We start from the raw sequence: 57,671 nt of genomic DNA on the forward strand, positions 1-57,671 counted from the left end.
GCAGCGCCAGCCGGGCCCTCCGATCCGGGGCTCGGCGATCTGCCGGTCTGGAGGCTGCAGGATCTTTATCCCTCCGCCACCTCGACCGCCTTCGTCGCCGACATGGAAAAGGCCGGCAAGGCCGCGATCGCCTTTGAAGAAAAATGGAAGGGCAAACTCGCCGAGGCGGCGACGAAAGCCGGCGACGAAGGCATCGGCGCCGCGCTGAAGGAATATGAGGCGCTGGACGATATCATGGGCCGCCTCGGCTCCTTCGCCGGCCTCACCTATTTCTCCGACACCACCGATCCGGCCAACGGCAAGCTCTACGGCGACGTGCAGACCAAGATCACCGAATTCTCCGGCCATCTGCTGTTCTTCGCGCTCGAACTCAACCGCATCGACGACGCGGTGATCGATGCCAGCATGGCCAAAGACCCCGCTGCCGGCCACTATCGTCCCTGGCTGGTCGACCTCCGGAAAGACAAGCCCTACCAACTCGACGACCGGCTGGAACAGCTCTTCCTCGAAAAGTCGATGACCTCGGCAGCCGCCTTCAACCGCCTCTTCGATGAAACCATGGCGGAACTGCGCTATGAAATCGATGGCCAAAAAGTGCCGCTCGAAGTGGCGCTGAACATGCTGCAGGAGAAGGATCCCGAGGTGCGCCGCAAGGCTGCCATGGCACTCGCGGCAACCTTCAAGGCGAATATCCGCATCTTCACGCTGATCACCAATACGCTTGCCAAGGACAAGGATATTGCCGACCGCTGGCGCGGCTTCGAGGACATCGCCGACTCCAGGCATCTCGCAAACCGCGTCGAGCGCGAGGTCGTCGATGCGCTGGCTGCGGCCGTGCGTGAAGCCTATCCCCGCCTTTCTCACCGCTATTACAAGATGAAGGCGAAATGGCTCGGCATGGAGCAGATGAATTTCTGGGATCGCAACGCGCCCCTTCCGGAAACCTCCAGCGCCGTCATCTCCTGGCCCGAGGCGAAGGATACGGTGCTTTCGGCCTACGGCAATTTCGCCCCCGAGATGGCTGATATCGCCCGGCGCTTCTTCGACGAGCAGTGGATCGACGCCCCGGTCCGCCCCGGCAAGGCGCCCGGCGCCTTTGCCCATCCGACGGTTCCCTCGGCCCACCCCTATGTGCTCGTCAATTACATGGGCAAGCCGCGCGACGTGATGACGCTTGCCCATGAACTCGGCCATGGCGTGCATCAGGTTCTCGCCGGCGCGCAAGGGGCGCTGATGTGCCAGACGCCGCTGACGCTTGCCGAGACCGCGTCGGTCTTCGGCGAGATGCTGACCTTCCGCGCGCTTCTCGAAAAGACCAGCGACAAGCGCGAGCGCAAGGCGATGCTTGCCCAGAAGGTCGAGGACATGATCAACACGGTCGTGCGACAGATCGCCTTCTACGAATTCGAGCGCAAGCTGCACACCGCCCGCAAGGCGGGCGAACTCACAGCCGACGATATCGGCGAACTCTGGCTGTCGGTCCAGTCGGAAAGCCTCGGGCCGGCGATCAGCATTTCGGAAGGATACGAGACCTATTGGGCCTATATCCCCCATTTCATCCACTCGCCCTTCTATGTCTACGCCTATGCCTTCGGCGATTGCCTGGTGAATTCGCTCTATGCCGTCTACCAGAAGGCCGAGAAGGGTTTTCAGGAGAAGTATTTCGAGCTGCTGAAGGCCGGCGGCACCAAGCATCATTCGGAGCTTTTGAAGCCCTTCGGCCTCGACGCCACCGATCCGTCGTTCTGGAGCCAGGGCCTGTCGATGATCGAAGGGCTGATCGACGAATTGGAGGCTTTGGATAGGGCGTAAGGCTCGGCCAGACTTTAGAGCGAATGCCATGGTGGCCAATCATCCGCCAACCGCATTCTGCAACGTCCACGAGGAATCATGGCGGTACCCCCATCACCCTCATTCCTGTCCTCGGGCTTGACCCGAGGGATGTCACAGGAATCCAGCGCGCCCAAGTCCTTGGGCGCAGGAGACTCCTTGTCTGCCGGAAATGAGTCACTCACGGCGCGGACGCGCCGTGGCCGGATTCCTGTGACATCCCTCGGGTCAAGCCCGAGGACAGGAATGAGTGGAGTGTGGAGCGTGGAGTCTCAGCCTGCCGCTGCATCCCAAAGAACAAAACCGCCGCAGCGATCGGATAGATAAGCAAGATGCGGCGCAACCATGTCTGACCCCTACATTCTCTTCCGCGACGATACGACCAGCCGGGTGATGCTTTTCACCGAACCGGCCGAGATCATCATTGCGCGAACGCGCACCGAATTCTTCACCGCCCTTATCAGAATGGAAGCGGCCAAGGCCGCAGGCAAATGGCTTGCCGGTTACATGGCCTACGAGGCCGGATATCTCTTCGAAGAAAAACTCGCCTCCTTCGCTGGGGAAAATCGCGAAACTCCTCTTCTCCTTTTCGGCGTCTTCGACGCGCCCCACCCGGACACACACCCGCTTGCCCGGCCGAAACAGCGTCTCGAAAACGAAGAGTTCCTCACCGCCCCGAAAGCCGCCTGGGATTTCCCTATATATAAAGAGCGTTTCGACCGGCTTCACGAGCATCTCAGGCTCGGCGACGCCTATCAGGCGAACCTCACCATGCCGGTCGAGGCCCGCTGGAACGGCGATCCTCGCGCTGCCTTCTGGTCGCTGATCGAACGCCAGCCGGTCAAATACGGCGCCCTGATCGATCTCGGCGGTCCGGTCATCCTGTCGCGGTCGCCCGAACTGTTCTTCCGCACCGATGAAGAGGGCTGGATCGAGACCCATCCGATGAAGGGCACGGCGAAACGCGGCGCCAACGCCACGGAGGATGCCGAGATTGTCGCGGCCATGCGCCGCGATATCAAGACGCAGGCGGAAAACCGCATGATCGTCGATTTGCTGCGCAACGATATCTCCCGCATCACCGAGGTCGGCACGCTTGACGTCCCGAAGCTCTTCGACATCGAGACCTATCCGACCGTCCATCAGATGGTCAGCCATGTGCAGGCAAGGCTCATCCCCGGGCTTTCGATCCGCGACATCTTTTCCGCGCTTTTTCCCTGCGGCTCGATCACCGGCGCGCCGAAGATCCGCGCGATGGAAATCCTCCACGCGCTCGAGGATGAGCCCCGCGACGCCTATTGCGGCGCAATCGGCATGGTTTCGCCGAGCGGCGCCATGCGGTTCTCCGTCGCCATCCGCACCATAACGCTGTTTGACGGCGGCCGGGCCGTCTTCAATGTCGGCGGCGGAATCGTCTTCGATTCCACCGCCGAGGCCGAATATGAGGAATGCCTGCTCAAGGCCCGCTTCGCCGTCGGCGATCAATGGATCGCGCGATGAACGATTTTTCGCTGATCGAGACGCTGCGCTGGCAGCCCGGCGACGGTTTTATCCGCCTGCGGCTGCACCTCGCCCGGCTTTCCCGCTCCGCCCGCCGCCTTGGCTTCCCGCAGCCGATCGATGCCGTGGCAAGGCTTGACGAAGCCGTTTCAGCTGCCGTCGGTCCGCTGCGCGTCCGCCTGACCTTCGACGCTCAAGGCCGCATGGAGGTGACGAGCGCCGCCTTCGTTCCGCTGACCCCCGGCACCACTTGGACCGTCCGCATCTCCGAAACCCGTCTGAACTCCGCAGACAAGCTGCTGCGTCACAAGACCACGCGCCGGGCCGCCTACGAGGCCGCGCGCGCCGAATATCCGTCTGCCGACGCCGATGAAGTCATCCTCCTGAACGAGCATGGCGAAGTCTGCGAGGGCACCATCACCTCGATCTTCGTGGATGACGGCACCGGCATGCTGCGCACCCCGCCCGTCTCCTGCGGCCTGCTCGCCGGGGTGCTGCGCACCGAGCTCATCTGCGCGCGCAAGGCCCGTGTCGGCCGCCTCATCCTTGCCGATCTCGATGCCGGCACGCTTTATATCGGCAATTCGCTGCGCGGCCTGATCCGCGCCGACCTTCTGAGGAACTGACCATGTTCATTCTCTCCCTCACCTATATCAAATCTCCTGATGAGGCCGACGTGCATATGGAGCCGCATTTGGCCTGGGTGAAGGAAGGTTATGCCAAGGGCTGGTTCCTCGCCTCCGGCCGCAAGGTGCCGCGCACCGGTGGCGTAATCCTCGCCATCGGCGACCGCGCCGCGATCGAGGCCCATGTCGCCGCCGATCCTTTCACCCTCCATGGCGTCGCCGAATATGACATTTCCGAGCTTGCGGTGACGACGACGGTCGAAGGACTGGAAATCCTCAAACGCTGATTTTACGGAGGCGGGGCGGATGATCCGTCGCCTGCCGGCCTCACCCGCCCGATATTTGAGCTTTCCCCCTCAACACTCTTTATTGTGACGCGGTTTTATGGTTAGAGCCGGTCACCTCGCAATTTCTGCGGCAATTTCAAAAGAATTCTTCGGGCTGCACGCCTTCGTCCCCTTCCATAGGAGAAAAGAATGACGGAACAGAACTATCCGGTATATGCCGAAATTACCGGTCCGATCGTGATGATCGGCTTTGGCTCCATCGGCCGCGGCACCCTGCCGCTGATCGAGCGCCACTTCAAATTCGACAAGAGCCGGATGGTCGTTATCGACCCGCGCGAAGAGCCCTCCGACATGGAGATCCTGAAAAAGCACGGCGTCCGTCACATCAAGGAATATGTCACCAAGGACAATTACAAGGAGCTGCTGAAGCCGCTTCTGACGGAAGGTGAAGGCCAGGGTTTCTGCGTCAACCTCTCGGTCGACACCTCCTCGCTCGACCTTATCAAGCTCTGCCGCAAGCATGATGTGCTCTACGTCGACACCGTCGTTGAGCCCTGGCTCGGCTTCTATTTCGACAAGGGTATGAGCAATGCCGACCGCACCAACTATGCGCTGCGGGAAACCGTGCGCAAGGAAAAGGCGAAGAACCCGGGCGGTGCCACCGCCGTTTCCACCTGCGGCGCCAATCCGGGCATGGTCTCCTGGTTCGTCAAGCAGGCGCTCGTCAACCTCGCCAACGACACCGGCCTGAAGTTCGATGAACCGGACCAGCACGATCGCGAAGGCTGGGCCAAGCTGATGAAGAAGCTCGGCGTCAAGGGCGTCCACATCGCCGAGCGCGACACCCAGCGCACCAAGCATCCGAAGCCGCTCAACGTCTTCTGGAACACCTGGTCGGTCGAAGGCTTCATCTCCGAAGGCCTGCAGCCGGCCGAACTCGGCTGGGGCACGCATGAAGAGTGGATGCCGAAGAACGCCAAGAAGCACAAGAAAGGCAACAAGGCGGCGATCTATCTGGAGCAGCCGGGCGCCAACACCCGCGTGCGCACCTGGTGCCCGACGCCCGGCCCGCAATATGGCTTCCTCGTCACCCACAACGAGTCGATCTCGATCGCCGACTACTTCACGGTTCGCGACAAGGACGGCGAAGTGACCTTCCGCCCGACCTGCCATTATGCCTACCATCCGGCCAACGACGCCGTGCTTTCGCTGCATGAAATGTTCGGCAATGGCGGCACGCCGCAGCCGGTCCACCACGTTCTCGACGAGGACGAGCTGGAGGACGGCATCGACGAACTCGGCGTCCTGCTCTACGGCCATGAGAAGAACGCCTACTGGTACGGCTCGCGCCTGTCGCTCGAAGAAACGCGCCGCATCGCGCCCTACCAGAACGCCACCGGCCTGCAGGTCACTTCAGCCGTTCTCGCCGGCATGGTCTGGGCGCTGGAAAACCCGACTGCCGGCATCGTCGAAGCCGACGAGATCGATTACAAGCGCTGCCTCGAAGTGCAGATGCCCTATCTCGGCCCGGTCGAGGGACACTACACCGACTGGACCCCCCTCGACGGCCGCCCGGGCCTTTTCCCTGAGGATATCGACACCAAGGATCCGTGGCAGTTCAGGAACATTCTCGTTCGCTGAGATCACTCGTGCAAGTTTAAAAATGCCCGCCGCAAGGCGGGCATTTTTGTAACGCCTGCTGTCTAAATGCCGCCCGGCACCCCGCCAAGGCTTGCCTTCGCGACGGGCGCGCGCCATGTTTTGCCCGAACTTGGCGGCTGTCCGCCACACCGAATCGCCGGGAGAAGCCTTATGAAAATCAGAACTGGTCTCGTTCTTGTCGGTGCCGCCGCCGCGCTTGCCGCCTGCGTTTCATCGGAGCCGCGACAGAGGTCGATTGCAGTCGCCCCACCCGTTACGAATTCTGTTGAAGGCGAATGGACGGATGCCAATGGCTTAACCTCCACCTTCACAGGCGGGCAGTTTGTAACGCGCACAAGCGACGGAACAAACACGCAGATGGCATCGGGAACTTATACGGTCGGATCTGATCAAATTATCCAGATTAACCTTTATTCGAATGTGAAAAAAACAAGCTCTCTCGTCAATTGCGCCCTCATTGGACCAAGCCAGCTTAATTGCACCACCGCAACAGGGTCCCAGTTCACCCTTTCCCGCCGCGGCTGAGGATAAGACGATAGGCTAAGCACACCATGCGCGCCCTCGCCGTTTACCTCGTGCTGCTGCTCGCGCTGCCGCTTGCGACGCTTGCCATCCTTTTTCCGGCCAACGTCTATCGGGCCCAGGGCATCGCCGCTCTCGATTGCGACGGACCGGGCCAGGTGCTGATGTTGGCCGTGCCGACAATATTGATCTACGGCGCCGGCGCACACTTTGCCTATCGGGCCGGCCGGCGCTTTCACCGCCTCGTTTTTCTTCTTTGCCTGATCATCGCCCTCGCCACGGTTGCGAATATCGCGGGGGCCGTGCACGAACTCTACCGAAACGCCGCCGACGGCGAATGCTTGGGATAAGCACCCGGCTTTTTTATCCCGCCCCCTTGGAAAGCGCCCGGCCTGGCCCAGCTTTCTCTTGCGGTCGCCCATCGTCTGATGGAACATCCGCGGGCCGGGAACCGCCCCGGCGAACGAAGGAAGGGATTGGCGAGGATCAGGGGAATCTCTCGCCTCAATCAGGAGAACAGGGATGACGAAGTCTTTTAGCTTCGGTCTTTTGACCGCGTCCATGCTAGCGCTGAGCGCGGGCGCCGCTTTTGCCGATTACGAACTCAATATTCTTCATATCAACGATTTCCATTCGCGCATCGAATCGATCAACAAGTTCGACTCCACCTGCTCGGCCGAGGAAGAAGGCAAGAAGGAATGCTTCGGCGGTGCTGCCCGTCTGAAGACCGCGATCGACCAGCGCCGTCAGGCGCTATCCGGCAAGAATGTCCTCCTGCTGAATGCCGGCGACAATTTTCAGGGCTCGCTGTTCTACACCACCTATAAGGGCGCTGCGGAAGCCGAATTCCTCAACCTGATGAAGTTCGACGCCATGACCGTCGGCAACCATGAATTCGACGACAGCGAGGACGGGCTTGCGACCTTCCTCGACAAGGTGCAGTTCCCCGTCGTCACCGCCAACGTCAAGGCAGCAGCCGCCTCCAAGCTCGGCGACCGTATCAAGCCCTCGCTGGTGCTCGATGTCGGCGGCCAGAAGATCGGCATCGTCGGCGCGGTCACCAATGACACAGCGGAACTGTCCTCCCCCGGCCCGAACGTCACCATCGCCGATGATGTCCAGGCGATCACCTCGGCCGTTCAGGATCTGAAGGGCCAGGGCGTCAACAAGATCATCGCGCTGACCCATGTCGGCTACCCCCGCGATCTCGCTTTGATCGCCAAGATCCCGGATGTCGACGTCGTTGTCGGCGGCCTTTCCCATAGCCTGCTTTCCAACACCGACCCCAAAGCCGAAGGCCCCTATCCGACGATGGTCGACAATCCGGGCGGCTACAAGGTGCCGGTCGTCCAGGCCGCCTCCTACAGCAAGTATCTCGGCGATCTCGTCGTCAATTTCGACGATAGCGGCGTCGTCAAGGATGCCAAGGGCGATCCGATCCTGATCGATTCCAGCTTCACGCCCGATCCGGCTGTCGTTGCCCGCATCGCGGATCTCGCCAAACCGATCGAAGAACTGCGCAAGAAGGTCATCGGCTCCTCCGAAGCCCCGATCGAAGGCGATCGCAAGGTCTGCCGCGTCAAGGAATGCTCGATGGGCAATCTGGTGGCCGATGCCATGCTCGATCGCACCAAAAATCAGGGCGTCACCATCGCCTTCCAGAACGGCGGCGGCCTGCGCGCATCGATCGACGGCGGTGAGGTCACCCAGGGCGAAGTCATCACCGTCCTGCCCTTCCAGAATACGCTCGCCACTTTCGAGGCCACCGGCGCAGATGTCGTCAAGGCGCTCGAAAACGGCGTCAGCCAGATCGATCAGGGCGCCGGCCGCTTCCCGCAGGTCGCCGGCCTGAAATTCGCCTTCGACCAGTCGAAGCCTGTCGGCAGCCGCGTCAGCAATGTCCAGGTGAAGGACGGCGACAGTTTCGCTCCGATCGACCAGGCCAAGACTTACAAGGTCGCCACCAACAACTTCATGCGGGCCGGCGGCGACGGCTATTCGATCTTCAAGGACGGCAAGAACGCCTATGACTTTGGTCCGGATCTTGCCGACGTGACCGCCGAATATCTGGCCGCCCACTCGCCCTATAAGCCCTATACAGACGGCCGCGTCACTGAAAACGGCGCAGCTGTGGCGCAGGCGCAGGCGCCGTCTGCCGAACCGGCCGCTCCCGCACCGGCAACGCCGCCAGCCCCTGCACCAACCGCCGAACCCGCCCCCGCCCCTGCAGCACCGGCAGCACCCGCGCCAGCCACCGAGCCTGCCCCGGCGGCACCAGCAACACCGGCAACACCCGCCCCCGCTGCGGAAGCCGCGCCGGCAGCCTCCGCACCTGCCGCAACGACGCCGTCCACCCATGTCATCGCCGCGGGCGATACCTTCTGGGATCTGGCCGTGACCTTCTATGGCGACGGCACGCTGTGGCGGAAGCTGTCGGAGGCCAACGGGAAGCCGAACCCGCGCCATCTGATGGTCGGCAAAGAGATCGAGGTTCCCGCCAAGTAAGACGATATGTCCCGATTTCCATGGCCGGCCCGGGCTTTCCCGGGCCGGTTTTTCTTTCTATAGGGTGAACCACGATTTCGGGGCTGCGTATGAGCCGACGAGACAAAAGAGCGTTGGGGCCAGAATGACAGCAGATATTTCACTCCGCCCGGCAGATCATCCGGCCGTCAAGTCAGGCAAGATCGGCGTCCTGCTGGTCAATCTCGGCACGCCCGATGGCACCGACTACACGTCGATGCGCCGCTATCTCCGGGAGTTCCTCACCGATCGCCGCGTCATCGAATGGTCGCCCTGGAAGTGGTATCCGATCCTGTTCGGCATCGTGCTCAATACCCGCCCGCAAAAGGTCGGCAAGGCCTATGAGCTGATCTGGAACAAGCAGAAGAACGAAAGTTACCTCCGCACCTATACGCGCAATCAGTCCGAGCTGATGGCCGAGCGCCTGAAGGATCTGGCGACGGTCAAAGTGGATTGGGCAATGCGCTACGGCACGCCGTCGATCGCCTCGCGCATCGACGCGCTGAAGCAGGAAGGCTGCGACCGTATCGTGCTCTTCCCGCTTTATCCGCAATATGCGGCGGCGACCACCGCCACCGTCAACGACAAGGCGTTCCAGAAGCTGCTTTCGATGCGCTGGCAGCCGGCATTGCGCACCGTGCCCGACTATCACGACGACGAGACCTATATCGAAGCCCTCGCAAACTCCGTCGAGAAGCATCTTGCGACGCTCGACTGGAAGCCGGAAATGCTGCTCGCCTCGTTCCACGGCATTCCGATGTCCTATTTCAAGCAGGGCGATCCCTATTACTGTCAATGCCAGAAGACCGGCCGGCTGCTGCGCGAGCGGCTCGGGCTCACCAAGGAAAACTTCATGGTCACCTTCCAGTCCCGCTTCGGGCCGGAGGAATGGCTGCAGCCCTATACCGACAAGACGGTGGAGAAGCTTGCCGAGGACGGCGTCAAGCGCATCGCCGTCATCAATCCCGGCTTCGTCTCCGACTGTCTGGAAACCCTGGAAGAAATCGCCGAACAGGCGGCCCATTCCTTCCACGAGAATGGCGGCGAGAAGTTCGCGCATATCCCCTGCCTCAACGACGGCGAGGACGGCATGACGGTGTTGGAAAAGGTCGTCCGCCGCGAATTGCAGGGCTGGATCTGAGAGATTCCACGCTGAAAAACCTGCCCTGACTCATCCTCCTTTTCCTTGGAGGTGGGGCATCCGTGGGTCATTTCTTCCTCGCAAAGAACATGCTACCTCACCACATCAGTTGTGAGGCGCGCATGCATGCGCCGATAGGAGGAATTCATGCTGTTCGGCGGCTTCGACATCGTCGTGATCGTACTCGTCATCTTCGTCATCCTGGTGCTTTTTGCCGGGATCAAGACCGTGCCGCAGGGCTATCGCTATACGATCGAGCGCTTCGGCCGCTACACCCGCACGCTGGAGCCCGGCCTCAACCTCATCACCCCCTTCATCGAGCGCGTCGGTGCCCGGTTGAACGTGATGGAGCAGGTGCTGAACGTGCCGACCCAGGAGGTGATCACCAAGGACAATGCCTCGGTTTCGGCCGATGCCGTCGCCTTCTACCAGGTGCTGAACGCCGCCCAGTCCGCCTATCAGGTTGCCAACCTCGAAAACGCCATCCTCAATCTGACCATGACCAATATCCGCTCGGTCATGGGCTCGATGGATCTCGACGAACTGCTCTCCAACCGCGATGCGATCAACGACCGGCTGCTGCGCGTCGTCGACGAAGCCGTGCAGCCCTGGGGCATCAAGGTCACCCGCGTCGAAATCAAGGACATCCAGCCGCCGCGCGACCTCGTCGATGCGATGGCCCGGCAGATGAAGGCAGAGCGCGAGAAGCGTGCCCAGGTGCTGGAAGCCGAAGGTTCACGCAACGCACAGATCCTCAGGGCCGAAGGCGCCAAGCAATCCGCCATTCTCCAGGCCGAAGGCCAGCGCGAGGCGGCCTTCCGCAACGCCGAAGCCCGCGAGCGCCTGGCCGAGGCCGAAGCCAAAGCGACAAAGATGGTCTCCGAAGCAATCGCCGCCGGCGATATCCAGGCGATCAACTATTTCGTCGCGCAAAAATACACCGAGGCGCTCACCTCGATCGGTTCGGCATCCAATTCCAAGATCGTGCTGATGCCGATGGAAGCCTCTTCCATCCTGGGCTCGCTCGGTGGCATCGGCGCCATTGCCCGCGAAGTGTTCGGCGATGCGGGCAACAACCCGGCATCACCGCCCTTGCCGCGTCCCCGCCAGGCACCGGCACGCTCGACGCCGCCGATCAATCCGTCGACCCCCAATCCGTTCAATCCCGATCAGGAGCGCTAAACCATGCTGGCGAAGATCATCGCCGAACTTGGTCCGTGGAGCTGGTGGGTCGCGGGCCTCGTGTTGCTCGCCGCCGAAATGATCGTGCCCGGCTTCTTCCTGGTCTGGATCGGCCTTGCCGCCCTGATCGTCGGCGCGCTGTCGCTCATCTTCTGGGACAGCGCCTTCTGGGTCTGGGAGCTGCAGGCGATCCTTTTTGCGCTGCTCGCCGTCGCCGCAACCTTTGCCGGCCGCCGGCTGACATTGCGCAATTCGACGACCGACGAGCCCTTCCTCAATCAGCGCGGCGCGAGCCTCGTCGGCCGCACGGCGACGCTGCACGAACCGATCCGCGAGGGCCGCGGCCGCATCCGCCTCGACGATACGCTATGGCAGGTGATGGGACCCGACCTGCCGGCGGGAACGCAGGTGAAGGTGGTTTCGAGCAACGGTCGCGATCTCAGAGTCGAGCCCGTCTGATGAACAGCTCTGATCAGGCGACGCCGATCCGCAGCAGATCGTGGAAATGCACCAGCCCGACCGGGCGGCGCTCGTCGTCGATGACGATCAGCGCGCCGATGTGATGCTGGTTGAGCAGCGCCAGCGCCGCGGTCGCCAGCATTGTCGGCTTCACCGTCTTCGGCGTCCGCGTCATGATGTCGTCGACGGCAAGTTCGGCAAGATTGCGGGTCAGGTTGCGCGCCATGTCGCCTTCGGTGACGATGCCGCAGAGCCGCCCATTCTCGTCAAGCACGCCGACGCAGCCGAAATGCTTGCGCGACAGCACGGTGATCGCCTCCGGCATCGCCGTGCCCCTGGCCACGAGCGGCAGCCGCTCGCCGGTATGCATGATATCGGCGACATGCATCAGGCTCGCGCCCAGCTTGCCGCCGGGATGGAAGACGTGGAAATCCGTGGCGGTAAAGCCGCGCGCCTCCAACAGCGCCACGGCCAGCGCGTCGCCGATTGCAAGCTGCATCAGCGTCGAGGTTGTCGGCGCCAGCCCGTTCGGGCAGGCCTCCTGCTCGTTCGGCACGAGAAGGACGATATCGGCCGCTGTTGCAAGCGAGGAACGGTCGCTGCAGGTGATCGCGATCAGCGGAATGGAGAAACGCCGCGTAAAGGAGATGATGCTTTTGAGCTCGGCGCTCTCGCCGCCTTTGGAAATCGCCAACACCACGTCGTCGGGCGCGATCATGCCGAGGTCGCCGTGATTGGCCTCCGCCGCATGCACGAAAAAGGCAGGCGTCCCGGTTGACGCGAACGTCGCCGCAAGCTTGGCGCCGATATGCCCGCTTTTACCGACGCCGGTGACGATGACGCGGCCGGAGATGTCTCCGATGGTTTCGACTGCGCGTGTGAAGGGGCCGGCCAATCCATTGTCGAAGGCCTGTTCGAGCGCCTCAAGACCGCGTCTTTCGATCTCTATCGTGCGTTTTGCCGATTCGAGCACGCTGTTTTCAACGAGGTTTATCGCTCTTCTGTTCATGAAGCTGCGTTAGACCTTTTCACTTTCCAAGTCCACCCCGCACTCTTTCCGAAATGTGAACGGCGCCCGCCGTCGGCAACGAATGATTAACCACGAGGCTTTACCTTTGGGTAAGAACCGAAAGCATGTCAGGCGCGAATTGCATGGGCCAACCAAAACAGACGAGCAGTGTGACGCCGCTCCGCGCCATGAGCCGTGCCGTCTGCTTTACTGCGTTCGGCAGCCTGCTTCTCGGCCAGACACCGGCTTTCGCGCAGTCCGCTTCGTTGCAGTCGGCGACCAGTCGCGCAGTATCCTCCGAGAACAATCGCGCTACGAGCGGGGCGGCATCCGAAGCCGGTTTCGATGACGGGAGCGACGGTTTGGCCGCGCCGGCGGCAAACAGTGCGGCCACAAACGCAGACGATGCCCAGAGGCCCGCCATACCGGACGCGCAATCCGGCGACGACATTACCGGCTCCATCCTCGACGAGGACATTCGCCGGCTGAACACCCGCGAAGCGCCGATCGACGACACGCTGCCGCGCCGCAAGGCTGCCGAAAGCGCCTCGACGGCGGAAACCCCGGGCATTCCGATCGGCACCTTCGTGCTGCGCCCGAGCGTCACCCAGAGCATCAACACCGAGACCACCAAGGACGGCAATACCAGAGAGCAGCGCTCCTTCCTCGAAACCGATGCGGCCGCGACGCTGACCTCAGACTGGGGCCTACACCAGCTGACAGTAACCTCGGAAGGCGCCTGGCAAAAGAATGTCAGCGGCGAAGGCGAGGAGCAACCTTCCTTCAAGATCAACAGCGACCTCAGGCTGGATCTTCCCGACGATACGGTCGCCCACCTCACCGCAGGTTATAATTTCTATCGGGAAGATACAGACGACCCCGACGCCATTGCCAATGCCGCGCAACAGTCCGACGTGCAGGAATTCACAGCCGGCGCCTCCGTTCAACGCGATTTCGGCATCCTGCGCGGCACGACGGCACTGGCGCTGAGCCGCTCGATCTATTCCGATGCCACGCTTTCGAACGGCGCGACCGTGACCTTGAGCGACCGCGACCAGACGACGGGCACGCTGCGCGGCCGCGTCGGCTATGAGCTGTCGCCCGCGCTCATCCCCTTCATCGAAGCCACGGTCGGCCGTACTCTCTATGACGAAACGCGCGACTCCGCCGGTTACGAACGTTCGGGTCACAGCTATGGCGCCAAGGCCGGCGTCGAAGTCGATCTCGGCGAAAAGCTCAAGGGTGAGGTCGGTGTCGGCTACGCGATGGCCGATTTTGAAGACAGCCGTCTGTCTTCGATCGATACCGCGACGCTCGATGCGAGCCTGCTCTGGTCGCCGATCCGCGGCACCGACGTCAATTTCGACCTGCAGACGAGCATCCAGCCCTCGACCACGGCGGGCGAGAGTGGCTACGTCTCGCACGCCTTGACCACGACGGTCACCCACCAGCTGCGCGACAATCTGGTGGGCACGATGATCGGCGGCGTCATATGGCGCGACTATCCCACTGACAGCACCATCAACGACGAGCTGGTCTACACCGCGGCGACTGGGCTGACCTGGAATATCAACCGCTATCTCGATCTGACCAGCACGCTCGGCTACGAGCTGACCACGCGCAAGGATGGCGACGACTCGCAGCAATTCCGCGCCGGCGTCGGCCTGAAGCTCAAACGCTAGAGCATGATGCCGAAAAGTGTGAGCGGTTTTCGGGCGACATCATGCTCTAACTCTTTAATTTAGAACAGGATTCAGATTTAAGGCCGACCCGGCCTTAAATCATCCTGTTCTAGCGCAACGGTACCTGCCCCAGACCACACGCAAAAGCGTCTTCCGAAATTGCTCCGAAGTGATCTGTCACCGGCTCAGGCTGATGCTATCAGATCCTGCAGGATGCCGATGATGCGGCGGTGCTGATGGGCGTGACGTGTGCGGATGCTGGTTGCGGCATAGACCGTCTGTTGAATAGGGGGAGCGTCCTCTATCGGGAAAGCGACACCCTCCTCGGCAAGTCGCGCGGCGCTGCTTTTCATGACGTAGGCGGCGCCTCCCAGCGTCGTCAGCAAACCCGTAATGGCGGTGTTCTGCCCCGACGCCAGCGGCGCTGCCGACAGATGCGGCAAAGCCAGTCTGTGGGCACGGTCGAAGGCCGGTGAATAGATGGCCTGGATATAGGTTTCGGGTCGAAGTGCGCCGACGGTGCAGGCGACGGTGCTGACCAGATGATATGTCATTTCCCCGATTCTCTCATAGTGAAGGTCGGGCAGGTAGTGCGGAGTATAGAGAACGGCCAGATCGAGATCTCCAGCTGCGAGGTCTCGGTTCATCTGGATCGAGTAGTCCGCTTCCACGTAGATCGATGTCGCAGGCAGCTCGGCGCGGACCGCGGAAAGCCAGCGCCCGGCAAAGATTTCGGCAAGGTCGTGCTGAATGCCAAGCCGCATGGATCGCTCATAGGCGCCCGCATTCTCGACTGCTCGGGTTGCCTCATGCCACTGGTATTGCAGAGCTTTCGCATGATCGAGGAAACGCAGGCCCGACGCTGTCGGCGCGGTGCCACCCTTGTTGCGCGTGAAGAGCTTTCGGTTGAACTGCGCCTCCAGCGCCTTAACGCGATGGGAAACGGTTGATTGCGTAATGTTCAACCGTTCGGCCGTGCGATTGAAGCTGCGGGTTTCCATCAGGTCGAGAAAAGTCTCGATAAGATCAATCTGCATGTTCTTTCTTGGCTCACTGCGCGAGGGCAACCTTGCATTTTTCTAATCGAATTCTTCGATCAATAAAGCAAGTTTCCTCCGCTTGATGCTGCTGGCGTTCGTTGCCACACTTCCCTTCGAGCGAGGAGCAGCCATGTCGAATTTGCCGTCTCAAGCGCGTGTTGTGATCATCGGGGGAGGCGCTGTCGGCGTCTCCGCACTCTATCATCTGGCCATGGCGGGCTGGACCGACGCGGTGCTTCTGGAAAAAAACGAATTGACTGCCGGATCGACTTGGCATGCGGCCGGCAATGTGCCGACGTTTTCTTCCTCCTGGTCGATCATGAACATGCAGCGCTATTCGGCCTCGCTCTATCGCGAGCTGGGCGCTCAGGTCGGCTATCCGATGAACTACCACGTGACCGGCTCGATCCGGCTCGGCCACTCGAACGAGCGGCTGCAGGAATTCAAGCGTGTGGTCGGCATGGGACGCTATCAGGGCATGGACCTCGACATCCTATCGCCCGAGCAGATCAAGTCGAAATACCCCTTTGTCGAGACCCATGACCTCATCGGCGCGCTCCACGATCCGCATGACGGCGACATCGATCCGGCGCAGCTGACCCAGGCCTTGGCAAAGGGCGCGCGCGATCTGGGGGCGAGGATCTTCCGCTTCTGTCCCGCAACCGGCGCGCGCCGGGAAAACGACGAATGGGTCGTTTCCACCCCGGAGGGTGACATCCGCTGCGAATATGTCGTCAATGCCGCCGGCTATTACGCCCGCGAAGTCGGCAAATGGTTCGGCCGCGAGGTGCCGATGATGGTGATGAGCCATCAGTACATGCTGTTCGAAGAAATTCCTGAGCTTGCGGCCTGGTCGAAGGAGGTAGGCCACAAGCTGCCGCTGCTGCGAGACGTCGATAGCTCCTATTATCTGCGGCAGGAAAAGACCGGAATGAACCTCGGTCCCTATGAGCGCAATTGTAAGGCGCATTGGCTGACGCCCGACGATCCGATGCCGGAGGATTTCTCCTTCCAGCTTTTCCCCGACGATCTCGAGCGGCTCGAATGGTATCTCAATGACGCAGTCGAGCGCGTGCCGATCCTCGGCACCGCCGGTCTGTCACGCATGATCAACGGGCCCATTCCCTATACACCGGATGGCAATCCGCTGATCGGGCCGATGCCGGGCGTGCCGAATGCGTTTGAGGCGTGCGTCTTCACTTTCGGTATCTGCCAGGCGGGCGGTGCCGGCAAGGTGCTGGCCGAATGGGTGACCGAAGGGCAGACCGAATGGGACATGTGGTCCTGCGACCCACGTCGCTACACGCGCTTTGCTTCCGACCAGGATTACTGCGTCGCCAAGGGCATGGAAGTTTACGGCCACGAATATGCGATGCATTTCCCGAAACACGCCTGGCCTGCCGGTCGCAACAGGAAACTCTCGCCGATCCATGATCGGATCGCGGCGCTTGGTGCGCAATTCAAGCCCTATAATGGCTGGGAACGCGCCAACTGGTATGCCAAATCAAGCGATGACACGTCAGAACAATCAACGCAGACCTGGAATCGGGCGGGGCCGTGGCAAAAACGGATCGAGGAGGAATGCCTGGCAGTGCGTGATGCTGCGGGCATTCTCGATCTGCCAGGCTTTTCCCGCTACCGCCTGCAGGGTGAGGGCGCCCGCGACTGGCTGCTCGGCTTGATCACTGGCAAGGTGCCGAAACCCGGCCGCATCGGACTTGCCTATTTTGCTGACGACAAAGGCCGTATCGTCACCGAAATGTCGCTGATGGCGCTTGAAGAGAACCTTCTCTTCTTGACCACGGCAGCGACAGCGCAGTGGCACGATTTCGCATGGTTGCAGAAGCATCTGCCGAAAGACGCGCGATTCACCCTCGACGATGTGACGGACAGTTTGGCCTGCCAGATCCTGTCAGGGCCGAAATCGCGTGCCATCCTCGCAGAAATCACGGATGCCGATCTTTCCAAGTCCTGGCTGACACACCAGTCCTGCCAGATAGCAGGCCGCCGGCTGCAGCTGGTGCGCGTTTCCTTCGTCGGCGAGCTCGGCTGGGAGCTTCACACGAAGGTGGACGACACGGCCACGGTCTTCGACGCGGTCTGGGCTGCAGGCCGGAAGCATGGCCTGAAGCCATTCGGCATGGAAGCACTCGACAGCCTGCGCATCGAAAAGGGCTACCGCGCCTGGAAGGGCGACCTTTCGACCGATTACACCGTGCTGCAGGGCGGGCTGGAGCGTTTCGTCGACTGGGCAAAACCCGATTTCAAAGGCAAGGCGGCGCTCGAGCGCGAGAAGCAGCAGGGTGTGACGAAGCGCTTCGTCACATTGGCCGTCGATGCCGGCGAATGCGACGCCCCCTATATGTCGACGCTCTGGCGCGACGGTCAGGTGGTGGGAGAGACAACGTCGGGCAACTGGGGCTACCGCGTCGGCAAATCCGTGGCGCTCGGCATGCTGCGGTCGGATCTGGCGCTGCCTGGCACGGAGCTGGAGGTTGAAATTTTCGGCGACCGGTTCAAGGCCGTCGTCCAGCCCGACCGGCCGTTGTGGGACCCCGAAAACGAGAGGCTGCGAGCATGACGAAACCCATCCCCCAAAAGGCACACGCGGTGATCATCGGCGGCGGGGTGTCAGGCTGTTCCATCGCCTACCATCTGGCGAAGCTTGGCTGGACCGATGTCGTATTGCTCGAACGCAAACAGCTCACCTCAGGCACCACATGGCACGCGGCGGGCCTCATCGGTCAGCTCCGCGCCTCGCAAAACATGACGCGCCTCGCCAAATATTCGGCCGACCTCTACGCCAGGCTGGAGGCCGAAACCGGCATCGCCACCGGCATGCGCCAAAATGGCTCGATCACCGTTGCCCTGACCGAAGAGCGTAAGGAAGAGATCTACCGTCAAGCCTCGTTGGCCCGGGCGTTCAAAATCGACGTTCGCGAGATTTCGCCGGAAGAGGCGAAGGCGCTTTACCCGCATCTCAACATCGGTGACATCAAGGCAGCGGTTCACCTGCCGCTCGACGGACAATGCGACCCGACAAACATCGCCATGGCGCTCGCCAAGGGAGCTCGGCAGCACGGTGCGAACATCATCGAAGGCGTAAAGGTCATCGAGGTGCTCGCGAGGGATGGTCGAGTCGTCGGCGTCGTCTGCGAGCAGGCCGGCGAGCGTTTCAGCATCGAGACGGAAAATGTCGTCAACGCCGCCGGCATGTGGGGCAGAGATCTCGCTCGGCAATCCGGCGTCGCCTTGCCGCTACATGCCTGCGAGCATTTCTACATCGTCACCGAGCCGGTTGGGGGGCTGAAGTCTCTGCCTGTGCTGCGTGTGCCGGACGAGTGCGCTTATTACAAGGAAGATGCCGGCAAGATGCTCATCGGCGCCTTCGAGCCGGTCGCCAAGCCCTGGCCGCCGGCGGGCGAGGCGATCCGCGAGGACTTTTGCTTCGACCAATTGCCGGAGGATTTCGACCACTTCCAGCCGATCCTCGAAATGGCGATCAACCGGATGCCGATGCTGGAAACTGCCGGCATCCACACCTTCTTCAACGGCCCGGAGAGCTTTACGCCCGACGATCGCTACTATTTAGGCGAGGCGCCGGAACTGAAAGGGTATTGGGTGGCGGCCGGATACAATTCGATCGGCATCGTATCTTCTGGCGGCGCCGGTATGGCGCTTGCTCAATGGATGAACGACGGCGAACCGCCCTTCGATCTCTGGGAGGTAGACATCCGCCGCGCCCAGCCCTTCCAGAAGAACCGGCTCTATCTGAAGGAGCGTGTCACGGAGACGCTCGGCCTGCTTTACGCGGACCATTTCCCTTATCGGCAGATGGCGACCGCGCGCGGTATACGCCGCTCGCCGATCCATGAGCACCTTGCGGCGCGTGGCGCCGTGTTCGGCGAAGTGGCTGGCTGGGAGCGCGCCAACTGGTTTGCCAGGGACGGGCAAGAGCGGGAATACAAGTATAGCTGGCGGCGACAGAACTGGTTTGAAAACCAACGCGAGGAACATCTGGCAATCAGGACCGGCGTCGGTCTCTTCGACATGACCTCCTTTGGCAAAATCCGGGTCGAAGGGCGCGACGCCTGTCGCTTCCTGCAACGGCTCTGCGCGAACCAGATAGACGTGCCCGCCGGCCGTATCGTCTACACGCAGATGCTGAACCGTCGTGGCGGCATCGAAAGTGACCTCACCGCAACCCGGCTGACCGAAACCGCCTTCTTGCTCATTGTTCCAGGGGCGACACTGCAGCGGGATCTTGCCTGGTTGCGCAGGCACGTGGCCGATGAAAATGTCGTGCTTACCGATATGACGGCCGCCGAAAGCGTGCTCTGCGTGATGGGTCCGAAGTCACGTCAGCTGATGCAGAGGATCAGCCCTGACGATTTCTCCAACGACGCTCATCCCTTCGGCACCGCGCGGGAAATCGAGATCGGCATGGGACTGGCTCGCGCTCACCGCGTCACCTATGTCGGCGAGCTCGGCTGGGAGCTTTATGTCTCCACCGACCAGGCCGCCCACGTTTTTGAGGCGCTGGAACTGGCAGGCCTGGACCTCGGTCTGAAGCTTTGCGGCATCCACACGCTCGATAGCTGCCGCATCGAAAAGGGGTTCCGCCATTTTGGCCATGACATTACCGATGAGGATCATGTGCTGGAAGCGGGTCTTGGCTTCGCCGTCAAGACGGGCAAAGGCGAGTTCCTCGGCCGCGATGCCGTCTTGCGCAAGCAGGAAACGGGCCTTGATCGCCGGCTGGTGCAATTCAAGCTCACAGATCCTGAACCGTTGCTCTTTCACAACGAGGCAATCATCCGCGACGGAGAGATCGTCGGCACGATAACCTCCGGTAATTACGGCCATTTCCTCGGCGGTGCAATCGGGCTGGGTTACGTGCCCTGTGAGGGTGAGAGCGTGGCGAAAGTGCTTGGCTCATTTTACGAGATCGAGATTGCAGGAACGAGGGTGAGAGCCGAGCCATCCCTTGCGCCGATGTATGATCCGAATGCCGCGAGGGTCCGGATGTGATGACGGACCTATCGGTATTTCCGGAGACATTCCCATGCTAGCACATGAAACCCAAACACCGGCTGCGCCATCGGTCGACCGCATCGATCAGCTCATTGCGGCTCATAAGCCGGGCCACGGTCTTGCCCGGCCATTCTACATGGATCCGGACATTTATGAGCGTGATCTGGAGCGCGTGTTCCGCCGCCATTGGCATTGCCTCGCGCATGAGAGCGTTGTTCCGAAGCCGAATGACTTCGAAGTGTTTCGCATGGCCTCGGAGCAGGTGATCGTCACGCGACATGCCGATGGAACAATTCATGCGCTGCTCAATGTCTGCCGCCATCGCGGCGCCGAGGTCTGCACCCGGGATAAGGGCAATGCCCGTGTTTTCGTCTGTCCCTACCATGCCTGGACCTATGGCAATGACGGAAGCCTGAAGGCAGCAAGGCTGATGCCAAAAGATTTCAAGCGGGAGGATTATGGACTGAAGACGCTGCATGTCCGTGTGGTCGAAGGCTTGATCTTCATTTCCTTCGCAGACGACCCGCTCGATTTCTCCGAGGTCGAAAATCTGCTCCATGCGACCTGCGGCCAATATGGCTGGCGGCAGGCTAAGGTAGCGCATCGGCAGACCTATCCTGTCGACGCCAACTGGAAGCTGGCGGTGGAAAACTATGTGGAATGCTACCATTGCGGCCCGGCGCACCCCGAATATTCGCAGACTCATGCGCTGGAACAGCCGCTGCACATGATCGAGGCGCTGAACGCCGCGATGGAGGAACGCACATGCGCCCTCGGCATCGCGGTCGGTTCCGGCGATCACTGGCAGACATCCGCGACGGGCAGAGAAGCCATCCACGCGTTCCGCTATGCGCTTTACGACGGTGTTAAGACCGGCAGCCAAGACGGCTCGCCGCTCAGCATGCTGATGGGCCGATTTACGGAATTTGATGGCGGCGTCACCTCAGTCCATCTCGGTGGCACCTCATTTCTCGTCTGCTATCCTGACCACGGTATGATCTATCGCTTCATTCCGAAGGGCCCGACAGCTTGCGAGATGGAACTGATCTGGCTCGTCAACAGTGAAGCCGAGGAGGGCAGAGACTATGATCTCGCCAAGCTCGTGTGGCTCTGGACGGTGACGACCGACGAGGACAAGGCCATCATCGAGCATACGTCGCGCGGCGTTCTCTCGCATTATTTTTTGCCGGGACCGATCGCGCCGATGGAGCAGAACGAGCTGCGCTATATCGATTGGTATCTGGACGAGATCAGCCGGCCGAACTGATCGAATTCTAGAGCATGATGCCGAAAAGTGTGAGCGGTTTTCTCATGACATCATGCTCTAACTCTTTAATTTAGAACAGGATTCAGATTTTAGGCCAACCGGGCCTGAAATCATCCTGTTCTAATGCAGGTCGCCCGGAAGTGTGCAGCGGTTCCCGATAGCGACATGCATAAAAACAACAAACTAAAGCGCCGCGCATCCGGTGGGACGCGCGGCGCTCTGTCATCAATGCGCTGAAGCAAACCTTACCGCAGGCCGGCCAGCAATTCCTTGAAACCGCCTTCGACGGTCGGGCGGATATCGGCGCGTTCGAGGGCGTAGGCGACATTTGCCAGGATGAAGCCATCCTTGGCGCCGCAGTCGTAGGTCGTGCCGCGGAAGTGATACCCGGCAAAATCCTGTTCCTTCAGCAGCTTCAGCATGCCGTCGGTGAGCTGGATCTCGTTGCCGGCGCCGCGCTCCTGAGTTTCGAGGATCTTGAAAATCTCCGGCTGCAGGATGTAGCGGCCGTTGATGAAGAAGTTGGAAGGCGCCGTTCCCTTGGCGGGCTTTTCCACCATGCCGGTGATTCGGAAGCCCTCGCCGATCGCCTCGCCGACGCCGACGATGCCGTATTTATGCGCCTGATCGGGCGCGCATTCCTCGACGGCGATGATATTGCCGCCGCTTTGGCCGTAAAGGTCGATCATGCCCTTCATGCAGCCCTTGTCGCCCTTCATGATCATATCGGGCAGCAGCAGAGCGAAGGGCTCGTCACCGACGATCTCGCGGGCGCACCAGACCGCGTGGCCGAGGCCGAGCGGCTCCTGCTGGCGGGTGAAGCTCACCGTGCCGGCCTTCGGCAATTGCTGGGCGAGAAGGGTAATCTCAGCCTTCTTGGCGCGCTCCTTGAGCGTCTGCTCCAGCTCGAAATGGATGTCGAAATAATCTTCGATGACGTGCTTGTTGCGTCCGGTGACGAAAACCAGATGTTCGATCCCGGCCTCGATCGCCTCGTCGACGACATATTGAATGATCGGCTTGTCGACGACGGTCAACATTTCTTTCGGAACAGCCTTGGTTGCAGGGAGGAATCGCGTTCCCAACCCGGCAACCGGAAATACTGCTTTACGAACTTTGTTGTGTTGAGCCACACCCGGCCTCCTGCTTCGATTCATATCGCTTTGGAAATGGAGCTTTTTAGCTTTAACTAGTATAGAATTGCTACTGTTTTGCAAATGGTGACCGCAGCGGATCGCCATGGTAAAGAATTTGTTGACTCCGTTCCTGTAGTCTCGGGTCTGGGCGGACATGATGCGCCGCTGCGCCAGAAACTGAAGATGACGGATAAGACTGTCGATGACCCAGAATCACAAATACTCCCTTCGTGGTCTTGCTCTCGCCCTCATTGTCGCCGCCCATGTGGGACTGGTCCCCGACAACGCGAAAGCCGATTCCCGGTTCCAGAAATGGATCGCGGATTTTTACCAAACAGCCGCTCAGAGTGGCATCAGTAAGGCAACCTATCAAAAGGCCTTTTCTGGGGTGAGCGAGCCCGATCCGACCGTGCTCGAAAAGGCGGCCTACCAGCCTGAATTCACTTCGAAGATCTGGGACTACGTCGATTCCCGCGTCAATCCGTATACGGTCAAGATCGGCCGTGAGATGGCCGCAAAGCACGCCAGAACGCTCGCTGCGATCGAACAGCGATTCGGCGTCGACAAGACCATTCTGCTCGCCATCTGGTCGATGGAATCGAACTACGGTGCGATCCTCGACAAGGACGACCGGCTGCACTACGTGCCGCGCGCGCTGGCAACCCTTGCCTATGCCGATCCGAGCCGCGCCAAATTCGCCAAGAAGCAGCTGGTCGCCGCGCTGAAGATCCTGCAGAACGGCGACGTGCCGGCCCGCGAGATGACCGGCTCCTGGGCGGGCGCCATGGGCCACACCCAGTTCATTCCGACAAGCTACCTGCTTTACGCCGTCGATGCCGACGGCAATGGCCATCGCGACATCTGGAACTCCGTGCCCGATGCGCTGGCGACCTCGGCCAATCTGCTGATGAAGAACGGCTGGGATACCGGCAAGACCTGGGGCTACGAGGTTGTCGTTCCCGCCGCAGCCGCCAAACAGGTGGGCAAGACCCATACGCTCGCCCAATGGGCAGCGCTCGGCCTGACCCGTCCGAACGGCAAGGCCTTCCGCGAAGGCGCCACCAAGGCCATGTTGAAAATGCCGGCCGGACCGAACGGCCCGGGCTTCCTGATGACCGCCAACTTTTTCACCATCAAGAACTACAATGCCTCGGACAGCTACGCGCTTGCCGTCGGCCTGCTGGCCGACCAGATCGCCGGCTATGGCGGCATGCAGCAGCGCTGGCCGCGCCCGGACGGCGCCCTCGACATCACCGAAAAATTCGAGCTGCAGACCCGTCTGAAGACACTCGGCTATTACAATGGCGAGGTCGACGGCAATTTCGGCTCGGGGTCGAAGGCGGCGATTTCAGCCGTGCAGCAGCGCATCGGCATGCAACCGGATGGCGAACCCTCATTGCCGCTTCTGAACGCCCTTCGTCGCTAGAAGCGGCGGAATCGTGACCTAGATAACAGCGGGAGTGGACGCTGGCCTGCCCTGCGTGCAAAATGCCGGCAGATGCGGAACTGCCCATGATGAAGAAAATTGATCGAACCCCAGTCCGTTGGCTGATGCTCGCCTTGACGGCGGCGTCGCTCTGCATCGGCGCGCTTGCGCCGGTGCGTGTCGCCGAGGCCCAGGAGCAGCAGCGCTACCAACGCCGGTCGATCCTCGATTTCTTCCTAGGCCGGCGCTATCTCGATGACGGTCCGCAGGCCCCGGATGCCCCGCAGCCGAGGCGCCAGCAGCAGCAGCGCAAGCGCCCGCCGGCGCAGAAGGCGGTGGTCAATACCCGCACCGCGCCGCCGGTGCGGCCGCCCGTGCAGGAAGAGCCGGTTGTGCAGAAGCTCGGCGATGCCAAGAAAATCCTGATCGTCGGCGATTTCCTCGCCAGCGGCCTCGGCGACGGTCTGACCGCCGCCTTCGAAACCTCGCCCGGCGTCGTCGTCGAAGCCCGCGGCAATGTCTCATCGGGTCTCGTCCGCGACGATTATTACGACTGGCCGGAACAGCTGCCGAAGATGATCGACGAGTTGAAGCCGGCAATGGTCGTCGTCATGATCGGCGCCAACGACCGCCAGCAGATGATGACCGATACCGCCAAGGAAAAATTCCGCACCGATGGCTGGTTTTCCGAATACACAAGCCGCGTCCTGTCCTTCGGCAAAGAAGTTACCGACCGCAAGATCCCGCTGCTCTGGGTCGGCCTGCCCGCCTTCGAATCCGATCAGATGACGGCCGATGCCGTTCAGATGAACCAGCTCTATCGCAACCAGGTCGAAAGCATCGGCGGCGAATTCGTCGATATCTGGGATGGTTTCGTCGATGAAAACGGCAACTACATCGTCACCGGCTCCGATGTGAACGGTCAGCAGGTGCGTCTGCGCACCTCCGATGGCATCAACCTGACACAGGCCGGCCGGCGCAAGATTGCCTTTTATGTGGAAAAACCAGCGCGCCGCCTTCTCGGCACCCAGGCAAGCCCGGATCTGATCCGCCTCGACTCCAGCAATCTGCCCGGCCTCGGCCTTCCCACCAATCCGGTCGAACATACCGTGCCGATCAGCCTCTCCGACCCTAATCTCGACGGCGGCGCCGAGCTTCTCGGCGCCAGGCCTCCGCCAACGGCTTTGACGCGATCGCCCCGCGACCGCCTGGTCGAGCAGGGCGAAATGACGCCGGCGCCGCCCGGCCGCGTCGATGATTACCGCCTGCCTGCGGCAAAGACGCCAGCCGAAGTCTCGGTCAAATAAAAAGTCCGCGCGGCAGCCTTCCTCTTCGTTCCGTTTACGTCGACGCCGCCTGCGGCCAGCTCAGATAATAATAGTTCGAGCCGATCAGGCCGAAGAAGGCGTTGCTGTCGGTCGTCTGATCGACATAGCTGCCGTTTTCCTTGACGAAAGCGCCATCGGCGCCGCGCTCCAGATGCGCACCGAGAAAATCGCTCCAGCCGCTGACATCGATCGCCTTGCCGGCTTTGCTTTCAGTATCGGCCTCGTCGGGATCGTCGACGTCCCAGGCGGTAATCGATACACCCTGCGTCGGATCGGTGATGGTCAGCGTGCCGGCCTCCAGCGCGGCCAGCATGTCATGGGCCTTGCCGCTCTCGCCTTCGGCCGCAGCCGCATCCTGCAACTGCTCTTTCAGCATCGACATGAAGGAAGCGCTGGTCACGTCGGCGCCGTCTTCCGTCGCGTCAGTCCGATCTGATGTATCGCTCTGGGATGAAAGCGTGTCGAGCAGCCCGGACAGTGCCCGATTGGAAAGCAGCGAAGCGGAACTCGAATCGAGCCCGTAGGCGCTCAGGATACTGGCGACCGACGAACTCTGCCTATCCTGCGAACTGTCGTCGTCGGAGCTGCGAAGGTTTTTCAGGGCATATTGGGCCGAGACCAGCCGGGTGCTGTCAACTGCGGAAACCATGTGAAAAATCCTGGTGAAATGCCTGTGCGGCGTCGGTCGCCGCCGGCTCCTCCTGAGCTCGGCGTCCGCTGGAAAATCTCGCGTCCCGGCATTGCTTGAAGCTTGCGGCGGATGCCTCCGCGTCAAGCGTTCGCACCAGCGGCGGTCGCACCAGCGCATCCCCCCAATAAAAAACTCCGCCGGAAAGGCGGAGCTTTGTCTCGGGAGTTTTGTGCGGCCAGCGGTCAGTTCGGCAGAACGCTCGAACCCATCAATGCCTCGTCGATGGCGCGCGCCGCCTGGCGGCCTTCGCGGATCGCCCAGACCACCAGCGACTGGCCGCGGCGCACATCGCCCGCCGTCCAGAACTTGTCGACCGATGTCTTGTAGTCGCGGTCGTTGGCGACGACATTGGTCGAGCCGCGCTTGTCAGTGTTGAGCGTCAGCTTTCCCTCGAGTTCCTTCAGCACGCTTGTCGTGAACGGCCCGCGGAAACCGATGGCGATGAAGGCGAGATCGGCGCGGATGACGAATTCCGTGCCCGGAACCGGCCGCCGGCGCTCGTCGACCTCGCAGCACTTGACACCGGTCAGCACCCCATCTTCGCCGACGAATTCGAGCGTCGCCACCTGGAACTCGCGCACGGCGCCTTCGGCCTGCGAGGAGGAAGTGCGCATCTTCGTCGCCCAGAAGGGCCAGACGGCGAGCTTGTCTTCCTTCTCCGGCGGCTGCGGCCGGATGTCGAGCTGAGTGACCTTGACGGCTCCCTGGCGGAACGCCGTGCCGACGCAGTCCGAAGCCGTGTCGCCGCCGCCGACGACGACGATATGCTTGGCCCCGGCAAGGATCGGGTCCGACGGCCAGCCGACGCTGTCGATGTTCTCGCGCCCGACGCGGCGGTTCTGCTGCACCAGATAGGGCATGGCGTCATGCACGCCGGCAAGGTCCGTGCCGGGAATGCCCGCTTCACGCGGAGTCTCGGAGCCGCCGCAATAGAGAACGGCATCGTGATCGGCGAGCAGCTGCTCGACCTTGACGTCGACGCCGACATTGACGCCGCAATGGAAGGTGACGCCCTCGCCCTTCATCTGCTCGACGCGGCGATCGATGAAGTTCTTCTCCATCTTGAAATCGGGAATGCCGTAACGCAGCAGGCCGCCCGGCTTCGTCTCGCGTTCATAGACATGCACCTCGTGGCCGGCGCGGCCGAGCTGCTGGGCAGCCGCCATGCCGGCGGGACCGGAGCCGATCACCGCGACCTTCTTGCCGGTGTGGACGGTGGCCGGCTGCGGCCGGATGAAACCGAGTTCATAAGCCTTGTCGGCAATCGCCTGCTCGACCGTCTTGATGGCAACCGGCGCATCTTCGAGATTCAAAGTGCAGGCTTCCTCGCAAGGCGCCGGGCAGACGCGGCCGGTGAACTCCGGGAAGTTGTTGGTCGAATGCAGGTTCTGGATCGCCGCTTCCCAGTTGTTGTTGTAGACGAGGTCGTTCCAGTCGGGGATCTGGTTGTGCACAGGGCAACCGGTGGGGCCGTGACAGTAGGGGATGCCACAGTCCATGCAGCGCGCGGCCTGTTTCTGCACTTCCGGATCCGACATCGGGATCGTGAATTCGCGGAAATGGCGGATACGATCCGACGCCGGCTGGTACTTCGCCACCTGCCGGTCGATTTCCAGAAACCCTGTTACCTTACCCATCTCTTCGTCCCTTACCCTCATGACCGCCTCATCCGCGGCCAATTGTCTGTCGTCAGTCCCGGCATTCCGGGCGGGTTGCTTCTCTTGACCGTCATTGGAACATATCCCCTGAAACTTCCGGGCGATCTCGACGGCCATCGGCCGCCGGCATGATCGTCACGGATCATCGAGACGTTTCCGATATTCGCCACCTGCAATCAGCCCGTGGCGAATATCCCGGTGCAAATCACTCGGCGGCGATGCCCATCCGGCTGCGCTCCATTTCCTCAAGCGCACGGCGGTATTCCACAGGCATGACCTTGCGGAATTTCGGACGGTAGTCGGCCCAGTGATCGAGGATCTGCTTGGCGCGGGTGGAGCCCGTATAGTGCAGATGGTTGGAAATCAGCTGGTAAAGGCGCTCCTCGTCATGACGGGTCATGTCGCCCGAGACGTCGACACGCCCCTTATGCATGAGATCCCCGCCGTGATGATGCAGCTTCTCCAGCATGTCGTCCTCCTCCGGCACCGGCTCGAGCTCGACCATCGCCATGTTGCAGCGGCTGGCGAAATCGCCGGTTTCATCGAGCACGTAGGCGACACCGCCGGACATGCCGGCCGCGAAGTTGCGGCCGGTGGCGCCGAGCACGACGACGACGCCGCCGGTCATGTATTCGCAGCCATGGTCGCCGACACCCTCGACGATGGCGATCGCTCCCGAGTTGCGGACGGCGAACCGTTCGCCCGCCACGCCGCGGAAGTAACATTCGCCCTCGGTTGCGCCATAAAGCACGGTGTTACCGACGATGATCGAGTTTTCGGCGACGATCCGCGAATTTTCCGGCGGCCGGATGATGATCTTGCCGCCCGAAAGTCCCTTGCCGACATAGTCGTTGCCGTCGCCGATCAGGTTGAAGGTGACGCCGCGCGCCAGGAAGGCGCCGAAGCTCTGACCCGCCGTGCCGCGCAGCGTGACATTGATCGTGTCTTCCTTCAGCCCGCGGTGGCGATAACGCTTGGCGACCTCGCCGGACAGCATCGCGCCTGCCGAACGGTCGACGTTCTTGATGTCGACCTCGAAGGCGACGGGCGTCTTGTCGGTCAGCGCCGGCTCGGCCTGCGCAATCAGCGCGCGGTCGAGAATATCGTCGATCGGGTGCTGCTGCCGGCTCGTCCAGAAAGTCTCTTCCTTGGCGGCATCGACCTTGTGGAATATGCGGCTGAAGTCGAGCCCCTTGGCCTTCCAATGCGCCAGCATCTCGTCCTTCTCCAGCAGCTCCGAGGCGCCGATGATCTCGTCGAGCCGGGTGAACCCGAGCGAAGCGAGGATTTCGCGCACTTCGTTGGCAACGAAGAAGAAGTAGTTGATGACGTGCTCCGGCGTGCCCTTGAAGCGCTTGCGCAGCACCGGATCCTGGGTTGCCACGCCGACCGGACAGGTGTTGAGATGGCACTTGCGCATCATGATGCAGCCGGCCGCAATTAGCGGCGCGGTGGCGAAGCCGAATTCGTCGGCGCCGAGCAGCGCCCCGATGATGACATCGCGGCCGGTCTTCAGGCCGCCGTCCACCTGCAGTGCAATACGCGACCGCAGGCCGTTCAGCACTAGCGTCTGCTGGGTTTCGGCAAGGCCGATTTCCCACGGGCTGCCGGCATGCTTGAGCGAGGTCAGCGGCGACGCACCGGTGCCGCCGTCGAAGCCGGCGACCGTGATATGGTCGGCGCGCGCCTTGGCGACGCCGGCGGCAACCGTGCCGACGCCGACTTCGGAGACCAGCTTGACCGAGACATCGGAGGTCGGGTTGACGTTCTTCAGATCGTAGATCAGCTGCGCCAGATCCTCGATCGAATAGATGTCGTGGTGCGGCGGCGGCGAGATCAGGCCGACACCCGGCGTCGAGTGACGGGTCTTGGCGACCGTCGCATCGACCTTGTGACCGGGCAGCTGGCCGCCCTCGCCGGGCTTGGCGCCCTGCGCCACCTTGATTTGCAGCACATCGGCATTGACCAGATATTCGGTCGTGACCCCGAAGCGGCCCGACGCGATCTGCTTGATCGCCGAACGTTCCGGGTTGCTCGAACCATCGGAGAGCGGCATGTAGCGGTCGGATTCCTCGCCGCCCTCACCGGTGTTCGACTTGCCGCCGATCCTGTTCATGGCGATCGCCAGCGTCGTATGCGCCTCGCGGGAGATCGAGCCGAAGGACATCGCCCCGGTCGAGAACCGCCTGACGATATCGGCCGCCGGCTCGACCTCGTCGATCGACACCGGCTTGCGGCCGAGCGCCTCGGCGCTCTTGATGTTGAACAGCCCGCGGATCGTGTTCATCCGCAGCGCCGAATCGTTGACCATCTCGGAGAATTCGCGGTAGCGGTCCTCGGCATTGCCGCGAACGGCGTGCTGCAGGGCGGCAACCGCATCCGGCGTCCAGGCATGGCTTTCGCCGCGCATGCGGTAGGCATATTCGCCGCCGATATCGAGCGTCGTGGCCAGCAGCGGATCGGTGCCGAAGGCCGCGTTATGGCGCGCGACGGTCTCTTCGGCGATCGCCTCGAGGCCGATGCCTTCGATCATCGTCGCGGTGCCGAAGAAATACTTGTCGACGAGTTCCGACGACAGGCCGATCGCATCGAAGATCTGCGCGCCGCAATAGGACTGATAGGTCGAAATGCCCATTTTCGACATGACCTTGAGGATGCCTTTGCCGACCGCCTTGATGTAACGGTAGACGACTTCCGAGGCGTCCACTTCCTTGGGGAATTCGCCCTTGGCATGCATGTCGAGCAGCGTGTCGAAGGCAAGATAGGGGTTGATCGCCTCGGCGCCGTAGCCGGCGAGCAAGCAGAAGTGATGGACCTCGCGCGGTTCGCCGGTCTCGACGACCAGACCGACCGAGGTGCGAAGCCCCTTGCGGATCAGGTGATGGTGCACGGCGGCTGTCGCCAGCAGCGCCGGAATGGCGATTCGATCAGGCCCGATCTGGCGGTCGGAGAGCACGATGATGTTGTAGCCGCCCTTGACGGCCGCTTCCGCGCGCTCGCAGAGCCGGTCGAGCATTTCGGGCATGCCGGCAGCACCCCGCTCGATATCATAGGTGAAATCGAGCGTCTTGGTGTCGAAGCGGTCCTCCGTATGGCCGATCGAGCGGATCTTTTCGAGATCGCCGTTGGTCAGGATCGGCTGGCGCACTTCGAGGCGCTTGGCGTTCGCCATGCCTTCGTGGTCGAGGATGTTCGGGCGCGGGCCGATGAAGGAGACCAGGCTCATGACCAGCTCTTCGCGGATCGGATCGATCGGCGGGTTCGTCACCTGGGCGAAGTTCTGTTTAAAATAGGTGTAAAGCAGCTTCGGCTTTTCCGACATCGCCGAGATCGGCGTGTCCGTGCCCATCGAGCCGATCGCCTCCTGGCCCGTCGTCGCCATCGGCGACATCAGGATGCGGGTGTCTTCGAGCGTGTAGCCGAAGGCCTGCTGGCGGTCGAGCAGCGACACGTCGCGGCGCAGCGCCCGCGGCTCCACCGGCTTCAGCTCTTCGAGGATCAGCTGGGTGCGGCCGAGCCAGCTGCGATAGGGATGCGCCGTCGCAAGCTTCGACTTCACCTCGTCGTCGGAGATGATACGGCCTTCTTCCATGTCGATCAGCAGCATCTTGCCCGGCTGCAGACGCCACTTCTGGATGATCCTCTCCTCCGGAACCGGCAGCACGCCGGCTTCGGACGCCATGATGACGCGGTCGTCGTCGGTCACGAGGTATCGCGCCGGCCGCAGGCCGTTGCGGTCGAGCGTCGCGCCGATCTGCTTGCCGTCGGTGAAGGCAACGGCAGCCGGCCCGTCCCAGGGCTCCATCAGGGCGGCGTGATATTCGTAGAAGGCCTTGCGTTCCGGAGCCATCGACTGGTTGCCGGCCCAGGCCTCCGGGATCAGCATCATGACGGCATGCGCCATCGAATAGCCGCCGCGCACTAGGAATTCGAGCGCATTGTCGAAGCAGGCGGTGTCCGACTGTCCCTCATAGGAAATCGGCCAGAGCTTGGAGATGTCTTCGCCGAACAGCGGCGAGGAGACCGAGGCCTGGCGCGCCGCCATCCAGTTGACGTTGCCGCGCAGCGTGTTGATTTCGCCGTTATGGGCGACCATGCGGTAGGGATGGGCGAGCTTCCACGACGGGAAGGTGTTGGTCGAGAAACGCTGATGCACCAGCGCGACCGCGCTTTCGAAACGCGGGTCCGCCAAGTCCTTATAATAGGCGCCAACCTGATAGGCCAGGAACATACCCTTGTAGACCACCGTCGCCGACGACAGCGACACCGGATAGAAATTGCTCTCCTCGCCATCGAATTCGTCATAGATGCGGTTGGAGATCACCTTGCGCAGCGTGAACAGCCGGCGCTCGAACTCGTCGTTGTTTTCGGCATCCTCGCCGGCGCCGATGAAGACCTGCACATGGTGCGGCTCGGTCGCGGCAATTGCCGGCGCCTTGGACAGCGAGGAATTATCGACCGGCACGTCACGAAAGCCGATCAGGACCTGGCCTTCCTCCTCAATGACGTCCTTGATCACCTTCTTGAAGTGCTCGATCTGCTTTTCATCGCGCGGCATGAAGATATGGCCGACGCCATATTCGCCAGCCGGCGGCAGGGTGATGCCCTGCGCGGCCATTTCTTCGCGGAAGAAACGGTCGGGGATCTGCACCAGGATGCCGGCGCCGTCGCCCATCAGCGGATCGGCGCCGACGGCGCCGCGATGCGTCAGGTTCTCGAGAATGAAGAGGCCGTCCTTGACGATCTGGTGCGACTTCTCGCCCTTCATATGCGCGACGAAGCCGACACCGCAGGCATCATGTTCGTTGCGGGGATCGTAAAGGCCCTGTTTCTTCGGCAGGCCGGAGGCGGATTTGGACGTATTGGCCGTCGCGCGCACCTCTGCAGCAGCGAACCGGTCAAATTCCATGGATGGCGTCTTCGTCATCATCTTTCCTCCTGTCGAAGCCCGCGGGGCCGCGGGCGGTTTTTCGTCGCGCGCCGCAACCCGAAGATAGGTTCGGCGCATGACAGCGCTGTTGCATTGTGAAGATCGGCCGCAGACATCTGCTTATAAGGAAAGCAAACCGTCGCGTTCCGCGCCTGCCATTCGCCTCCGCGCGCCACCCGTCCTGGGGCTTGGCGCTCGAAAGAACTATAGCGTGAAAGCCCGCCTGTTCCAGGGCTTTTGGCGCCTCTTCGGCCGCAAGTGCCAAAATAGGACAGCAACACTGTCCTAATTCATCTGCTCTATGCCAGAAAGCATTTGGCTTCGCAAGAGCGCCATGTCGAAAATCGTCATTTTGCGAAGGAAGATTACCAAATAAGTCGCAATCGCGAAATAAAATTACGTCAACACGGCTTATTTTATTTATTGATTGCGCCGTTCGCTTTTCGTGATGGATTATCGGCAATAGCCTTGATCCCGTGAAGGATTGACGTAATCTCCGCTGCGAACCTCCCAATCTGTTTCACTCCCCACGGTCTCCGCTATGTTCTTTGCATCCGACAATTGGGCCGGCGCCCACAGATCCATTGCCGAACGCCTGCTGGCGGAGTCGGCTGGTTTTGCCCCGGCCTATGGCGCCGGCGATCTTGACAAAAAAGTCGAGGCCCGCTTCTGCGAGATCTTCGAACGCGAGGTTTCCGTCTTCTTCGTCGCCACCGGCACGGCCGCCAATTCCCTGTCGCTGGCAAGCGTCCAACGCCCTGGCGGCATTACTTTCTGCCATTCCGAGGCGCATGTGATCGAGGATGAATGCGGCGCGCCGGAGTTCTTCTCCGGCTCCGCCCGCCTCGTCGCCGTCGACGGCGAGGCCGGCAAGATCGATCCGGCGAAACTTTCGGCGAAGATCGCAAACTTTCCCGAGGACGCCCTCCGTCACGGACGCGCCAGCGCGGTGACCATCACCCAGACAACCGAGATCGGCACCGTCTATTCCCTGCCGGAAATCGGCGAGATCGCCGCCATCGCCGGAAAGCGCAACTTGCCGCTCCATATGGACGGCGCCCGCTTCGCCAACGCGCTGGTCGCCCTTGGTGCTACACCGGCCGAAATGACCTGGAAACGCGGCGTCGACATGCTGTCCTTCGGCGGCACCAAGAACGGCTGCTGGTGTGCTGAGGCGATCGTTTTTTTCGATCCGGAGCGGGCGCGCGACATGCCCTTCATCCGCAAGCGCGCCGCCCAACTCTTTTCCAAATCGCGTTTCATCGCCGCCCAGTTCGATGCCTATTTCGAAAACGGCCTCTGGCTCGATCTTGCCCGCCACGCAAACGGCATGGCGGACCGCATGCGCGCCGGCATCGGCGCCAGCAACGCCGCCCGCCTTGCCTGGCCGACCGCTTCCAACGAAGTCTTTGCCGTGGTCAGCAAACATGCGGCAAAAACCGCCGAGGAAAGAGGCGCTAAATTCTACGAATGGCCGGTGCCGGCGGCAGCGCCCGAACTGGTGTCCAAAAACGAAATCCTGATCCGGCTCGTCACCAGCTTCGCGACGACGGAAGCGGATGTGGATGGTTTCCTGAAGTGCCTGGCTTCCTGACTACGGCAATCACTCACGCCGACTTCAGCCGCCGCACCTTCTGCAGGATATCGTCCGACAGGGCGGCGACCAGCGCCTGGTCCGCCCCCTTGCGCGGCACCAGCACGAATTCCACTTCCTCCAGCAGCGGAAGTTTTGACGCGGCGATCTCCTTCAGCCCTGAAGGCGCCATGCTGCGCGGCTGCACCAGCACGCCCATCCCGGCCCGCGCAGCCGCGGTCAACCCGCTGAGACTCCCGCAGGTGCAGACGATCCGCCACGCCACACCATTTCGCGCCAGCGCTTCTAGGGCGATCGCCCGGGTGACGCTCGGCGGCGGAAAGGCGATCAGCGGCAAAGGTCCGGAGGCCAGCACACGCTCCGGATCGCGCGCCAGCCAGACGAGCGGCTCGCGATAGACCAGCTTTCCGCGGGCATCGCCGAGCCGGCGCTTGGCAAGCACCAGATCGATTTCGCCATTGTCCTGCATCTCGTAGAGCACGCCGGAGAGCGCCACCGTCAGCTCCAGGTCGACGGAAGGGTGCGAGCGAACGAAATCCTCCAGCACCGCCGGCAACTGGCTGGTGACGAAATCTTCCGACACGCCGAGCCGCAGGCTGCCGCGCAGGCTGTTGCTGCGAAACAACGACTGCACCTGCCCCTCGATCGAAAGCATGCTGCGCGCATGCGACAGTAGCGCCTCGCCATCGCCGGTCAGTATGACCTTATGCGTGTCCCGCGCCAGGAGCTTGCGCCCGAGTGCCGCCTCCAGCCGCTGGATGTGCTGACTGACGGTCGACTGGCCAAGGCCGAGGCTTTCGGCGGCGAGCGTAAAACTGCCCATCTGCTCGACAGCGACAAAACTGCGTAATTGTGAAAGATCCAGCATTTTAATCCAGTTTCTTAATAACTGTTATTCCTTGCATCGTGGATCATAATGGAAGACAAAACAATTCAAATTTATCAAGCCGCGAGATCGCCATGCGCCGCCTTCTGCCCGATACCTTCACGACCCTGCTGGTCTGCACCGTCATTCTCGCCTCGCTGCTGCCGGCGAGCGGCGCATTCGCAGGTTATTTCGGCATCGCCACCGATCTTGCCATCGCGCTGCTGTTCTTCCTGCATGGCGCCCGCCTCTCGCGCGACGTCGTGATTGCAGGCCTGCTGCACTGGCGCCTGCATCTCGCCATCCTGCTGACGACCTTCGGCATCTTCCCGCTACTTGGTCTCGGCCTCGGCTTCATCCCCGACACGATCCTGCCGCAGCCGCTCTATCTCGGCATTCTCTTCCTCTGCGTGCTGCCGTCGACGGTGCAGTCGTCGATCGCCTTCACCTCGATGGCCGGCGGCAATGTGCCTGCCGCCATCTGCTCGGCCTCGGCCTCCAACATCTTCGGCATGTTCCTGACGCCGCTGCTCGTCGGCCTGCTGTTTTCCGTCGGCGGCCATGGCGGCTTCTCCTTCGACGCGCTGCAGCAGATCCTGCTGCAACTGCTCGCCCCCTTCATCGTCGGCCAGATCCTGCAGCCCTGGATCGGCGACTGGATCCGCGCCAAGAAGAAAATCCTCATGCCTGTCGATCGCGGCTCGATCCTGATGGTGGTCTATCTCGCCTTCTCGACGGCGGTCGTCGAGGGACTGTGGCACACCTTCTCGCTCGCCGATATCGCCGTCGTCATCGTCGCCGATATGCTTCTTCTGGGCATCGTGCTGGTGTTGACCATGTTCGGCAGCCGCTGGCTCGGCTTCGGCAAGGCCGACGAGATCACCATCACTTTCTGCGGCTCGAAGAAGAGCCTTGCAAGCGGCGTGCCGATGGCAAACGTCATCTTCGCTGGCCAGTCGATCGGCGCCATCGTGCTGCCGCTGATGCTGTTCCACCAGATCCAGCTGATGGTCTGCGCCGTTATCGCCCAGAAATACGCCGCCACGGCGGCCCGCCGCGCAACCAAAAAGGAAATAGACGAAGCCGCCAGCCCGGCCTGAGTCACAAACGGCGCCCCGATCGGAGCGCCGTTCATTTTTCCCGTTAAGGGAAAGTGATCAGTCGTTGATGACCTGCGCCTCGATGGCCTTCGGAGCCTCGACCGGCTCTGCGGCAATCGTAATCTTCCGGGGCTTCATGGCCTCGGGAATGTTGCGCAGAAGGTCGATGTGCAGCAGGCCGTTCTTCAGCGAAGCGGCAGTCACCTCGACATGGTCGGCAAGCTGGAAGCGGCGCTCGAAGGCGCGCTTGGCAATGCCGCGGTAGAGGAATTCGCCGCTCTCGGCAGGTTCCTCGCTCTTTTCACCTTTGACGGACAGGACATGGGCATGGGCTTCGATCGAAAGTTCGGTCTCGTCGAAACCGGCGACCGCCATGGTGATCCGGTAGGTATTGTCACCGGTGCGCTCGATATTATAGGGCGGATACGTCTGGGCCTGCTCCGGCTGGGCAAGGCTGTCGAGCATGGTGAAGAGCCGGTCGAAACCGACGGTCGAGCGATAAAGGGGAGAGAAGTCTACGTGACGCATGATGTCCTCCTGTGGAAGCGACGTGTTGCGATAAAATGCCCCTGAAACCCCATCTTTGGCGGCCTCGGGACGGTTGCGCGGGCCCTCTTCGGCACCCGCAGCAAGGAGATGGTGATGGGATTTGACGAGTTCAAGACCCTTCCGAAATCGCCCGACCGGGCCCGTGAACCCCGCATGAACGGCCGGTTCGGAGGGCATTCACACGCATCCGCCTAGAGATTGCAGCGTCGGGTGAATCTGGTCCCGATGGCTGAAGTGCATCGTCCCTTCTTCTTCAGCCTCAAACTCGGCCGGCTGTGAGCACCCTCATGCTCCTGCCGGCCCTTTTCGTTGCTTTACAGCCTTGCAGGGTCGCCGCTTTCCAAGCCGGATGCCATGCGCTATCCCTGATGCGAAGCAGTCAGCAGCGGTGCATTGGCAAAGTCATGGATCAGGTTCTCTATTCGACGCCCGACAATCCCGCCCCGGAAAACCGCACGGAAGGGTTCTTCGAAACTCATGACGGCCACCGGCTGCGCTACGCCGTTTTCCGCTCAGGCGCCCAGGTCGCCAAGGGCACGGTGGTCATCCTGCATGGCCGCAACGAATATATCGAGAAATATTTCGAGACGATCCGCGACCTGACGGCCAAAGGCCTCTGGGTCGCCACCTTCGATATGCGCGGCCAGGGCGGTTCTGGACGGCTCCTGAAGCGCCGCAACCACGGCCACATCCGCCGCTTCGTCGATTACGAGCGTGATCTCGACACCTTCCTCGAAAAGGTGGTGCTGCCGGATACCCGCCTGCCCTTCTACCTGCTCGCCCACTCCACCGGCGGGCTGATCGCGCTCTCGGCCGCGCCCTATCTTACCACCCGTATCGATCGCATGGTGCTGTCGGCGCCCTTCATTGGCCTGACCGGCCAGTCGGCCTCGCCCCGCGTCATCCGCACCCTGGCCGGCACGTTGACCGCAATCGGACTTGGTTCCTTGCCGCTGACCTCGAAACTGAAGGAGCCGGATTTCCGCGACAACCCGCTGACCTCGGACGAAACCCGCTTCGAGCGCAATGTCGCGATGATGGAAGCCCATCCGGAGCTGACGCTCGGGCCGCCGACGGCCCGCTGGCTGACCGAGGCTTTTCGCACGATGGACCGGGTCACGTCGCCCTACCATCTCTTCTCGATCACCATCCCGACCATCGTCATCGCCCCGACGCGTGACGGCGTTGTGCCCTACACGGCGCAGGAGCGGCTCTCGCGTTATTTCCGCGCCGGCCAGCTGGTGCCGATCAACGGCGCCCGCCACGAGATCTTCCAGGAACGGGATACCTATCGCGCCGCCGCCCTTGCCGCCTTCCACGCCTTCATTCCCGGCAGCGACGCCGAAGAAAACCAGGACGTCGCCGCCCTCGGCACCTGAGCCGGATCAGCGAAGCTGACCGGAGGATCAACGCTGCAGGATGGCGATCGCCTGATCGTAGACCGCCCGGCTGCCGGCGGCGATGATCGAGCCGCCGTTTTCGGGCCGTCCGCCGTCCCATGTGGTGATGATGCCGCCCGCCCCTTCGATGACGGGAATGATGCCGCCGACATCATAGGGCTTCAGGCTGTTTTCCACGACGAGATCGATATGGCCGGCGGCAAGTAGCGCATAGGCGTAGCAGTCGCAGCCGTAGCGGAAGAGCCGCACCTGGCTCTCGATCTCGCGGTATTTCTCCATCTCCGCGCCGGCGAAGAGATGCGGCGAGGTGGTGAATAAGATAGCGTTGGAAAGCCCGTCGCATGGGCGCGTCGCCAGCCGCCGCTCACCCTCCGGCCCGCTATAGATCGAGCCGTTCTGGTCGGCGAAATAGCGCTCGCCGGTAAAAGGCTGCTCGATCATGCCCATGATCGCCCGCCCTTCTTTCTGCAGGCCGATCAGCGTTCCCCACACCGGCAGGCCGGAGATGAAGGCGCGCGTGCCGTCGATCGGATCGATCACCCAGACGTAGTCGCGGTCGAGCCCGACATTGCCGTGCTCCTCGCCGAGAATGCCGTGATCGGGAAAATTCTCCTCGATCAGCGCCCGGATGGCGAGTTCGGCCGCCCGGTCGCCCTCGGTCACCGGATCGAAACCGGAAGAAAGCTTGTTGGTGATATCGAGGCCGGAGCGGAAGCGCGACAGCGTCTCCGCCTTGGCGGCCTCCGCCAGACGGTTGAAGAACGAGCGATCAGGAAGCATGGTCGATCCATTTGCTGGCGGGGAGTGGGCTTTCATAGCGAAAAGCGGCAGGAATGCAAACGCTGGCGGCTGAAGCATGTCGCGCAAAAGGGTGCAGCGGTTTTCCCCAGGCAAAGCGCGAAGCGCTTTTGGCGCAACGACATATGCAAAAACAAAGGGCTAAAGGGCGAGGAGCAAAGCTGAAAGGTCGCGACGCGCCAGCTCGCCTGCCCAAAGATGTCGCAGCGCAATATATTGCTTGACATTTGTGCAACGCAATAGTAGCGTCCTTAGTACAGTCTTCTGACTGTAAATACCCTCCTTGGGTGTTTCCTCCCTAGACTTAGCCGCGCTTACAGCGCGGTTTTTTTTGGCCGGCAAGACTGGGGCCAAACGTCACCGAAATCGAAATGCAGATTTATTCGGCAGCCAGCGCCCGGTCGCCGGCGAATTTCTCGACATAATCCGCCATCTGCTGCATGAAAACCGTGACCGCCTCGGCCACTGCGGCGAAGTCGGCGCGTTTTTCCAGCGTTACCTCGTCGACATAGATCGCCCGGTTCACTTCGATCTGCAGCGCATGCAGCCCGCGGGAGGGCCGGCCGTAATGTTCGGTGATGAAGCCGCCGGCATAAGGCTTGTTGCGGATCGCCGCAAAGCCCATTTCCTCGAGGATGGCGATGGCGGCGCGCGAAAGTTCGGCCGAAGCGCTGGTGCCGTAACGATCGCCGATGATGAAATCCGGCCGCGCGGTGCTGCCGGCGACGCGCACATTGCCGGGCATCGAATGGCAGTCGATCAGCACCCCGAAACCGAACTGCACATGCGTTCGCGCGATCAGCCGCCGGAGCGTCGCATGATAGGGCTTGTAGACCGCTTCGACCCGATCCAGCCCCTCCTGCACCGGCAGCCGCCGCGCATAGATCTCCATGTTCTCGGCGACGATGCGCGGAATGGTGCCGAGCCCGCCGGCGACCCGGAGCGAATTGACATTGGCATAGGGCGGCAGCAGTCCGTCGAACATCCGCGGGTCGAGCTCGTAGGGCTCGCGATTGACGTCGAGATAGGCGCGCGGAAAGTTGGCCGCCAGCAGCGGTGCGCCGAGTGCCACGGCCGAGCCGAACAGCTCGTCGACATAATGATCCTCGGAACGGCGGATGGCGATGCCTTCGAGCCTGGACTGCGCGATAAATTCCGGTGGATAAATACGGCCGCTATGAGGGGAGTTGTAGACGAAGGGAATGGTCTGCGACACGGGCTCATGAACCTCAAAAAGCTCGTATTCGCGTATCTCCGGCACTTTCGGCCCTCTTTACCATGTCATGAACTGACTGCTTTGCCCATGTTGCCAGTTGCCCGGCCCCAAGTCCATACTATGTAGACGGGATGGCGGTCGCGCACAGGCAATTCACCGGTTGTTTACCGGGTAAAGACTAGTGTAAACCCCGGGCACCCACCAAAAACTTATTGATCAGCGGTCTGGATTGATGACTCAGAAGATACTTCTCGCAGAAGACGACAACGACATGCGCCGCTTCCTGGTGAAAGCGCTCGAAAAGGCCGGTTACAAGGTCCTTTCCTATGACAATGGCGCCAGTGCCTATGACCGGCTGCGCGAGGAGCCGTTTTCTCTGCTGCTGACCGATATCGTCATGCCCGAGATGGACGGCATCGAGCTGGCGCGCCGCGCCACCGAACTCGACCCCGACCTGAAGGTGATGTTCATCACCGGTTTTGCCGCCGTGGCGCTGAACCCTGATTCGAAGGCGCCGAAGGATGCCAAGGTCCTTTCCAAGCCATTTCACCTGCGCGACCTCGTCGACGAGGTCAACAAAATGCTTGCCGCATAAGGCTTGCTGGGCGGCGCGTCACAAAACTGCAAAAAGCCTATTGACGGCTCCAAAGGTTTTGTGATCTATGCGCCGCCATCGGATGGGCGTGTAGCTCAGCGGGAGAGCACTACGTTGACATCGTAGGGGTCACAGGTTCAATCCCTGTCACGCCCACCATCCGATCTCCCTGACATCGTTGATAAATCCCCGCCACGGGGATTTTCGAATTCTTGAGACCGGAACGCCTCCCAAATCCGGCCCGTTGCAGTGCAAGAGGCTTGCGGGTAAAGAGCCCGGACATGATCCGGGTCGGCTTCAATTGGCTGTGGGACTCACCTTTCGCTCATCCGCCACCGATCGCTGACCCAGCCTGGCAGTCGATGAAATCTTAGTGCCGTTGCCGACAGAGCCAAATTCGGACACAGAACCATGCCATGGCGAATCGAGGCTGAGGTCGTGATTCGCCTCGCCAGGACATGGGGTTCGAGATGGAAATGAAATTACCTACGCTTGTCGCCGCCGCACTTTCCACTGCCTTTGCCTTGCCGGCCTTCGCCGCGCCGGCGTCTCCGCCTGAGACCTTTCCGGGCGCACTCGGCGTCATTACCCTTTCCGGCAAATGCGCCAAGCTGGTTGTCGCCAAGTTCGACGCCACCAAGGGCTGCAAGAACGAGCTTGCCAGCGTCACGCTGGCCAATGGCGTGGTGACCTTCATCTTCACCTCGGACGGCAAGGCGCTCGGCTTTCAGGGCGACGGCAGCGGCATCAAGCCCGCTTCCAACGGCAATGCCCGCCTGCCGCTCAGCCTCGTCACCACCGGTGTCGGCAACAAGATGACCGGAGAGGTCAAAGTCGCCGGCTTCTGCACCTTCGGAAATCCCTATGCCGGCAAGCCGATCGCGATCGAATGCACGGCCGAAAGCAAGGATTCCTCCTTTACCGGCAGCTTCCGCACCGGCGGCAAGCTAGTGAAGAAAGGTAAATAGCAAGAAGCTCCGGCAGACTGCGCCAGAGCTTTGCGGCTATGCTTCGCTGAAAAAGCCGGATGCCGTCAGGCGCACCAGGCGCCGCCGGCAGCCCCCGGCTTACGCGCCAGCCCCTCATTGATCAGTTGCGCGCCGAAGGAGCGCCCGTCACGCGAGACGACGCGCGGCGCGCCTGAAGGCTCGGCTTTGCCCGCGGCATTCATCGTGAACGGTCCGGCGTTCAGGAGCCCCAGCAGCCGCGACTTGGCGGCAAAGGCCACCCGGCGTTCGCCGTCGCAACGCGCCTGGTCGACGGCGGGGCTTGCCATGTCGGCGATCACGATCTTCTCGCCCTTGTACCAGAAGACGCCGCCGTCGCCGACACAGTTGATATGCGCGCCTTGGCCGCAATAACCGAAGGCGACCGTCCCGCTTTCCGGAGCGGCAGGGGAAACCGGGGACGGCGCCGCCTTGACCGGCTGGATCGTCGGCGTCGGGATCGTCGCCGGCGGCAGCAACTGCGATTGTTTCACCGGCGGTGCCGCTTTCGGCGTGGGTGCGGCAAGTGCTACCTGCTTCGGCGGCACATCCTTCCGGAAAGGCCCCGGCTCCGCTGCGTCCCGTGCGATCGGCGCCGATTGCCGTGGGAGCATCGGCTCGATGCTCTTCCAATGGTCGTGGGCGACGATACCGCCGATCGCGGCAATGCCGATCACCGCCCAGGGCAACAATCCGCCACCGCTGCTGCGCGTTTTGCTCTTTCCTCTCGCCGGCGCCCTGCGGCGGCCGCGTGTCGCTGTCTTGGCCATCTGTCCGATTCCCGTGAGGCCGCAATTATCGCCGCCCAATCCTTTCTGAAAGGTTGGCGCGGCGACAGGATGATGCCGGTTTCACCGATCTGTGCCTCGAGTGTCGCGCAGGCATCGGCCGTCAGTGGAGATGCCCGTGGGGCAATCCGCACGCACCGGTGAAAAAAGCCGAACAAATCTAGCGCTCACACGTTAGCCAGCGAAAAATTCATATGCGGTAGGAAAAAATCCATGGAACTGATCATCGCCGACATGATACCGGCGTCGCGCATTCATTATCCCGTCATCTTCGCCCGCCTGCTCGGCGCCATTGTCTTCGGCGGGCTGATCGGCTTCGAGCGTGAGGCACGCGACCGCCCGGCAGGCTTCCGCACCCATATTCTGATCAGTCTTGCCGCGGCCCTCTTTGCCATCATTTCGATCGAAGCGGTGCACATGCCGGGTTTTGCCGATGATGAGCAGGTACGGATCGATCCGCTGCGTGTCATCGAAGCCGTGACCGCCGGCGTCGCTTTCCTTGCCGCCGGCATGATTGTTTTTGCCAGAGGCCGGGTGCACGGGCTGACGACGGGGGCCGGCATGTGGCTTTCCGGCGCGATCGGCCTTGCCATGGGCTTCGGTTATTGGCCGATCGCCTTCTTCACGACGCTGGCCGCCATCTGCGTGCTCTTTGCCTTCGGTAAGCTCGAACGACGGCTCGGCTACAATTCCGGGCAGCGTGTCGATGAGGATAAACCTCGATAAGGCGAAACGCCCGGCATAATGCCCGGCGTCCGTATCAGCGTGACGGCCGGTGCTCATTCCGAGCGTGTGGCCGAAGGATCGCTTTTCCCAACCGATGCCTTGGCGCCGATGGACGGGGCGAGCGGCTTTTGGCCTTTTCCGATATCGATGCGCTCGTCCGCCGCCTCGCGTGCGGCCTGCCATTCATTTTCGTGCCGGATGAAGATCTCGCGGGGCACAAAGTTGATCGTCATATATTTCTCACCTGTTCGAATTGATCGTCGACGCGCCAAAGACGCATGCGGAATGCCGGTTATTTCTTGCTCGCCGCATTGCCCTTGAAGTCGGCGCCCTTGATGTCTGGGCCACCCTTGGAAAGATCGGCGCCGGTGACGTGGGCGGGCACGTGAATGTCGTGATAGACGCCGGGCGTCAGCGTCAGGTCGACATGATGCGGCGGCAGCACCTGCGCCTTCTGCATGCGGTTCGGCTTCGCCCGCTTCATGCGGTCGGACGCCTCTGTGCGTTTGTCGGGAACATGGGTCGAAGTGTGCATCATCGGCCTCCTTTTCAGCTCAACCAGGGTCTAACGGGCAGGCACCGGGATGGTTCCAAAAAAACACTTCATTTCCGTGCGGCCGCCGGACTTGACTGGCCGGGGAAGTTGATTAACTAAGGCCTGTCCCGCAGCCTTCCAGACATCGGCTACGGGTAATTTGGTGCCGGGCCCCTCTGGCGAGAGTTTTTACGGCGCTCTCGTGATGTCGGTACCGCCTGCAGCTTAGCCGGCGGATTTTTCATCGATGAACAAGCTCAACATGCCTTATCCGCATGCCCGTTGTGGCATGCCGCGTTTCTCACTCTCCACTCTCTCCACCACGATTTGCGGCCGCGAGGTGCGGCCATGAACCAGCCCGCGACCCACCATTCCTCGCTCAGCTATTTCCGCTGGGCCTTCATCGTCACCGCTCTCGGCCTTATTCTCGGCGCCGTGCTCGGCTGGCAGACGACAGGCACGATCGGCGGCATGGCGACGGTCTTCTTCATCTGCACAGTGCTTGCGGTGCTGGAGATTTCGCTGTCCTTCGACAATGCCATCGTCAACGCCAACAAGCTGAAGGAGATGACGCCGGTCTGGCAGAAGCGCTTCCTCACCTGGGGCATCATCATCGCCGTCTTCGGCATGCGCATCGTCTTTCCGCTGGCGATCGTTGCGATCGCGGCGCGGATCGGCCCCTGGGACGCGCTTGTGCTCGCCGCCCGTGAGCCGGAAGAATATGCCCGCATCATGAATGACGCGCATCTGCCGATCGCAGCCTTCGGCGGCACCTTCCTGATGATGGTCGGCCTCAGCTATTTCTTCGACAATGAGAAGAAAATCCACTGGTTCCGCGGCCTGGAAAAGGTCATGGCGCGCTCGGCCACCATCAGGGGCATCGAGATCGCTTTCGTGCTGTCGCTGATGCTTGTTTTCTCCTGGCTGATCGGCGGCGAGGAAGCGAGCATCTTCGTCCATTGCGCCATATACGGGCTGCTCACCTTCCTCGCGGTCGAGGTGGTTGGTGAACTGCTCGATGCGTCGCAGCAGACGATGAGCGCTGCCGCCAAGGGCGGCCTCGGCGCCTTCATCTATCTCGAGGTGCTGGATGCCAGCTTCTCCTTCGACGGCGTCATCGGCGCCTTCGCCTTGACGCAGAACCTCTTCGTCATCGCGATCGGCCTCGGCATCGGCGCCATGTATGTGCGCTCGATGACCATCATGCTGGTGGAGAAGGGAACGCTTGCCGAATATCGCTACCTCGAGCACGGCGCCTTCTACGCCATCCTGATCCTCTCGGTGATCATGTATGCGCAGACCCTGGTGCACATCCCCGAAGTGATCACCGGTCTCGGCGGCGCGACGCTGATCGGCCTGTCGCTCTGGTCGTCGATCCGCCACAACAAGCGCGAGCGGCTGGAAGATCACGCCGCCCGGCAGGACGAGCTCCACGCCTGACGATGACAATGCATGCCGCCCGGAGCTGAACAGCGGTTCCGGGTCGACATGCGCAAACGAAGACCAAGGCCGCAGCGCTGCCCTTGAGGCACCGTCTTTCGGACAAAATAAAGCCCGCGACCAACCAGTTGCGGGCTAATTCATTCATGCATGACTTGAAGGTCTTAGCGGGAGACCTGACCGAAGGAGGTCGGGTCGATGCCGAGTTCCCTCAGATCGCGGGCCTGCGGCCGGCGACCGGCTTCAACTGCGGCGCTGACCGCATTTGCGGCGCCCAGCACGGCAAATGCGCGGCCAAAGAAACCTGTGCGGACTGACTTGCGGATGGCGGACATTGTCCATTTCCTCTTGTTTTGATTGACCGCCTGTAGATGGCGTCGCGCACATACCTCCACAATGACCAGAAAATCACCGCAGCCATGCAAAAAGAAGAGGCCGGCGCATGTTTTCCATGGGCCGGCCCGTGAGGGAGGGGTAATGTCGTCTTTTTAGTCTTCGTTTGCCGCCAGCTGCGACAGCACCTGGCCGCGGCCGCGAATCCGCAGGATCAGCGGGATGAGAAAGGCCGCCGCTGCAACGATCAGCAGACCTGCCGCAATCGGCGACATCACCAGCGTCGTGACGTCGCCCTGGCTGATCGCCAGCGCGCGGCGAAGCTGCTGCTCGGCAAGCGGCCCGAGAATCAGGCCGACAACCGTCGGCGCAATCGGATAGCCGAAGAGCCGCATCACGTAACCGAGCAGGCCAAAGGCGAGCAGCATGCCGAGCTCGAACACCGATGGGTTGGCGCCGATCGTCCCGAGCGTCGCAAACAGCAGAATGCCGGCATAGAGCCACGGCTTCGGGATCGTCAGCAGCTTTACCCAGAGCCCGATCATCGGCAGGTTCAAGACCAGCAGCATTGCATTGGCGATGAGCAGGCTGGCGATCAGACCCCAGACAAGCTGCGGATTGGTGGCAAACAGCAGCGGCCCCGGCTGCAAGCCGTATTGCTGGAAGCCGGCAAGCATGATCGCCGCCGTCGCCGTCGTCGGCAAGCCGAGTGTCAGAAGCGGCACCAGCGTGCCGGCGGCCGAGGCGTTATTGGCAGCCTCTGGACCGGCCACGCCTTCGATCGCACCATGGCCGAACTCCTCGGGGTTCTTGGCCAGCCGCTTTTCGGTGGCATAGGAGAGGAAGGTTCCGATTTCGGCGCCGCCCGCCGGCATCGCGCCGATCGGAAAGCCGATCAGCGTGCCGCGCAGCCAGGGCTTCCACGAACGCGACCAGTCCTGCGCCGTCATCCACAGCGAACCCTTGACCGCCTCGACCTTCTCGGCGATCCGGTTGCCCTGCGCGGCGATATAGAGCGTCTCGCCGATCGCAAACATCGCCACCGCAAGCGTCGTCACCTCGACACCGTCGAGCAGGTCGGGAATGCCGAAGGAAAGCCGCGCCTGCCCCGTCTGCTGGTCGATGCCGACCATGGCGAGCGCGAAACCGATGAACAGCGAGGTCAGGCCCCTGAGGGCTGAATCGCCGAAGGCCGAGGAGACGGTGACGAAGGCCAGCGCCATCAGCGCGAAATATTCGCGCGGCCCGAAAACCAGCGCCAGCTTGACGATATAGGGCGCGATGAAGGCAAGCCCGAGCGTCGCAATCAGGCCGGCGACGAAGGAGCCGATCGCCGCTGTCGCCAGCGCCGGCCCGCCGCGCCCGGCGCGCGCCATCTTGTTGCCCTCGAGCGCAGTGACGATCGAGGCGCTTTCACCCGGCGTATTGAGCAGGATCGAGGTGGTCGAACCGCCGTACATGCCGCCGTAATAGATGCCGGCGAACATGATCAGCGAGCCGCCGGGATCGAGTTTGTAGGTGACGGGCAACAGCAGCGCCACGGTGAGCGCCGGGCCGATGCCGGGCAGCACGCCGACCGCAGTGCCGAGTGTGACGCCGACCAGCGCATAAACCAGGTTCATCGGCTGCATCGCAACCAGGATACCCTGCCATAGGAATTCGAATGTGCTCATCTTGGTGTCCCAAGCGGCGTTCCAGACCATGCGATCGGGTCAGGCGCCGCGTAAAATCAAAAGAGCTGACAGCGCGTCGCGCGCGGTCAGAAGAACAGATGTTCGAGCGGCCCGGCCGGCAGCGTCAGCTGCAGCAGCTGCGAGAAGATCGCCCAGACGACGAAGCTGAGGAGGATGCCGAGCGGCAGCGAGATCCAGAGCTTGCGTTTGCCGAAACCGCGTGCCGTCAGCGCAAAGAGGATGCCGGTGGCGATCGAGAAGCCGGCGACGCGCAGGAGCAGCATCTGGCCGGCAAGACCGGCAACGATCCAGACGACCGGCGCCACTTCCTGCTGATCGCGCTCCGGAAACTCGCCGCGCCAGGCTTCGGCGGCGGTCCAGATCCCGAGACAGAAGAGGCCGAACGCCACCACCTCAGGCACGGTCGCCGGGCCGATGCGGTCGTATTGGGCGATCGTTTTCAGATGCGAGGCATCCCAGGCCATCACGCCGGCGATGACGAAGAGGAAAACGGCAATGATGAACGCCGCCCAATCAGGGCGGCGTGTCGTTGCCGAGGAGGTGTTATCCTCGCTCATTGAACAAGTCCGATATCTTTGAGAATGCCTTCGGTGGCGGAGACATCCTTCTCGAGCTGCGCCTTGAAGGCGTCGCCGGACAGATAGGTGTCGGCCCAGCCCTTGGTCTTCAGCGTTTCCTGCCAGGTCGCCGAGCTATGCAGCTTCTCGAAATCGGCGGTGACGCTTGCCACCTGTTCTGCCGAGAGGCCCGGGGCTGCGGCCACCATGCGCCAGTTCTGGATGGTGACGTCGGTGCCGGCTTCCTTCAGCGTCGGGGCATCGACGCCGTCGATGCGCTTGTCGCTGGAGACGGCGAGAAGCCGGAGCGTGCCGGATTTCACCTGCGATTCGAACTCGCTGTAGCTCGAGACGCCGGCCGTGACCTGGCCGCCGAGAATGGCGGCGAGCGCTTCACCGCCGCCGGAGAAGGCGACATAGTTGATCTTGGTCGGATCGACCCCGGAGGCCTTGGCGATCAGGCCGACCGTGATGTGGTCGGTACCGCCGGCCGAACCGCCGCCCCAGGAAACCGCGCCCGGATCCTTCTTCAGCGCTGCAACCAGATCGGCCATGGTCTTGATCTCAGAAGAGGCAGGAACGACGACGGCTTCATATTCGCCGGTCAGACGGGCGATCGGCGTGACGTCCTTGAGTGTCACTGGCGACTTGTTGGTGAGGATTGCGCCGACCATGACATAGCCGCCGACGATCAGCGAATTCGGATTGCCGGCAGCCTGGCTGCTGAACTGCGCCAGGCCGATGGTGCCGCCGGCGCCGGGCACGTTCTGAACCTGGACGTTGCCGGAGATCTTCTCCTGCTGCAGCGCTGTCTGCAGCGAACGGGCCGTCTGGTCCCAGCCGCCGCCGGGCGCAGCCGGCGCGATGATGGTGTAGTCGGCCGCATAGGCCGGCAGCGCGATGGTCGCGGCAAGAAGGGTTGCGATGAAAGTATGCTTCACGATGTGTCCTCCGTGGGCGGCTGAGCGAACCGCCTGTTATTCTCTGGGAATCGGAAGGAATGGCCGGCAGCGGACGTGATTGTCCTGATGACGAGCAGAATACCTCCCAAGGCTTCAGCTCTCCGCCTCCACGGAGAAGAAGTAGCCAAAGCCACCACAACAAGCTGTCATTTAGCTGACATCGGCGAGATATCCAGGAGAAGAGGCCACTTTTTTGCCGTAATTGCCGGGCGCCGGCCCAAACCGGGTCCTATGTGTGGACCGGCCGAAAGCTGACGCCTTCACTGCGCCCGCAGAACCTCGTTCCAGTGCGCGATCAGCCGCGCCCGTTTCACCTGGTCGAGATAGACCATCAGCCCGGGGCTGACCGGCACCGGCCGCAGTTGGGCGCCGAGCAGTTCCTGCAGCGTATTGGCGGTATTTTCTCCCGCCACCTCGGGGCTGACGGCCGGGATTTGCAGCTCGCGCGCCATGATCGTCTGCCCTTCCCTCGACATGAAAAAGGTCAGATAACGCCGGCCGAGTTCCGGCTCGGCAGCCGCCTGCGGCACCAGCCCGATCCGCGACATCACCACGGTATAATCCTTCGGCAGCACGATGCCGACATCCGGATATCGCGACGCCCAGTCGGCCGCATAGGAGCCGAGAATATTGTAGCCGAGCACGAAGCGCCCGTCGGCAACTCGCTCCAGGATCGCAGAACTCGTCGAATAGAGCTTGACGCCGGCAGCCCCCATCGCTCCGATCACCGACCAGATATCGCCGAACTGCTCCTGGTCGCGCGCCATGAACAGAAAACCGACGCCGGAGCGCTCGATGTCGTAAGTGCCGATCCGCCCATAGACCTCGTTGCCCTTGCGCTTCAGGTAATCGACGAATTCCGCCCGCGAGCGCGGCACCGGCTCATGCACGAAGCTCGGCTTGTGGTAGACGAACACCGCCGGCTCGAAGGTCAGCGCATAGGCGGTGTTGCGCCAGTTCGCCCATTTCGGCCATGCGGCACTCATCGGCAGGTTGCTGACCTGCGCATATCCGTCGTTGGAGAGCTTCACCTGCAGGTCCATCGCCGAGGAAAAGGCAAAATCCGCCGTCTTCTTGCCGGCATCCGTCTCCCTGACGATCCGGTCGTAGATATCGCCGGTCAGCATGTCCTCGTATTTGACCGCGACATCGGGATTGGCTTCCTGGAAACCTCGGATCATCGGCTGCGCCAACGGCTCGTCGAGCGAGGAATAGACCGTCAGCACCGGCGCATCTGCATTGCCCGATTTCGCCGCATAGAAGGCTTGATCGGCCAGCGCAAAGCCCGGCCAGAACGCCAGCAGCACGATGAAAACTCTCCTCATACAGCAACAATGCCTCAGCATGCCGGGAGGAGCAAGGGCGCTGGAACTAGGCGATGACCCACTCCATCAGCGCATTTTGTGCGTGCAACAGAAAGGCCTTGGCGGCGCCACTTTGGCAGCGCAAATTCAGGGGCTGCGGAGGTTCGACTTAAGCTCCCAAACCGATCGACGGCCACTTTTTCCAATACCCATCCCGAAGCATCGCCTGAAGCACATCACTCCGCTTTCTCCGATTATAATCGCCCTTTCACCACAAAGGACTAGCGTCGAACGCCATCCTTCACCCGTTCAGAGTATTGATGAAGATCGGCGACGCTATATGGTCGCGCTGCCGTGTCAAACCGTCGAAACCGCCCGAATTTTGTCATTCGTGGGACGACTCTACGCGACAAAAACTCTATAAAAAGCTAGGACTAATCTGGGAAGATCCATGGGAGGGGTCATGGAACGACGACTGAGCGCTATTCTCGCTGCGGATGTCGTTGGCTACAGCCGACTGATGGGCATTGATGAGGCAGGCACGCTGCAGGCGCTGAACCGCCACCGCTGCGAACTGGTCGACATTCGTATTTCGGACTATAAGGGCCGCATCGTCAAACTCACCGGCGACGGCATCCTTGCCGAATTCCAGAGCGTGGTGAACGCGGTGGCCTGCGCCGCCGAAATCCAGCGCAGCATGGCGGCCCGCAACGAGAACGTGCCCAGGGACGAGCGCGTCGAATTCCGTATCGGCATCAATCTCGGCGACGTCGTGGTCGAGAACGGCGATATCTTCGGAGATGGCGTCAATCTTGCCGCCCGGCTTGAGCGTATCGCGCCCCCGGGCGGGATCGCCGTGTCGGCCTCGGTGCGCGATCAGGTCGGCGCGCGCCTCAATCTCGGCTTCGACTTCATCGGCGAACATGTGCTCAAAAACATCCGGCAGCCGGTTCAGGTCTATACCGTCACCCTGGCGCCGCCCTCCTCGGCGAAATTGGTGGCGCAAAACCGCAATACCTGCTTCATCGCGGTGCTGCCCTTCACCAATATGAGCGGCGATGCCGACCAGGACTATTTCTCCGACGGCATCACTGAAGACATCATCACCGATCTCTCCAAGATCTCCAGCCTGCACGTCGTGCCGCGCAATACCATCTTCACCTACAAGGGCATATCGGTGAAGGTGAAGCGGCTAGCCCAGGAACTTGGCGTGCGCTACGTGCTCGAGGGAAGTGTGCGTATCTTCGGCAATCGCGTGCGCATTTCCGGCCAGCTGATCGACACCGCCAATGGCGATCACCTCTGGGCCGAGCGTTATGACCGCGACCTGACCGACATCTTTGCCATCCAGGACGAGATCACCCATGCGATCGTCGGCCAGTTGAAGGTGCGTCTGCTGCCGGAGGAGAAGAAGGCGATCGCCAATGAGCCGACCGCCAATGTCGAGGCCTATACCTATTATCTCCGCGGCCGCCAGCTCTCCCACACCTGGACCAAATCCTATCTCCAGCTCGCAAGGCGGATGTTCTGCAAGGCGGTCGAACTCGATCCGGATTATGCCCGCGCCTATGCCGGCATCGCCGATTGCGACGCGGCGATCCGCGATTGGGCACCCGACGACGTGCCGCTGAGGCGCATCCTCGAGATGAGCGCCCGCGCGCTGGCACTTGATCCCGACCTTCCCGAAGCCCACGCCTCTCATGGTCTGGCCCTGCATCAGAGCGGCTACGATGACAGGGCGGCGGCGGCTTTCGAACGTGCTCTGGCGCTCGACCCCAACCTGTTCGAGGCGAATTTCCATTATGCCCGATTCTTCTTCATGCACGGCAACTTTGCCGAATCCGTTCAATACTTCACCCGCGCCGCCGCGATCCGTCCCGACGACTACGTCTCGCCGATCCACCTGATGTCTGCCTACCGCTCGCTCGGCCGTGTGTTGGATACCGAAAACTGGGCCCGTCTCGGCCTGCTGCGCGCCGAGCGCGCGCTCAACCTCAATCCGGAAAATTCCGGCCCGGCTCATCGTGGCGCGCTGGCGCTTGCCCATATGGGCGATGTGACGAGGGCGCGCGACTGGGCCGCCCGCGCCATCGCCATCGATCCCGACGACATCGTCGCGCAGTATAATCTCGCCTGCGTCTATTCCGTCCTCGGCGACGTCGGCCAGGCGATCGATCTTCTTGAGAGGCTGCTGCCGCACAGCTCCGTGTACCATATCAAATGGTTCAACAATGATTCCGATCTCGACAACATCCGCGACGATCCACGCTTCCAGAGGCTGCTGGCCGCCGCAATGATGCAGCGCGAACGGATCGAAAGGACCGGGAGCTGAAATCGGCTTTCCCACGGCCGTTCACCAATCTTCAAAATCGCTGTGACAACCTCTCGTCGCCCCTGTAACTTCCGTTGAAAATAGGGGGACATCCGTGCGCATCCTGCTCACCGAAGACAATATCGCGCTGGCCGACGGCCTGTCGGCGATCTTGCGCGGCACAGGCCATGCCGTCGATGTCGTCCATGATGGGGCATCCGCCAATGCGGTCATCGCCGCGGAAAATTTCGATCTTGTCATTCTCGACCTCAACCTGCCCGAGATGGACGGGCTCGACGTGCTGCGCGCCATGCGCGCCCGGCAGAACCAGGCAGCCGTCCTCATCCTGACCGCGCGCGGCACGCCGGAAGAACGGGTGAAGGGCCTCGATCTCGGCGCCGACGATTATCTGATCAAACCCTTCGACATATCAGAATTCGAGGCCCGCGTGCGCGTGCTGCTGCGCCGTCAGGCCGGGCTGCGCTCGGCGACCGTCAGTTTTGGCGGCATCTCTTTCGATCTCAATTCCCGCGCCTTCTCGGCAGGCGCCACGCCGCTTGATATTCCCGCCCGCGAGCTCGGGCTGCTCGAAATTCTTTTCATGCGGGCCGGCAAGGTCGTCGCCAAGGAGGCGATTATCCAGTCGCTGACCGCCTTCGACGACGACATTTCTTCAAATGCCATCGAGCAATATGTCAGCCGCCTGAGGAAGCGCCTCTCGCCGCACGGCCTGACGGTCAAGACTGCCCGCGGCATCGGCTATTATCTCGACAAGCTCCCCGAGGTCTCATGAAAGCCGCCTATTCCCTCAGGCGCCGGCTGCTCTTCTGGCTGCTCGTCTCCACAGCCGTCATCGGCACGCTGGCGCTTGCCGATACTTATCGGGAGGCTGTGCAGACCTCGAACATCGTCTCCGACCGGGTGCTCGCCGGCTCGGCGCTGGCGATCGCCGAACGTGTCGTCGTTGCCGAGGACGGCACGCTGCAGGTCGATATCCCCTATGTCGCGCTTGAAATGCTGACCTCGGCCGCGCAGGATCGCGTCTTTTACCGCGTCGACGGTCCGCCGGGCAAATTCATCACCGGCTACCAGTCGCTGCCGGTCCTGAACAAGACGCCCGCCAATGCCGCCGCCTTCGCCGACGACACCTTTCGCGGCGAGCCGATCCGTGTCGCCACACTCGAACGCTCCGCCTCGACCGGCATCCGCTCCGTGCCCTTCGTGGTCACGGTCGCCGAAACCACGATCGCCCGCCGACAGCTGGCGCAAGCGATTCTCGTCCGCTCGGCACTGCGCCTCGCCTTCATGATCGCGGGTGCCGCCGTCATCGTCTGGATCTCGGTCACCGTGGCGCTGCGCCCGCTCTACAAACTCGGCGATGCCATCGGCGAACGCAGCCCCGATGACCTGCACCCGATCGAGCAGACCGTGCCGAGCGAGGTCGAGCCGCTGGTCGATACGGTGAACAGCTTCATGGTCCGCCTGCAATCGGCGCTCGATGCGCTGCGCCATTTCACCGGCAATGCCAGCCACCAGCTGCGCACGCCGCTGGCGATCATCCGCACCCAGCTTGCCCTTTCCGCCCGCGCCGGCTCGCTTGAGGAGGCGCAGGCGGCAGCGCTGAAGGGCGATCAGGCCGTGGCGCATGCCGAGCGCATCCTTGCCCAGCTTCTGCTGATGGCAAAGATCGACGCCGCCACTGCCAAGGAGGCGCTGACCGCTGCCGCCATCGATCTTGCCGCCATCGCCCAGGACATTACCGGCGAGCAGATCCCGACGGCGGCCAGCGCCGGCATCGATCTCGGTTTCGAGGGCGAGAGCCCGGCGATGATCCGCGCCGAGCCGCTGCTGATCGGCGAAATGCTGCGCAACCTTGCCGGAAATGCCATCGCCTATGCCGGGAAAGGGGCGGAGGTCACCGTCCGCGTCATCGCGTCAGCGGAGACGATCCGCCTTGAAGTCGAGGACAACGGCCCCGGCATTCCCCGCAATAAACTGGAGGCAGTGCGCGGGCGTTTTTCGCGCGGCAATCAGACAGGGGCGCAAGGCACCGGCCTCGGTCTGCCGATCGTCGAAGAAATCGCCAATCTTTTCAACGCCGACCTGACGCTTGAGCCAGGCCGGGACGGCAAGGGCCTGAAGGCGGCCATCACCTTCGCCAAGGCGGCGTAAAAGCCTTTGGCCCTCCTTGCTTTCTTTCGCTGCATTGCACACACTGATGTCGGGAACAGCAAGCCGCACGACGATGCGCGCCGGATAAAAAGAGCAATATGTCGATCAAAGCCAGCATCTATCATCTGACGCATTACACCTATGACAAGCCGGTCCGCCTCGGCCCCCAGATCATCCGGCTGAAACCTGCCTCGCATTCGAAGACAAGAGTGCTCAGTCACTCGCTGAAGGTCACGCCTTCAAATCACTTCGTCAACCTGCAGCAGGACCCTTACGGCAATTACCTCGCCCGCTACGTCTTCCCGGACCCGGTGACCGAATTCAAGATCGAGGTCGATCTCGTCGCCGACATGACGGTCTACAATCCCTTCGACTTCTTCGTCGAGGAGGAGGCGACCAAGTGGCCCTTCGGCTATCCGGAAACGATCCAGGAGGATCTGTCGATCTATATGACGCCGGAACCGGCCGGCCCACGGCTGAAGGCGCTGCTGCCGACGCTCGACTGGTCGCCCGGCCAGGCGACGGTCGATATGGTCGTCGGGTTGAATGCCCGTCTGCAGCGGCAGATCGGCTATGTCATCCGCATGGAAACCGGCGTGCAGACGCCGGAGGAGACGCTCGAAAGCGCCAAGGGCTCGTGCCGCGACACCAGCTGGCTGCTCGTCCAGATCCTTCGCCATCTCGGCCTTGCCGCCCGCTTCGTCTCCGGATACCTCATCCAGCTGACGCCGGATCTGAAAGCGCTCGACGGCCCCTCCGGCACCGAAGTCGATTTCACCGACCTGCATGCCTGGGCGGAGGTCTATCTGCCCGGCGCCGGCTGGGTCGGCCTCGACCCCACTTCCGGCCTCTTGACCGGCGAAAGCCATATCCCGCTGGCCGCCACGCCGCATTACCGCAACGCCGCCCCGATCTCCGGCGGTTACTTCGGCGAAGCCGAAACCGAATTCGCCTTCGACATGAAGGTCTCGCGGGTCGCCGAGCACCCGCGCATCACCAAGCCCTTCTCCGATGAAAGCTGGGAGGAGCTCAACGAACTCGGCGAGAGGGTCGACCGCATCCTCGAGGCCGAGGACGTGCATCTGACGATGGGCGGCGAGCCGACCTTCGTTTCGATCGACGACTTCCAGTCCGAGGAGTGGAACACCGCCGCCGTCGGCCCGACCAAGCGTGAAAAGGCCGACAGCCTGATCCGCCGGCTGCAGGAACGCTTCGCCCCCGGCGGCTTCCTGCATTACGGCCAGGGCAAGTGGTATCCGGGCGAAAGCCTGCCGCGCTGGACCTTCTCGCTCTACTGGCGCCGCGACGGCAAGCCGGTCTGGCAGAACCTCGATCTGGTCGCCGTCGAAGGCAAGGATACCGGCGTCACTTCAGAGGATGCCGAAAAGCTCTTGACGGCGATCGCGAAAGAACTGGCGATCAAGCCCGCCATGGTGCAGCCGGCCTTTGAGGATCCGGCCGACTGGATCATCAAGGAGGGCAATCTCCCCGACAATGTCGATCCGGCAAATTCGAAATTGAAGGATCCCGAGGAACGCAACCGCATCGCCCGCGTCTTCGATCGTGGCCTGACCGTCCCCACAGGCTACATCCTTCCGGTCCAGGCATGGAACGCCAGGGCCGCTGAAAGCCGGGTCTGGGTCAGCGAGAAATGGCGCACCCGCCGCGGCAAAATCTTCCTCGTTCCCGGCGACAGCCCGATCGGTTACCGCCTGCCGCTCGGCACCCTGCCCTATGTTCCCCCGGCGCGTTATCCCTATATCCACCCCGCCGATCCGACGATCCCGCGCGAACCGCTGCCCGATGTCTTCATACCGGCCGGCCGCGCCATGCCGGAAGCCTCCTTCCACGCCGGCGAGAGCAATCGCAGCCGGATCGAACAGACGCTCGGTGAGATCGGCGGCGCCGTGCGCACCGCCATGTCGGTCGAGCCGCGCGACGGCAGGCTCTGCGTCTTCATGCCGCCGGTCGAGCGCATCGAGGACTATCTCGAGCTGATCGCAGCTGCGGAAAACGCCGCCGCCGAGCTGAAGCTTCCCGTCCATATCGAAGGTTATCCGCCGCCGCAGGACGAGCGCATCAACGTCATCCGCGTCGCCCCGGATCCCGGCGTCATCGAGGTCAACATTCATCCTGCCTCGAACTGGAAGGAATGCGTCGACATCACCACGGCGGTCTATGAAGAGGCGCGCGCCACCCGGCTCGGCGCCGACAAGTTCATGATCGACGGCCGTCATACCGGCACCGGCGGCGGCAACCATGTCGTCGTCGGCAGCGCCAATCCGAACAACAGCCCCTTCCTGCGCCGTCCCGATCTCCTGAAGAGCGTCGTCCTTCACTGGCAGCGCCACCCCTCGCTCTCCTACCTCTTCTCCGGCATGTTCATCGGTCCGACCAGCCAGGCGCCGCGCATCGACGAGGCCCGCCATGACAGCCTTTACGAGCTGGAGATCGCCATGGCGCAGATCGCGGCTCCCGGCCGCGGCCAGCCGCCGCTGCCCTGGCTGGTCGACCGGCTGTTCCGCAACCTTTTGACCGATGTCACCGGCAACACGCACCGCGCCGAGATCTGCATCGACAAGCTGTTTTCGCCCGACGGCCCGACCGGCAGGCTCGGCCTCATCGAGTTCCGCGGCTTCGAGATGCCGCCCAACGCGCGCATGTCGCTTGCCCAGCAATTGCTGGTGCGCGCGCTGATCGCCCGTTTCTGGGTCAACCCCGTCGACGGCAAGTTCGTCCGCTGGGGCACGACCCTGCACGACCGTTTCATGCTGCCGCATTTCGTCTGGGCCGATTTCCTCGACGTGCTTGCC

The 57,671-nt window shown here is 62.1% G+C and carries 46 protein-coding genes and 1 tRNA gene (2 of these 47 running past the window's edge); 29 read left to right on the forward strand and 18 right to left on the reverse strand.

Going from position 1 to position 57,671, the window contains the following annotated elements; genetic code table 11:
- The 11 genes from AMK05_RS19125 to AMK05_RS19170 all read left to right on the forward strand — a co-directional run.
- Window positions 1-1,812 carry the 3' portion of a M3 family oligoendopeptidase gene (locus AMK05_RS19125; protein ID WP_064840684.1) on the forward strand. It extends 42 nt beyond the left edge of the window, so only the last 1,812 of its 1,854 coding nucleotides appear in the window; the start codon falls outside the window, past its left edge; the stop codon is at window positions 1,810-1,812.
- Window positions 1,813-2,175: 363 nt separating this feature from the next.
- On the forward strand, window positions 2,176-3,330 hold the full coding sequence (locus AMK05_RS19130; RefSeq protein ID WP_064840685.1) for an aminodeoxychorismate synthase component I: 1,155 nt from the start codon (window positions 2,176-2,178) through the stop codon (window positions 3,328-3,330).
- Window positions 3,327-3,956 (forward strand): aminotransferase class IV family protein, encoded by a 630-nt coding sequence (locus tag AMK05_RS19135; RefSeq protein ID WP_064841444.1) that lies wholly within the window; start codon window positions 3,327-3,329, stop codon window positions 3,954-3,956. The genes AMK05_RS19130 and AMK05_RS19135 overlap by 4 nt, the downstream gene beginning before the upstream one ends.
- Before the next feature lie 2 nt (window positions 3,957-3,958).
- Window positions 3,959-4,243, forward strand: a complete 285-nt coding sequence (locus AMK05_RS19140; protein WP_064840686.1) for a YciI family protein — start codon at window positions 3,959-3,961, stop codon at window positions 4,241-4,243.
- A 189-nt stretch (window positions 4,244-4,432) separates the two neighbouring features.
- Complete coding sequence (locus AMK05_RS19145; protein WP_064840687.1) at window positions 4,433-5,884, forward strand: homospermidine synthase; 1,452 nt, start codon at window positions 4,433-4,435, stop codon at window positions 5,882-5,884.
- Window positions 5,885-6,055: 171 nt separating this feature from the next.
- Window positions 6,056-6,430 (forward strand): hypothetical protein, encoded by a 375-nt coding sequence (locus tag AMK05_RS33475; RefSeq protein ID WP_094447826.1) that lies wholly within the window; start codon window positions 6,056-6,058, stop codon window positions 6,428-6,430.
- A gap of 26 nt (window positions 6,431-6,456) precedes the next feature.
- Entirely contained in the window at window positions 6,457-6,777 is a 321-nt protein-coding gene (locus AMK05_RS19150) for a hypothetical protein (RefSeq protein ID WP_064840688.1), read from the forward strand.
- Between the two features lie 172 nt (window positions 6,778-6,949).
- A complete protein-coding gene (locus tag AMK05_RS19155; protein ID WP_064840689.1) occupies window positions 6,950-8,932 on the forward strand; it encodes a bifunctional metallophosphatase/5'-nucleotidase in 1,983 nt (660 codons plus the stop codon).
- A gap of 124 nt (window positions 8,933-9,056) precedes the next feature.
- Window positions 9,057-10,091 (forward strand): ferrochelatase, encoded by a 1,035-nt coding sequence (gene hemH / locus AMK05_RS19160; protein ID WP_064840690.1) that lies wholly within the window; start codon window positions 9,057-9,059, stop codon window positions 10,089-10,091.
- Window positions 10,092-10,238: 147 nt separating this feature from the next.
- The gene (locus tag AMK05_RS19165; RefSeq protein WP_064840691.1) at window positions 10,239-11,273 is read left to right on the forward strand and encodes an SPFH domain-containing protein; all 1,035 of its coding nucleotides are present in this window, start codon (window positions 10,239-10,241) and stop codon (window positions 11,271-11,273) included.
- 3 nt (window positions 11,274-11,276) lie between these two features.
- A complete protein-coding gene (locus tag AMK05_RS19170) occupies window positions 11,277-11,732 on the forward strand; it encodes an NfeD family protein (protein WP_064840692.1) in 456 nt (151 codons plus the stop codon).
- Between the two features lie 13 nt (window positions 11,733-11,745).
- On the opposite strand, the gene AMK05_RS19175 is transcribed toward AMK05_RS19170, so the two are convergent.
- On the reverse strand, window positions 11,746-12,741 hold the full coding sequence (locus AMK05_RS19175) for a KpsF/GutQ family sugar-phosphate isomerase (RefSeq protein WP_064840693.1): 996 nt from the start codon (window positions 12,739-12,741) through the stop codon (window positions 11,746-11,748).
- A 143-nt stretch (window positions 12,742-12,884) separates the two neighbouring features.
- Between AMK05_RS19175 and AMK05_RS19180 the strand changes: the two genes are divergently transcribed.
- Window positions 12,885-14,423, forward strand: coding sequence for an outer membrane beta-barrel protein (locus AMK05_RS19180; RefSeq protein WP_064840694.1), 1,539 nt, complete (start codon window positions 12,885-12,887; stop codon window positions 14,421-14,423).
- Window positions 14,424-14,608: 185 nt separating this feature from the next.
- Here the strand turns inward: AMK05_RS19180 and AMK05_RS19185 are convergent, their stop codons facing one another.
- On the reverse strand, window positions 14,609-15,460 hold the full coding sequence (locus AMK05_RS19185; protein WP_064840695.1) for a LysR family transcriptional regulator: 852 nt from the start codon (window positions 15,458-15,460) through the stop codon (window positions 14,609-14,611).
- Window positions 15,461-15,593: 133 nt separating this feature from the next.
- On the opposite strand from AMK05_RS19185, the gene AMK05_RS19190 reads away from it, so the two are divergent.
- The 3 genes from AMK05_RS19190 to AMK05_RS19200 are packed head-to-tail and all read left to right on the forward strand — an operon-like array spanning window position 15,594 to window position 21,764.
- Window positions 15,594-18,044, forward strand: a complete 2,451-nt coding sequence (locus tag AMK05_RS19190; protein WP_064840696.1) for a GcvT family protein — start codon at window positions 15,594-15,596, stop codon at window positions 18,042-18,044.
- On the forward strand, window positions 18,041-20,494 hold the full coding sequence (locus tag AMK05_RS19195; RefSeq protein WP_064840697.1) for a GcvT family protein: 2,454 nt from the start codon (window positions 18,041-18,043) through the stop codon (window positions 20,492-20,494). The genes AMK05_RS19190 and AMK05_RS19195 overlap by 4 nt, the downstream gene beginning before the upstream one ends.
- Window positions 20,495-20,528: 34 nt before the next feature.
- The gene (locus AMK05_RS19200; RefSeq protein ID WP_064840698.1) at window positions 20,529-21,764 is read left to right on the forward strand and encodes an aromatic ring-hydroxylating oxygenase subunit alpha; all 1,236 of its coding nucleotides are present in this window, start codon (window positions 20,529-20,531) and stop codon (window positions 21,762-21,764) included.
- 245 nt (window positions 21,765-22,009) lie between these two features.
- Here AMK05_RS19200 and galU read toward each other — a convergent pair whose 3' ends face one another.
- Window positions 22,010-22,897 carry a UTP--glucose-1-phosphate uridylyltransferase GalU gene (gene galU / locus AMK05_RS19205; RefSeq protein ID WP_064840699.1) on the reverse strand — a complete coding sequence of 296 codons (888 nt, stop codon included), beginning with the start codon at window positions 22,895-22,897 and terminating at the stop codon, window positions 22,010-22,012.
- A 205-nt stretch (window positions 22,898-23,102) separates the two neighbouring features.
- On the opposite strand from galU, the gene AMK05_RS19210 reads away from it, so the two are divergent.
- Together AMK05_RS19210 and AMK05_RS19215 are read left to right on the forward strand one after the other, a co-directional pair.
- Window positions 23,103-24,326 (forward strand): lytic murein transglycosylase, encoded by a 1,224-nt coding sequence (locus tag AMK05_RS19210; protein ID WP_064840700.1) that lies wholly within the window; start codon window positions 23,103-23,105, stop codon window positions 24,324-24,326.
- Window positions 24,327-24,388: 62 nt separating this feature from the next.
- Window positions 24,389-25,633, forward strand: a complete 1,245-nt coding sequence (locus tag AMK05_RS19215; protein WP_082935692.1) for an SGNH/GDSL hydrolase family protein — start codon at window positions 24,389-24,391, stop codon at window positions 25,631-25,633.
- Window positions 25,634-25,667: 34 nt separating this feature from the next.
- Here the strand turns inward: AMK05_RS19215 and AMK05_RS19220 are convergent, their stop codons facing one another.
- From AMK05_RS19220 to gltB, 3 genes are all read right to left on the reverse strand, one after another.
- Window positions 25,668-26,303, reverse strand: coding sequence for a hypothetical protein (locus AMK05_RS19220; RefSeq protein WP_064840702.1), 636 nt, complete (start codon window positions 26,301-26,303; stop codon window positions 25,668-25,670).
- Window positions 26,304-26,527: 224 nt separating this feature from the next.
- Window positions 26,528-27,982: a glutamate synthase subunit beta gene (locus AMK05_RS19225; RefSeq protein WP_049734704.1), complete on the reverse strand. Its 1,455-nt coding sequence runs from the start codon at window positions 27,980-27,982 to the stop codon at window positions 26,528-26,530.
- A 226-nt stretch (window positions 27,983-28,208) separates the two neighbouring features.
- Window positions 28,209-32,933, reverse strand: a complete 4,725-nt coding sequence (gltB, locus tag AMK05_RS19230) for a glutamate synthase large subunit (protein ID WP_171899805.1) — start codon at window positions 32,931-32,933, stop codon at window positions 28,209-28,211.
- Window positions 32,934-33,474: 541 nt separating this feature from the next.
- Between gltB and AMK05_RS19235 the strand changes: the two genes are divergently transcribed.
- Window positions 33,475-34,527, forward strand: coding sequence for a threonine aldolase family protein (locus AMK05_RS19235; RefSeq protein ID WP_064840703.1), 1,053 nt, complete (start codon window positions 33,475-33,477; stop codon window positions 34,525-34,527).
- A 13-nt stretch (window positions 34,528-34,540) separates the two neighbouring features.
- On the opposite strand, the gene AMK05_RS19240 is transcribed toward AMK05_RS19235, so the two are convergent.
- The gene (locus tag AMK05_RS19240; RefSeq protein ID WP_064840704.1) at window positions 34,541-35,395 is read right to left on the reverse strand and encodes a LysR substrate-binding domain-containing protein; all 855 of its coding nucleotides are present in this window, start codon (window positions 35,393-35,395) and stop codon (window positions 34,541-34,543) included.
- A 92-nt stretch (window positions 35,396-35,487) separates the two neighbouring features.
- Here AMK05_RS19240 and AMK05_RS19245 point away from each other — a divergent pair, with 92 nt between their 5' ends.
- The gene (locus AMK05_RS19245; protein ID WP_064840705.1) at window positions 35,488-36,492 is read left to right on the forward strand and encodes a bile acid:sodium symporter family protein; all 1,005 of its coding nucleotides are present in this window, start codon (window positions 35,488-35,490) and stop codon (window positions 36,490-36,492) included.
- A gap of 57 nt (window positions 36,493-36,549) precedes the next feature.
- Here the strand turns inward: AMK05_RS19245 and AMK05_RS19250 are convergent, their stop codons facing one another.
- Complete coding sequence (locus AMK05_RS19250; RefSeq protein ID WP_064841446.1) at window positions 36,550-37,020, reverse strand: Hsp20 family protein; 471 nt, start codon at window positions 37,018-37,020, stop codon at window positions 36,550-36,552.
- A 425-nt stretch (window positions 37,021-37,445) separates the two neighbouring features.
- Here AMK05_RS19250 and AMK05_RS19255 point away from each other — a divergent pair, with 425 nt between their 5' ends.
- The gene (locus AMK05_RS19255; RefSeq protein ID WP_064840706.1) at window positions 37,446-38,420 is read left to right on the forward strand and encodes an alpha/beta fold hydrolase; all 975 of its coding nucleotides are present in this window, start codon (window positions 37,446-37,448) and stop codon (window positions 38,418-38,420) included.
- A 27-nt stretch (window positions 38,421-38,447) separates the two neighbouring features.
- Here AMK05_RS19255 and hisN read toward each other — a convergent pair whose 3' ends face one another.
- Both hisN and AMK05_RS19265 read right to left on the reverse strand, forming a co-directional pair.
- The gene (gene hisN / locus AMK05_RS19260; RefSeq protein WP_064841447.1) at window positions 38,448-39,221 is read right to left on the reverse strand and encodes a histidinol-phosphatase; all 774 of its coding nucleotides are present in this window, start codon (window positions 39,219-39,221) and stop codon (window positions 38,448-38,450) included.
- Window positions 39,222-39,618: 397 nt separating this feature from the next.
- On the reverse strand, window positions 39,619-40,500 hold the full coding sequence (locus tag AMK05_RS19265) for an N-formylglutamate amidohydrolase (RefSeq protein WP_064840707.1): 882 nt from the start codon (window positions 40,498-40,500) through the stop codon (window positions 39,619-39,621).
- A gap of 187 nt (window positions 40,501-40,687) precedes the next feature.
- On the opposite strand from AMK05_RS19265, the gene cpdR1 reads away from it, so the two are divergent.
- The 3 genes from cpdR1 (at window position 40,688) to AMK05_RS19280 (ending at window position 42,018) form a co-directional block, all read left to right on the forward strand.
- Window positions 40,688-41,050, forward strand: coding sequence for a response regulator CpdR1 (gene cpdR1, locus AMK05_RS19270; protein WP_003542883.1), 363 nt, complete (start codon window positions 40,688-40,690; stop codon window positions 41,048-41,050).
- An 84-nt stretch (window positions 41,051-41,134) separates the two neighbouring features.
- Window positions 41,135-41,209, forward strand: a tRNA-Val gene (locus AMK05_RS19275).
- A 299-nt stretch (window positions 41,210-41,508) separates the two neighbouring features.
- Window positions 41,509-42,018: a hypothetical protein gene (locus AMK05_RS19280; protein ID WP_064840708.1), complete on the forward strand. Its 510-nt coding sequence runs from the start codon at window positions 41,509-41,511 to the stop codon at window positions 42,016-42,018.
- Window positions 42,019-42,083: 65 nt separating this feature from the next.
- Here the strand turns inward: AMK05_RS19280 and AMK05_RS19285 are convergent, their stop codons facing one another.
- Window positions 42,084-42,806, reverse strand: coding sequence for a hypothetical protein (locus AMK05_RS19285; RefSeq protein WP_064841448.1), 723 nt, complete (start codon window positions 42,804-42,806; stop codon window positions 42,084-42,086).
- 231 nt (window positions 42,807-43,037) lie between these two features.
- On the opposite strand from AMK05_RS19285, the gene AMK05_RS19290 reads away from it, so the two are divergent.
- Window positions 43,038-43,550, forward strand: a complete 513-nt coding sequence (locus AMK05_RS19290) for an MgtC/SapB family protein (RefSeq protein ID WP_064840709.1) — start codon at window positions 43,038-43,040, stop codon at window positions 43,548-43,550.
- Window positions 43,551-43,603: 53 nt separating this feature from the next.
- Here the strand turns inward: AMK05_RS19290 and AMK05_RS19295 are convergent, their stop codons facing one another.
- Both AMK05_RS19295 and AMK05_RS19300 read right to left on the reverse strand, forming a co-directional pair.
- Window positions 43,604-43,783: a hypothetical protein gene (locus AMK05_RS19295; RefSeq protein WP_064840710.1), complete on the reverse strand. Its 180-nt coding sequence runs from the start codon at window positions 43,781-43,783 to the stop codon at window positions 43,604-43,606.
- Between the two features lie 59 nt (window positions 43,784-43,842).
- Entirely contained in the window at window positions 43,843-44,088 is a 246-nt protein-coding gene (locus tag AMK05_RS19300) for a hypothetical protein (RefSeq protein WP_064840711.1), read from the reverse strand.
- A gap of 345 nt (window positions 44,089-44,433) precedes the next feature.
- On the opposite strand from AMK05_RS19300, the gene AMK05_RS19305 reads away from it, so the two are divergent.
- A complete protein-coding gene (locus tag AMK05_RS19305) occupies window positions 44,434-45,525 on the forward strand; it encodes a DUF475 domain-containing protein (RefSeq protein ID WP_064840712.1) in 1,092 nt (363 codons plus the stop codon).
- Between the two features lie 164 nt (window positions 45,526-45,689).
- Here the strand turns inward: AMK05_RS19305 and AMK05_RS35295 are convergent, their stop codons facing one another.
- From AMK05_RS35295 to AMK05_RS19325, 5 genes are all read right to left on the reverse strand, one after another.
- A complete protein-coding gene (locus tag AMK05_RS35295; protein WP_094447840.1) occupies window positions 45,690-45,860 on the reverse strand; it encodes a hypothetical protein in 171 nt (56 codons plus the stop codon).
- A gap of 153 nt (window positions 45,861-46,013) precedes the next feature.
- On the reverse strand, window positions 46,014-47,531 hold the full coding sequence (locus tag AMK05_RS19310; protein WP_064841449.1) for a tripartite tricarboxylate transporter permease: 1,518 nt from the start codon (window positions 47,529-47,531) through the stop codon (window positions 46,014-46,016).
- A gap of 86 nt (window positions 47,532-47,617) precedes the next feature.
- On the reverse strand, window positions 47,618-48,109 hold the full coding sequence (locus AMK05_RS19315; protein ID WP_064840713.1) for a tripartite tricarboxylate transporter TctB family protein: 492 nt from the start codon (window positions 48,107-48,109) through the stop codon (window positions 47,618-47,620).
- Entirely contained in the window at window positions 48,106-49,050 is a 945-nt protein-coding gene (locus AMK05_RS19320; RefSeq protein ID WP_064840714.1) for a Bug family tripartite tricarboxylate transporter substrate binding protein, read from the reverse strand. Before AMK05_RS19320 ends, AMK05_RS19315 begins: the two co-directional genes overlap by 4 nt.
- Before the next feature lie 281 nt (window positions 49,051-49,331).
- The gene (locus AMK05_RS19325; RefSeq protein ID WP_064840715.1) at window positions 49,332-50,378 is read right to left on the reverse strand and encodes an ABC transporter substrate-binding protein; all 1,047 of its coding nucleotides are present in this window, start codon (window positions 50,376-50,378) and stop codon (window positions 49,332-49,334) included.
- Between the two features lie 460 nt (window positions 50,379-50,838).
- Here AMK05_RS19325 and AMK05_RS19330 point away from each other — a divergent pair, with 460 nt between their 5' ends.
- The 4 genes from AMK05_RS19330 to AMK05_RS19345 all read left to right on the forward strand — a co-directional run.
- A complete protein-coding gene (locus AMK05_RS19330) occupies window positions 50,839-52,707 on the forward strand; it encodes an adenylate/guanylate cyclase domain-containing protein (protein WP_064840716.1) in 1,869 nt (622 codons plus the stop codon).
- 94 nt (window positions 52,708-52,801) lie between these two features.
- Window positions 52,802-53,479, forward strand: a complete 678-nt coding sequence (locus AMK05_RS19335; RefSeq protein ID WP_064840717.1) for a response regulator — start codon at window positions 52,802-52,804, stop codon at window positions 53,477-53,479.
- Window positions 53,476-54,858: a sensor histidine kinase gene (locus tag AMK05_RS19340; RefSeq protein ID WP_064840718.1), complete on the forward strand. Its 1,383-nt coding sequence runs from the start codon at window positions 53,476-53,478 to the stop codon at window positions 54,856-54,858. The genes AMK05_RS19335 and AMK05_RS19340 overlap by 4 nt, the downstream gene beginning before the upstream one ends.
- A gap of 98 nt (window positions 54,859-54,956) precedes the next feature.
- On the forward strand, window positions 54,957-57,671 hold the 5' portion of the coding sequence (locus tag AMK05_RS19345) for a transglutaminase family protein (RefSeq protein ID WP_064840719.1). The gene runs 612 nt beyond the window's last position; only the first 2,715 of its 3,327 coding nucleotides appear in the window; the start codon lies at window positions 54,957-54,959; its stop codon lies off the right edge, out of view.

Origin of the sequence: Rhizobium sp. N324, assembly GCF_001664485.1 — a bacterium.
GTDB lineage: Bacteria > Pseudomonadota > Alphaproteobacteria > Rhizobiales > Rhizobiaceae > Rhizobium.

Bases quoted from the DNA above. Each gene is read 5' to 3' on its own strand.
- AMK05_RS19140 (WP_064840686.1), top strand. From the start codon at position 3,959: ATGTTCATTCTCTCCCTCACCTATATCAAATCTCCTGATGAGGCCGAC.
- AMK05_RS19145 (WP_064840687.1), top strand. From the start codon at position 4,433: ATGACGGAACAGAACTATCCGGTATATGCCGAAATTACCGGTCCGATC.
- AMK05_RS19315 (WP_064840713.1), bottom strand. From the start codon at position 48,109: ATGAGCGAGGATAACACCTCCTCGGCAACGACACGCCGCCCTGATTGG.
- AMK05_RS19285 (WP_064841448.1), bottom strand. From the start codon at position 42,806: ATGGCCAAGACAGCGACACGCGGCCGCCGCAGGGCGCCGGCGAGAGGA.
- AMK05_RS19150 (WP_064840688.1), top strand. From the start codon at position 6,457: ATGCGCGCCCTCGCCGTTTACCTCGTGCTGCTGCTCGCGCTGCCGCTT.
- AMK05_RS19185 (WP_064840695.1), bottom strand. From the start codon at position 15,460: ATGCAGATTGATCTTATCGAGACTTTTCTCGACCTGATGGAAACCCGC.
- AMK05_RS33475 (WP_094447826.1), top strand. From the start codon at position 6,056: ATGAAAATCAGAACTGGTCTCGTTCTTGTCGGTGCCGCCGCCGCGCTT.
- AMK05_RS19305 (WP_064840712.1), top strand. From the start codon at position 44,434: ATGAACCAGCCCGCGACCCACCATTCCTCGCTCAGCTATTTCCGCTGG.
- AMK05_RS19310 (WP_064841449.1), bottom strand. From the start codon at position 47,531: ATGAGCACATTCGAATTCCTATGGCAGGGTATCCTGGTTGCGATGCAG.
- AMK05_RS19295 (WP_064840710.1), bottom strand. From the start codon at position 43,783: ATGACGATCAACTTTGTGCCCCGCGAGATCTTCATCCGGCACGAAAAT.
- AMK05_RS19195 (WP_064840697.1), top strand. From the start codon at position 18,041: ATGACGAAACCCATCCCCCAAAAGGCACACGCGGTGATCATCGGCGGC.
- AMK05_RS19290 (WP_064840709.1), top strand. From the start codon at position 43,038: ATGGAACTGATCATCGCCGACATGATACCGGCGTCGCGCATTCATTAT.
- AMK05_RS19245 (WP_064840705.1), top strand. From the start codon at position 35,488: ATGCGCCGCCTTCTGCCCGATACCTTCACGACCCTGCTGGTCTGCACC.
- AMK05_RS19180 (WP_064840694.1), top strand. From the start codon at position 12,885: ATGGGCCAACCAAAACAGACGAGCAGTGTGACGCCGCTCCGCGCCATG.
- AMK05_RS19175 (WP_064840693.1), bottom strand. From the start codon at position 12,741: ATGAACAGAAGAGCGATAAACCTCGTTGAAAACAGCGTGCTCGAATCG.
- AMK05_RS19130 (WP_064840685.1), top strand. From the start codon at position 2,176: ATGTCTGACCCCTACATTCTCTTCCGCGACGATACGACCAGCCGGGTG.
- hemH (WP_064840690.1), top strand. From the start codon at position 9,057: ATGACAGCAGATATTTCACTCCGCCCGGCAGATCATCCGGCCGTCAAG.
- AMK05_RS19255 (WP_064840706.1), top strand. From the start codon at position 37,446: ATGGATCAGGTTCTCTATTCGACGCCCGACAATCCCGCCCCGGAAAAC.
- AMK05_RS19220 (WP_064840702.1), bottom strand. From the start codon at position 26,303: ATGGTTTCCGCAGTTGACAGCACCCGGCTGGTCTCGGCCCAATATGCC.
- hisN (WP_064841447.1), bottom strand. From the start codon at position 39,221: ATGCTTCCTGATCGCTCGTTCTTCAACCGTCTGGCGGAGGCCGCCAAG.
- AMK05_RS19330 (WP_064840716.1), top strand. From the start codon at position 50,839: ATGGAACGACGACTGAGCGCTATTCTCGCTGCGGATGTCGTTGGCTAC.
- AMK05_RS19280 (WP_064840708.1), top strand. From the start codon at position 41,509: ATGGGGTTCGAGATGGAAATGAAATTACCTACGCTTGTCGCCGCCGCA.
- gltB (WP_171899805.1), bottom strand. From the start codon at position 32,933: ATGATGACGAAGACGCCATCCATGGAATTTGACCGGTTCGCTGCTGCA.
- AMK05_RS19135 (WP_064841444.1), top strand. From the start codon at position 3,327: ATGAACGATTTTTCGCTGATCGAGACGCTGCGCTGGCAGCCCGGCGAC.
- AMK05_RS19240 (WP_064840704.1), bottom strand. From the start codon at position 35,395: ATGCTGGATCTTTCACAATTACGCAGTTTTGTCGCTGTCGAGCAGATG.
- AMK05_RS19300 (WP_064840711.1), bottom strand. From the start codon at position 44,088: ATGATGCACACTTCGACCCATGTTCCCGACAAACGCACAGAGGCGTCC.
- AMK05_RS19165 (WP_064840691.1), top strand. From the start codon at position 10,239: ATGCTGTTCGGCGGCTTCGACATCGTCGTGATCGTACTCGTCATCTTC.
- AMK05_RS19340 (WP_064840718.1), top strand. From the start codon at position 53,476: ATGAAAGCCGCCTATTCCCTCAGGCGCCGGCTGCTCTTCTGGCTGCTC.
- AMK05_RS19215 (WP_082935692.1), top strand. From the start codon at position 24,389: ATGCCGGCAGATGCGGAACTGCCCATGATGAAGAAAATTGATCGAACC.
- AMK05_RS19155 (WP_064840689.1), top strand. From the start codon at position 6,950: ATGACGAAGTCTTTTAGCTTCGGTCTTTTGACCGCGTCCATGCTAGCG.
- AMK05_RS19210 (WP_064840700.1), top strand. From the start codon at position 23,103: ATGACCCAGAATCACAAATACTCCCTTCGTGGTCTTGCTCTCGCCCTC.
- AMK05_RS19170 (WP_064840692.1), top strand. From the start codon at position 11,277: ATGCTGGCGAAGATCATCGCCGAACTTGGTCCGTGGAGCTGGTGGGTC.
- AMK05_RS35295 (WP_094447840.1), bottom strand. From the start codon at position 45,860: ATGTCCGCCATCCGCAAGTCAGTCCGCACAGGTTTCTTTGGCCGCGCA.
- cpdR1 (WP_003542883.1), top strand. From the start codon at position 40,688: ATGACTCAGAAGATACTTCTCGCAGAAGACGACAACGACATGCGCCGC.
- AMK05_RS19225 (WP_049734704.1), bottom strand. From the start codon at position 27,982: ATGGGTAAGGTAACAGGGTTTCTGGAAATCGACCGGCAGGTGGCGAAG.
- AMK05_RS19235 (WP_064840703.1), top strand. From the start codon at position 33,475: ATGTTCTTTGCATCCGACAATTGGGCCGGCGCCCACAGATCCATTGCC.
- AMK05_RS19250 (WP_064841446.1), bottom strand. From the start codon at position 37,020: ATGCGTCACGTAGACTTCTCTCCCCTTTATCGCTCGACCGTCGGTTTC.
- AMK05_RS19200 (WP_064840698.1), top strand. From the start codon at position 20,529: ATGCTAGCACATGAAACCCAAACACCGGCTGCGCCATCGGTCGACCGC.
- AMK05_RS19190 (WP_064840696.1), top strand. From the start codon at position 15,594: ATGTCGAATTTGCCGTCTCAAGCGCGTGTTGTGATCATCGGGGGAGGC.